This window comes from Vibrio sp. T20, assembly GCF_007858795.1.
Classification (GTDB): Bacteria; Pseudomonadota; Gammaproteobacteria; order Enterobacterales; family Vibrionaceae; genus Vibrio; species Vibrio satsumensis.
On record NZ_VFEB01000176.1, the window covers coordinates 230,686 to 275,567 of the forward strand.

Annotated in this window: 40 protein-coding genes, 1 tRNA gene and 1 riboswitch (1 of these 42 running past the window's edge); of the genes, 18 read left to right on the forward strand and 23 right to left on the reverse strand. The window is 44.1% G+C overall.

The window, feature by feature from the left end; all coding sequences use genetic code 11:
• The 11 genes from FTW16_RS19840 to moaA form a co-directional block, all read right to left on the reverse strand.
• Positions 1–659: the 5' portion of a glutathione S-transferase family protein gene (locus FTW16_RS19840; RefSeq protein ID WP_146492237.1), read on the reverse strand. Its footprint begins 289 nt before the window's first position; the window shows 659 of its 948 coding nt (coding positions 1–659); it begins with the start codon at positions 657–659; the stop codon falls past the left edge of the window.
• Between the two features lie 198 nt (positions 660–857).
• Positions 858–1,850, reverse strand: a complete 993-nt coding sequence (oppF, locus tag FTW16_RS19845) for a murein tripeptide/oligopeptide ABC transporter ATP binding protein OppF (RefSeq protein WP_017632507.1) — start codon at positions 1,848–1,850, stop codon at positions 858–860.
• A complete protein-coding gene (locus FTW16_RS19850; protein ID WP_048659733.1) occupies positions 1,847–2,818 on the reverse strand; it encodes an ABC transporter ATP-binding protein in 972 nt (323 codons plus the stop codon). The genes oppF and FTW16_RS19850 overlap by 4 nt, the downstream gene beginning before the upstream one ends.
• 42 nt (positions 2,819–2,860) lie before the next feature.
• Entirely contained in the window at positions 2,861–3,763 is a 903-nt protein-coding gene (oppC, locus tag FTW16_RS19855) for an oligopeptide ABC transporter permease OppC (RefSeq protein ID WP_048662067.1), read from the reverse strand.
• 12 nt (positions 3,764–3,775) lie between these two features.
• Entirely contained in the window at positions 3,776–4,696 is a 921-nt protein-coding gene (gene oppB / locus FTW16_RS19860) for an oligopeptide ABC transporter permease OppB (protein ID WP_017062174.1), read from the reverse strand.
• Between the two features lie 114 nt (positions 4,697–4,810).
• On the reverse strand, positions 4,811–6,442 hold the full coding sequence (locus FTW16_RS19865; protein ID WP_146492238.1) for an ABC transporter substrate-binding protein: 1,632 nt from the start codon (positions 6,440–6,442) through the stop codon (positions 4,811–4,813).
• Positions 6,443–7,094: 652 nt separating this feature from the next.
• The gene (gene moaE, locus FTW16_RS19870; protein ID WP_146492239.1) at positions 7,095–7,550 is read right to left on the reverse strand and encodes a molybdopterin synthase catalytic subunit MoaE; all 456 of its coding nucleotides are present in this window, start codon (positions 7,548–7,550) and stop codon (positions 7,095–7,097) included.
• 2 nt (positions 7,551–7,552) lie between these two features.
• Entirely contained in the window at positions 7,553–7,798 is a 246-nt protein-coding gene (moaD, locus tag FTW16_RS19875) for a molybdopterin synthase sulfur carrier subunit (protein ID WP_017632501.1), read from the reverse strand.
• Positions 7,795–8,274, reverse strand: a complete 480-nt coding sequence (gene moaC / locus FTW16_RS19880; protein ID WP_017093480.1) for a cyclic pyranopterin monophosphate synthase MoaC — start codon at positions 8,272–8,274, stop codon at positions 7,795–7,797. Before moaC ends, moaD begins: the two co-directional genes overlap by 4 nt.
• A 12-nt stretch (positions 8,275–8,286) precedes the next feature.
• Positions 8,287–8,799 carry a molybdenum cofactor biosynthesis protein B gene (gene moaB / locus FTW16_RS19885; protein ID WP_004734027.1) on the reverse strand — a complete coding sequence of 171 codons (513 nt, stop codon included), beginning with the start codon at positions 8,797–8,799 and terminating at the stop codon, positions 8,287–8,289.
• A 90-nt stretch (positions 8,800–8,889) separates the two neighbouring features.
• A complete protein-coding gene (gene moaA / locus FTW16_RS19890; RefSeq protein ID WP_146492240.1) occupies positions 8,890–9,879 on the reverse strand; it encodes a GTP 3',8-cyclase MoaA in 990 nt (329 codons plus the stop codon).
• Positions 9,868–10,020: riboswitch (molybdenum cofactor riboswitch) on the reverse strand. Its footprint overlaps the gene before it by 12 nt.
• Before the next feature lie 194 nt (positions 10,021–10,214).
• Here moaA and FTW16_RS19895 point away from each other — a divergent pair.
• The gene (locus FTW16_RS19895; RefSeq protein WP_146492241.1) at positions 10,215–11,102 is read left to right on the forward strand and encodes a YvcK family protein; all 888 of its coding nucleotides are present in this window, start codon (positions 10,215–10,217) and stop codon (positions 11,100–11,102) included.
• An 89-nt stretch (positions 11,103–11,191) separates the two neighbouring features.
• Here FTW16_RS19895 and luxU read toward each other — a convergent pair whose 3' ends face one another.
• The 3 genes from luxU to uvrB all read right to left on the reverse strand — a co-directional run bounded on the left by luxU (position 11,192) and on the right by uvrB (position 15,282).
• The gene (luxU, locus tag FTW16_RS19900; RefSeq protein WP_146492242.1) at positions 11,192–11,536 is read right to left on the reverse strand and encodes a quorum-sensing phosphorelay protein LuxU; all 345 of its coding nucleotides are present in this window, start codon (positions 11,534–11,536) and stop codon (positions 11,192–11,194) included.
• Positions 11,537–11,560: 24 nt separating this feature from the next.
• On the reverse strand, positions 11,561–12,949 hold the full coding sequence (gene luxO / locus FTW16_RS19905) for a quorum-sensing sigma-54 dependent transcriptional regulator LuxO (protein WP_146492243.1): 1,389 nt from the start codon (positions 12,947–12,949) through the stop codon (positions 11,561–11,563).
• A 302-nt stretch (positions 12,950–13,251) separates the two neighbouring features.
• A complete protein-coding gene (gene uvrB / locus FTW16_RS19910) occupies positions 13,252–15,282 on the reverse strand; it encodes an excinuclease ABC subunit UvrB (RefSeq protein WP_146492244.1) in 2,031 nt (676 codons plus the stop codon).
• Between the two features lie 509 nt (positions 15,283–15,791).
• On the opposite strand from uvrB, the gene FTW16_RS19915 reads away from it, so the two are divergent.
• Positions 15,792–15,867: transfer RNA gene (locus FTW16_RS19915), tRNA-Asn, on the forward strand.
• 351 nt (positions 15,868–16,218) lie between these two features.
• Here FTW16_RS19915 and FTW16_RS19920 read toward each other — a convergent pair.
• The 5 genes from FTW16_RS19920 to FTW16_RS19945 all read right to left on the reverse strand — a co-directional run bounded on the left by FTW16_RS19920 (position 16,219) and on the right by FTW16_RS19945 (position 21,624).
• Positions 16,219–16,659 (reverse strand): hypothetical protein, encoded by a 441-nt coding sequence (locus tag FTW16_RS19920; RefSeq protein WP_146492245.1) that lies wholly within the window; start codon positions 16,657–16,659, stop codon positions 16,219–16,221.
• 19 nt (positions 16,660–16,678) lie between these two features.
• Positions 16,679–18,010 (reverse strand): excinuclease ABC subunit B, encoded by a 1,332-nt coding sequence (locus tag FTW16_RS19925; protein ID WP_146492246.1) that lies wholly within the window; start codon positions 18,008–18,010, stop codon positions 16,679–16,681.
• Between the two features lie 700 nt (positions 18,011–18,710).
• Positions 18,711–20,198, reverse strand: a complete 1,488-nt coding sequence (gene sph, locus FTW16_RS19935) for a sphingomyelin phosphodiesterase (RefSeq protein ID WP_261383489.1) — start codon at positions 20,196–20,198, stop codon at positions 18,711–18,713.
• 102 nt (positions 20,199–20,300) lie between these two features.
• Positions 20,301–20,681: a hypothetical protein gene (locus tag FTW16_RS19940; RefSeq protein WP_261383490.1), complete on the reverse strand. Its 381-nt coding sequence runs from the start codon at positions 20,679–20,681 to the stop codon at positions 20,301–20,303.
• Between the two features lie 130 nt (positions 20,682–20,811).
• Positions 20,812–21,624, reverse strand: coding sequence for a transcriptional regulator (locus tag FTW16_RS19945; protein ID WP_146492248.1), 813 nt, complete (start codon positions 21,622–21,624; stop codon positions 20,812–20,814).
• Positions 21,625–22,454: 830 nt separating this feature from the next.
• Here FTW16_RS19945 and rsxA point away from each other — a divergent pair.
• The 9 genes from rsxA (at position 22,455) to FTW16_RS19990 (ending at position 30,692) form a co-directional block, all read left to right on the forward strand.
• Positions 22,455–23,033, forward strand: a complete 579-nt coding sequence (rsxA, locus tag FTW16_RS19950) for an electron transport complex subunit RsxA (protein ID WP_004734039.1) — start codon at positions 22,455–22,457, stop codon at positions 23,031–23,033.
• 2 nt (positions 23,034–23,035) lie between these two features.
• A complete protein-coding gene (gene rsxB, locus FTW16_RS19955; protein WP_004734040.1) occupies positions 23,036–23,629 on the forward strand; it encodes an electron transport complex subunit RsxB in 594 nt (197 codons plus the stop codon).
• A gap of 7 nt (positions 23,630–23,636) precedes the next feature.
• Positions 23,637–26,315, forward strand: a complete 2,679-nt coding sequence (gene rsxC, locus FTW16_RS19960; RefSeq protein WP_146492249.1) for an electron transport complex subunit RsxC — start codon at positions 23,637–23,639, stop codon at positions 26,313–26,315.
• The gene (gene rsxD, locus FTW16_RS19965; RefSeq protein ID WP_146492250.1) at positions 26,315–27,361 is read left to right on the forward strand and encodes an electron transport complex subunit RsxD; all 1,047 of its coding nucleotides are present in this window, start codon (positions 26,315–26,317) and stop codon (positions 27,359–27,361) included. The genes rsxC and rsxD overlap by 1 nt, the downstream gene beginning before the upstream one ends.
• Before the next feature lie 12 nt (positions 27,362–27,373).
• A complete protein-coding gene (gene rsxG, locus FTW16_RS19970; RefSeq protein ID WP_146492251.1) occupies positions 27,374–28,003 on the forward strand; it encodes an electron transport complex subunit RsxG in 630 nt (209 codons plus the stop codon).
• The gene (locus FTW16_RS19975; RefSeq protein ID WP_146492252.1) at positions 28,003–28,695 is read left to right on the forward strand and encodes an electron transport complex subunit E; all 693 of its coding nucleotides are present in this window, start codon (positions 28,003–28,005) and stop codon (positions 28,693–28,695) included. The genes rsxG and FTW16_RS19975 overlap by 1 nt, the downstream gene beginning before the upstream one ends.
• Before the next feature lie 183 nt (positions 28,696–28,878).
• Entirely contained in the window at positions 28,879–29,514 is a 636-nt protein-coding gene (gene nth, locus FTW16_RS19980; protein WP_010437137.1) for an endonuclease III, read from the forward strand.
• A 126-nt stretch (positions 29,515–29,640) separates the two neighbouring features.
• Entirely contained in the window at positions 29,641–30,057 is a 417-nt protein-coding gene (gene gloA, locus FTW16_RS19985) for a lactoylglutathione lyase (RefSeq protein WP_004734046.1), read from the forward strand.
• A 200-nt stretch (positions 30,058–30,257) separates the two neighbouring features.
• Positions 30,258–30,692 carry a DUF2753 domain-containing protein gene (locus FTW16_RS19990; RefSeq protein WP_004734047.1) on the forward strand — a complete coding sequence of 145 codons (435 nt, stop codon included), beginning with the start codon at positions 30,258–30,260 and terminating at the stop codon, positions 30,690–30,692.
• A 102-nt stretch (positions 30,693–30,794) separates the two neighbouring features.
• Here FTW16_RS19990 and motY read toward each other — a convergent pair whose 3' ends face one another.
• Positions 30,795–31,676 carry a flagellar protein MotY gene (motY, locus tag FTW16_RS19995; RefSeq protein WP_017632535.1) on the reverse strand — a complete coding sequence of 294 codons (882 nt, stop codon included), beginning with the start codon at positions 31,674–31,676 and terminating at the stop codon, positions 30,795–30,797.
• A 188-nt stretch (positions 31,677–31,864) separates the two neighbouring features.
• Between motY and rnt the strand changes: the two genes are divergently transcribed.
• From rnt to FTW16_RS20015, 4 genes are all read left to right on the forward strand, one after another.
• A complete protein-coding gene (gene rnt, locus FTW16_RS20000; protein ID WP_017061178.1) occupies positions 31,865–32,509 on the forward strand; it encodes a ribonuclease T in 645 nt (214 codons plus the stop codon).
• A gap of 65 nt (positions 32,510–32,574) precedes the next feature.
• Positions 32,575–33,900 carry a Na+/H+ antiporter family protein gene (locus FTW16_RS20005; protein WP_048659751.1) on the forward strand — a complete coding sequence of 442 codons (1,326 nt, stop codon included), beginning with the start codon at positions 32,575–32,577 and terminating at the stop codon, positions 33,898–33,900.
• Between the two features lie 275 nt (positions 33,901–34,175).
• Positions 34,176–35,519, forward strand: coding sequence for a response regulator (locus tag FTW16_RS20010; RefSeq protein WP_261383491.1), 1,344 nt, complete (start codon positions 34,176–34,178; stop codon positions 35,517–35,519).
• Positions 35,520–35,565: 46 nt separating this feature from the next.
• Entirely contained in the window at positions 35,566–39,924 is a 4,359-nt protein-coding gene (locus FTW16_RS20015) for a transporter substrate-binding domain-containing protein (protein ID WP_146492254.1), read from the forward strand.
• Between the two features lie 42 nt (positions 39,925–39,966).
• Here the strand turns inward: FTW16_RS20015 and FTW16_RS20020 are convergent, their stop codons facing one another.
• Positions 39,967–40,596: a DsbA family protein gene (locus tag FTW16_RS20020; RefSeq protein ID WP_146492255.1), complete on the reverse strand. Its 630-nt coding sequence runs from the start codon at positions 40,594–40,596 to the stop codon at positions 39,967–39,969.
• A gap of 98 nt (positions 40,597–40,694) precedes the next feature.
• Positions 40,695–41,033, reverse strand: coding sequence for a Grx4 family monothiol glutaredoxin (locus FTW16_RS20025; RefSeq protein WP_004741702.1), 339 nt, complete (start codon positions 41,031–41,033; stop codon positions 40,695–40,697).
• 269 nt (positions 41,034–41,302) lie between these two features.
• Here FTW16_RS20025 and sodB point away from each other — a divergent pair, with 269 nt between their 5' ends.
• The 3 genes from sodB to FTW16_RS20040 all read left to right on the forward strand — a co-directional run bounded on the left by sodB (position 41,303) and on the right by FTW16_RS20040 (position 43,600).
• Positions 41,303–41,887 (forward strand): superoxide dismutase [Fe], encoded by a 585-nt coding sequence (gene sodB / locus FTW16_RS20030; protein WP_146492256.1) that lies wholly within the window; start codon positions 41,303–41,305, stop codon positions 41,885–41,887.
• A gap of 248 nt (positions 41,888–42,135) precedes the next feature.
• Positions 42,136–42,639: a VC2046/SO_2500 family protein gene (locus FTW16_RS20035; protein ID WP_261383492.1), complete on the forward strand. Its 504-nt coding sequence runs from the start codon at positions 42,136–42,138 to the stop codon at positions 42,637–42,639.
• 277 nt (positions 42,640–42,916) lie between these two features.
• On the forward strand, positions 42,917–43,600 hold the full coding sequence (locus FTW16_RS20040; RefSeq protein ID WP_146492258.1) for an SDR family oxidoreductase: 684 nt from the start codon (positions 42,917–42,919) through the stop codon (positions 43,598–43,600).
• 189 nt (positions 43,601–43,789) lie between these two features.
• Here FTW16_RS20040 and FTW16_RS20045 read toward each other — a convergent pair.
• Positions 43,790–44,882, reverse strand: a 1,093-nt coding sequence (locus FTW16_RS20045) for an iron-containing alcohol dehydrogenase (protein ID WP_146492259.1), incomplete at its 5' end; no start/stop codon positions are given.

Here is a 44,882-nt window from a genome sequence, read left to right on the forward strand (position 1 = left end):
CCTGCCAGATAACGGTGCTCGCTAAGATGGGCATTCACTTTGTCTAACGCTTCAAATAACGCGTCATACGCTTCTTCATAAGCCTCTTGTGTTGTCGCAAAGCCGGTACGATAAACGCCGTTATTGATGTTCGGATAGATGTAGTCGTTCCATTCGTCAATCTTGCTCGCCAATTCCCATGGGTAGTAATCATCGGTGTTACCTGTTAACTCATTAAATTCTGAATTGAACATGCGGATGATTTCAGACGACTCATTGCTCACGATGGTGTTGGTTTTCTTATCCCATAAAACAGGAACCGTGACTCGACCTGAATAGTCCGGTTTGGCTTGGGTGTAGATTTGGTGCATGCGAGTGTGACCGAACAGAGGCTCAGGCAAACCCATTTGCCACCCTTCACTCATCATATCAGGGCAAACTACTGTCACATCGATGTGATCGGTTAGGTCTTTCAGTTCACGGAAGATCAGCGTGCGATGCGCCCACGGACAAGCTAACGATACGTATAGGTGGTAACGACCACTTTCTGGCTCAAATTGCGCTCCGGCTTTATTTTCAACCCAGTTGCGAAAGCCCGCATCCTCACGAACGAACTTACCACCGCTTTCTTTGGTGTCGTACCACACATCGTGCCAAACACCTTCAACTAACTTGCCCATATCCAAACCTCTGTGATGCTAACTTTTCTCTAGTATAAAAAAAGCCAACTTTTTCAAAACTAGAAGAAGTTGGCTTAGTTGTTCGAATATTTTGATGAAGCTTGTTGAGCGAACCAATAAGCCTAAGACAAAAAAAGCGCGACTCTAATAACTAGTCGCGCTTAAGCCTGTCACAGGCTGAACCGTTTTAAATAGGCTCTAGACTTGTACGTGCAAGCAAGATACTGCGTGAACGTCATCGCCTTGAATCGTTGGCTTAGTTTGCGCACACGCCTCTGTTGCTTGTGGGCAACGAGTACGGAACACACAACCTGATGGCGGGTTGATTGGTGACGGTAGATCACCTTCCAGCATCTGAATGGTTTTGCTGCGCTCTAAGCGTGGGTCTGGAATTGGAACTGCAGACATCAACGCTTTGGTGTATGGGTGCTTAGGATCAGAGAACAATGCATCTGATTCGCCAAGTTCTACCGCGTTGCCCAAGTACATCACCAACACGCGGTCAGAAATGTGTTTAACAACCGACAAATCGTGTGCGATGAATACCAAAGACAAACCTAACTCTTTTTGTAATTCCTTCAAAAGGTTAACTACTTGAGCTTGGATAGATACATCCAATGCCGAAACAGGTTCATCACAGATGATCATCTTAGGTTTTAAGATAAGAGCACGTGCGATACCGATACGCTGACACTGACCACCAGAGAACTCGTGTGGGTAACGGTTGATTACGTTTGGTAGTAGACCAACCTTTGCCATCATCTCTTTAACTCGGTCCTTCACTTCCTGTTTAGAAAGTTCTGGGTAAAAAGTCTCTAAAGGCTCGGCAATGATGTCACCAACAGACATACGCGGGTTAAGCGATGCCAGTGGGTCTTGGAAGATCATCTGAATCTCTTTACGAGTTTCACGACGCTGCACTTCCTGCATTTTAGTTAGGTCTTGGCCTAACCACATGACTTCGCCGTCTGTCGCTTCAACCAAACCAATGATTGCACGAGCAAATGTCGATTTACCACAACCAGACTCACCTACTACACCCAGCGTTTCTCCTTCGTAAAGGTGAATATCAACGCCATCAACAGCTTTCAGGTTTGACGGTTTTGCCCAAGGCCACGCTGATTTAGCTGCGATGCTAAAGTGAACTTTCAGGTCTTTAATATCTAATAATAACTGCTTATCTACACTCATTTTGTCCAAGTCTCCCAGTCAGAAAAACAAGCACGCTGACGGTCATTACCAAATGGCGTCAAAATAGGTGCTTCTTGCTTACAACGGTCCATTACACGGTGACAACGGTCTTGGTAAGGACAGCCTGTTGGCAGGCGAAGTAAGTTTGGTGGATTACCTGGAATAGTCGGTAGAATTTCACCTTCTGTATCCAAACGAGGAATCGCTTTCAGCAGGCCTTCAGCGTATGGGTGGCTTGGCTCGTAGAAGATTTCATCAACCGTGCCGTACTCCATTGTACGACCAGCGTACATCACAAGTACCTTGTCACATGAACCTGCAACCACACCCAAATCGTGGGTGATCATGATGATTGCCGTGTTGAACTCATCTTTCAATTCGTTCAGCAATTCCATAATTTGCGCTTGAATAGTTACATCCAAAGCGGTTGTTGGTTCATCAGCAATAAGCAATTTAGGACGACACAATAGTGCCATTGCGATCATCACACGCTGACGCATACCGCCAGAAAATTCGTGTGGGTACATGGTGATACGCTTGCGTGCTTCAGGGATTTTAACCGCTTCAAGCATGCGTACTGATTCTTCAAACGCCTCTGCTTTACCCATGCCTTTGTGCAGCATAAGTACTTCCATCAACTGATCACTTACTTTCATGTAAGGGTTCAGTGATGTCATCGGATCTTGGAAGATCATCGCGATCTGTTCAGCTCGAACTTTGTTGAGCTCTTTCTCTGGAAGGTTAAGAATCTCTTTACCTTCAAACTTCGCGCTACCCGAGATGATACCGTTCTTAGCTAGCAGACCCATGATAGAGAATACAGTTTGTGATTTACCTGAACCTGACTCACCCACGATACCCAGCGTTTCGCCTTGATTGAGTGAGAAGTTCAGATCGTTTACTGCGGTTACGATACCATCTTGCGTGGTAAATTCGACGCGCAGATCTTTGACATCTAATAAGCTCATTATTGCTTCCTTAATCTTTTATAGCTTTTAATTGCTATTTCTTTATCTGTCTTTTGGATCAAGCGCGTCGCGCAGACCATCACCTACGTAGTTAAAGCAGAACAGCGTAACTACCATGAATGCCGCAGGGAACGTCAATTGCCAGATAGCAACTTCCATTGTTTGCGAACCTTCTTGAAGCAATGCGCCCCAGCTTGTCATAGGCTCTTGAACACCAAGACCAAGGAAAGATAAGAATGATTCTGTAAGGATCATGCTTGGAATAAGCAGCGTAGAGTAAACCGCTACGATACCCAGTACGTTTGGTACGATGTGACGTGTAATGATCTTCCATTTGCTCACACCACATACGTGTGCTGCTTCAATGAACTCTTTACTACGTAAGCTCAGCGTTTGACCACGTACAATACGCGCCATATCGAGCCAAGCAATCGCACCAATAGCAACGAAGATAAGGATGATGTTACGACCAAAGAATGTTACTAGAACGATAACTAGGAACATGAATGGAACCGCGTACAAGATCTCTAGGATACGCATCATCACTCGGTCAGTACGACCACCGATGAAGCCAGAAGCTGCACCGTAAAGCGTACCAATAAGTACCGCTACGAATGCCCCCATCACACCAACCATTAGTGAGATACGGCCACCGATAAGCGTACGAACGTACAAGTCACGGCCTAAACTATCAGTACCAAACCAATGATCCGCGTTTGGACCCACGTGCATTGCGTACCAGTCAGTATCATCATAAGTGTACTGAGCTAGCATCGGTAAGAAGATAACTGCCAGTACCATAATAGTAAGGATGAACAGGCTGACCATCGCAGCTTTGTTACGCATGAAACGAATGCGTGCATCCTGCCACAAACTACGACCTTCAATCTCTAAACTCTCAGAGAACTTTTCGATCGCTTCTAAATTTTCTTTTTTCTTCAACATAACCAGTCCCTGTTAGTAGCGAATTTTCGGGTCAATCAGCGCTAGCAAAATATCAACAATTGCGTTGAACAAGATGAATAGGAAACCAATCAAGATGGTTACACCCATTACTAGCGAGTAGTCACGGTTAAACGCGGCGTTAACAAACAGCTTACCGATACCTGGTAGGCCGAAGATGGTTTCAACAACAACTGAACCTGTGATGATACCTACGAACGCAGGGCCCATGTAAGAAACAACAGGCAGCATTGCCGGCTTAAGTGCATGTTTTAGAATGATGTAACGGTAGCTTAAGCCTTTTGCACGTGCAGTTCGGATAAAGTTACTGTTCAATGTTTCAATCATGCTACCGCGAGTAATACGAGCGAAGGTTGCTACGTAAAGAAGAGACATCGCGATAACAGGTAGCACGATGTACATGAATGTACCGCCATGCCAGCCACCTGCTGGAAATATGTTCCAGTGCAGGGAGAAAAGGTAAATAAGCGCTGGTGCCAACACGAAGGATGGCATCACCACCCCGAGCATGGCGGTCGACATTATGGTGTAGTCGACCCAGGTATTGTGCTTCAAGGCCGCAATCGTCCCGACGGTGACCCCCATCAATAGTGTGAAAATAAAGGCAACGAAACCTACCTTCGCAGATACTGGAAGTGCAACCGCGATCAGCTCATTTACTGTGTAATCTTGGTATTTAAACGAGGGACCGAAGTCACCTTGTAAGATATTTGTCAAATACGTGGTGTATTGTTCAAATACTGGTTTATCTAAGCCGTATTTAGCTTCGATGTTAGCCATGACTTCTGGCGGTAATGGACGTTCGCTTGAAAACGGGTTACCCGGTGCGAAACGCATGAGAAAGAAAGATATAGTGATCAACACCAACATGGTTGGAATCGCTTCAAATATCCTTTTCATAATGAATTTAAGCATAAACTCACTCTTTCAGTCTGTGACAATTAAAATTAGAAAGACGCTACATGCGCGCCCTGCGCATGTAGTGTCTGTATCGTTATAGTTATATTAACTTTTTAGAATCGAAGCTTATTATTGAGCTTTGATGTATAGGTCTTTCGAGAAGATCTTGTCTTCCGCGTTGTTGATTGGGAAACCACCAACATGCGGGTTAAGTAGACGAGATTTAACGTATTGGTAGATAGGAGCGATTGGCATGTCGTTTGCCATTAGCGCCTCAGCTTCTAAGTAAAGTGCTTTACGCTCTTCTTCTGAAGTTGAGTTAAGTGCTTTATCGATGATTTGGTCGTAAGCCGCGCTGTCGTAGTGAACACCACCGGTAGTGTTGTTACTCTTCATTAGCGTTAGGAACGAAGACGCTTCGTTGTAGTCACCACACCAACCAGCACGTGCTACTTCGAAGTCACCAGAATCTTTAGAAGATAGGTACGTTTTCCACTCTTGGTTCTCAAGTGTTACAGAAAGACCCAGTGTTTTCTTCCACATAGAACCTAGCGCTACAGCAATCTTCTTGTGGTTCTCTGAAGTGTTGTAAAGTAGGTTGAATTTAAGTGGGTTGTCTTTACCGTAGCCCGCTTCTTCAAGAAGACGTTCCGCTTCAGCGTTACGCTCTTTCTGAGACATCTTGCCGTAAGCAGGTAGCTCAGGATCGAAGCCAGCTGTGATTTCAGGCGTTAGGAAATACGCAGGTTTTTGACCTTGCGCTAGGATCGCACCTGTTACGATATCACGGTCGATTGCGTAAGAGATTGCTTGACGAACTCGAACATCATCAAATGGTGCTTTCTTCGTGTTGAAGATGTAGTAGTAAGTACATAGGTTACCCGCTACAGATACATCTTCCGCGTATTCTTTTTGAAGGCGCTTGAAGTGCTCAGTTGGAAGTTCGTTTGTGAAGTCGATTTCACCAGATAGGAAGCGGTTCATTTCCGCTACTTGGTTTTCGATTGGCAAGAAGGTTACTTTGTTTAGAACCGTCTTATCGTTGTTCCAGTATTGGTCGTTACGTTTTAGAACTAAACGCTCATTAACAACCCATTTATCAACAGAGAATGCTCCGTTGCCAACAAAGTTTTCAGGCTTAGTCCACTGATCGCCGTATTTTTCAACAGTCGCTTGGTGTACTGGCTTCATTGTTGTGTGGCCCATCATCATTACGAAGTATGGTACCGCTGTTTCTAATTCAACAACAAGAGTGTTTGCATCTACAGCTTTAACGCCTAGCTCGCTCTTGTCTTTCTTGCCCGCTACGATGTCCTTCGCATTCGCCATCTTGGTATATTCCATGTACCAAGCGTATGGAGAAGCCGTTGCAGGATCCACTGCACGTTGCCAGCTGTATACGAAATCTTCAGCTGTTACAGGATCGCCGTTAGACCATTTTGCATCTTTACGTAGGTGGAAAGTGAATGTTTTGTTGTCTGTCGTTTCCCAGCTTTCAGCAACACCAGGGATAGTATTACCGTCGCCGTCTTGGTTCACTAGACCTTCTAGAAGATCACGAATTACGTGAGATTCTGGTACACCTTGAGATTTGTGTGGGTCGATAGTCGCAACTTCAGTACCGTTACCGCGAACAAGTTCTTGAACTTTTGCTAGTTCTGTACCTGCTGGAACTTCAGCAGCGATAGAAAGAGTAGACGTGGCAGCCACTGCCAAACCAGCACCTAGAAGAAGGGCCTGAGTGATTTTATTCTTGTACATTTAATAAACTCCAAGTTTTCCGTATTGCATCCATGACTTCTTTGCTAGGTTCACTGAACGGCAGTGATTTAGATTTATTTAGCTCAAAATTTAAGCATAAAAATCTAAAACCTTACAAAGATTGAGGCACACACTATCAACCATTGAAGTAATTTGCCATAAACAAGTCGCAAAAAATCGGATAATTCTCCGAATTACTTAAGGTAATAGTGTAAATCTCTAATAAAAACCTAATGAATAGTGAGTTACACATAAGGATTAATTAAAAAACAGCCTTTAGTGTTGATGTATCTGTATTGATACTTTTTTTTAGCATCTTATGCTAGAACACCGCCAGCAAATTAACATTAATGCCACATGAAATCTAATTGCACATCACATATCCCCTAAATAGACTCCACTATTTGTGAGGGTTATCACTTTATACAAAACAGCATAATGCACTGCACCAAAACGGAAAATTCGATGCACTAATTCAGACAAAACTGATGGTTGAATTTATATGCAACAGCAGTGATTAACAATTTATTGAGGCGCTGGATGTTTATAAATTAATTGGTGGCGGGTACAAAAAAACCGACCTAAGTGGTCGGCTTTTGACTGTCTCATATATAAATGAGTAAATGTTGAAGCAACATCACTTTAAGAGAAATTACTTCTCCCAGCGCTCTGCTGCTTTTGCATCTGAATCGCGAGAATCGACCCAACGAGTCGCCTCGGTGGTACGTTCTTTTTTCCAAAACGGCGCTTTGGTTTTCAGGAAGTCCATAACAAACTCACAAGCTTCAAAGGCAGCACCTCGGTGCGCACTTGATACACCAACGTAAACAATCTGGTCACCGATATCTAAGTCACCAACTCGGTGAATCACTCGCATCTTCTGGATAGGCCAGCGCGCTTCAGCTTGATCACAAATCTCGCTCAACGACTTTTCTGTCATACCCGGGTAGTGCTCAAGAGACAAACCAATCACGTTATCGCCGAGGTTCATGTCGCGAACTTTACCTACGAACGTCACAATCGCTCCGGCAGCTGTACCTTGAGCCAAGTAGCCGTATTCGTCGCCTACAGAGAAATCCTCTGCTGTCACTAATACTCTTGGATCCATGCTTAGCCTCCAGTGACAGGTGGGAAGAAAGCCACTTCGTCGCCGTCTTTCACTTCAGTCGTCAAAGGTACGATTGATTGGTTAAGCGCAGCTAGAAGCTTGCCCTCTTCCAAAGCGATATCCCATTTGCCTTCTTGTGCTACAAGGTGGCTGCGAATCGCTTCAATCGTCTTGAACTGTGCATCAACTTCAACGCTGTCCACACCAACAAGTTCACGAGTTTGAGCAAAGAAAAGAACTGTAATCATGATTCCACCTTAAAGTGACCAGATTTACCACCCGTCTTCTCTAACAGGCGTACATTCTCGATAACAATGTCTTTCTGAACAGCTTTACACATATCGTAAATCGTTAACGCAGCAACAGAAGCAGCCGTTAGCGCTTCCATTTCTACGCCAGTCTTACCAGCAAGCTTACAAACAGATTCGATGCGAACCTTGTTTTCAGACTCGATAGCTTCAAGCTGCACTTCTACTTTGGTTAATAGTAGAGGGTGACACAGTGGAATCAGATCCCACGTCTTTTTAGCCGCTTGAATACCAGCAATACGTGCCGTTGCGAAAACATCACCTTTATGGTGGCTACCAGAAACAATCAGCTCTAGTGTTTCAGCAGACATTTTTACGAAAGCTTCCGCTCTCGCTTCACGTACTGTCTCAGCTTTAGCCGATACATCGACCATGTTTGCTTCACCAGACGCGTTAATGTGTGTAAATTGGCTCATGCTCAAACCGCCTTATACAGAAAGATGTGGCATGAAGTTGCAAGGACGGTGGCTAGCATCCATCTGTTGCTTGATGATCTTAGTCCAACCCGTGCGGCAAGCACCTGTAGAGCCTGGCATCGCAAAGATTACTGTGTGGTTAGCAAAGCCCGCAATCGCACGAGATTGAATGGTCGATGTACCGATCTCTTCGTAAGATACTTGACGGAATAGCTCACCAAAGCCTTCTACTTCTTTGTCGAATAGTGGCTTAAGCGCTTCAGGCGTGCTGTCACGAGAAGTGAAGCCCGTACCGCCAGTGATCATGATCGCTTGTACACTTTCATCAGCGATCCACTTAGATACGATCGCACGGATCTTGTACATGTCGTCGATAACGATTTGCTTATCAACAACGTTGTGACCCGCTTCTTTAGCATGTTCAGCTAGGTAACCACCTGACGTGTCATTTTCTTCTGTACGCGTATCTGAAACCGTTAGTACTGCGATGTTTGCTGCTTGGAATTTGCTTTCTGCGTGACCCATTTGTTCACCTATATAAATTTTTCAATTATTAGACTGATTCGCCCAGCCTAATGAAGCTGAGCGATAAAATGCTTTAGAGTGTATAGCGGGTTAACCGCCGATTGACGCCAAGTTTGGAGTCATGCCGCTGTTGCCATCATGTAAGAAGTGGCTAACAGACTTGGTTTGAAGCTGAGCCTGAATTCGATCAATGAGATCTTGCTCTTGTTGATCTTCTTGAATCAGATCTCTCAGTTCAACACCGTGGTCGCCAAACAGACATAGGTGAAGTTTACCTGTCGCAGACACGCGCAGGCGGTTACAACTCTCACAAAAGTCTTTCTCGTAAGGCATGATCAAACCAATTTCACCCTTGTAGTCTGGGTGGACAAACACTTGTGCAGGGCCATCATTAGCGGCTTTGACTTTTAGTAGCCAACCGTTAGCAATAAGCTGATTGCGAATCGCAACGCCCGATACATGGTGTTTATCAAACAACTCGTCCATCTCGCCGGTTTTCATCAGCTCGATAAAACGTAATTGAATAGGTTTGTCTTTGATCCAATTAAGGAAGGCTGGTAATTCCTGACTGTTGAGGTCTTTCATCAATACAACGTTGACTTTGACTTGTTCATAGCCAACCTCAAACGCTTTATCAATACCTCGCATAACCTCGGTAAACTTATTCTCACCAGTGATCTGATGGAACATACGTGAATCTAAGCTATCCACGCTGACGTTTATATGGGTTAAACCAGCATCACGCCACTGCCCTACTTGTTTCTCCATGCGATAGCCGTTCGTTGTCGTGGCTACTTTTTCGATGCCTGGAGTAGAAGCAACGGTATGTATGATTTCAGGAAAGTCTTTACGCAGACTCGGCTCTCCGCCTGTAATGCGGATCTTTGAGGTACCACAATCTGCAAACGCTTTTACAACGCGTTTGATCTCTGGAACACTTAAAAAAGACGAGTTTTTTTGCCCTGACGGTTTATAACCATCCGGCAAGCAGTAAGTACATTTAAAGTTACAGACGTCTGTAACCGACAAGCGCAAGTAATAAAACTTGCGATGGAATCTATCTTCGAATTGTTGCGCCACGGAACACCTTTCCAAACACGGGAGGCATAATCATTTCCAATTAAGCCCTTGTGACAACATGTCACTGGCTCTTGATGCGTATCGGTACAGCAAATACCACTGTGCGACTTAGCATGCGAGAGCTCGGAGTTATGGCAACCGCACGTTATATTCACACGTGCAGTAGCTGAGTAATAAAATACTTAATATTTGTACGTGAATCTAGCTCTGATGGTAAAAAACGGGTCACATCGGCAAAAAAAACGTATCAAACGCTCAAAATAACTCTTGTTGAGTATATAGCGAGAAGCATTTAACCTAAATTATAGTTGGTAATAATCTAACAAGAACAAAAAATGAATATTTACTCTTCAAAGAAAGTCGTAGCAATCGGTGGAGGCCATGGCTTAGGTCGTATGCTTGCTGCATTAAAAGACTTTGGTAACAACGCAACCGGCATTGTTGCAACAACGGATAATGGCGGTTCAACCGGACGAATTCGAGACTGCCAAGGTGGTATCGCTTGGGGAGATACACGCAACTGTATCAACCAATTGATCACTGAACCTTCAATCAGTTCGATGATGTTTGAATACCGCTTTCGCGGCCAAGGCGAACTCGATGGTCATAACCTAGGTAACCTGATGCTCACTGCGTTAGACAACCTCTCGGTTCGTCCATTGGAAGCAATTAACCTAATTCGAAATATGCTTAAGGTCGACGTTAATATCGTGCCGATGACCGAGCACCCTTCAGACCTGACCGCTCTTTCAATGGACGGCCGTTGGGTCACTGGAGAGACCAACGTTGATGACATGACAGAAAAGCTGCGCATGATGGACTTATCGCCGGAGGTGCCCGCAACTAGAGAAGCAGTAACAGCCGTTGAACAAGCAGACTGTATCGTTCTTGGGCCTGGAAGCTTTCTAACCAGTGTTATGCCTCCGCTCTTATTACCAGAGATCGGCAAAGCAATTGCTGAAAACAGGAACGCCAAGGTTATTTTCGTGGAAAACCTTTCGCCAGAACATGGTCCAGCAGGCAAGATGACACTTCAGGAACAATTGGAATGGTGCGAACGGACCTGTAAGGCAAGAAAGATAGACATTGTGTTAGGCAATGTGCCACACCCTGAACTTGAAGGGTTATGGAATTGCGTGACCACTGATCTTGCCTCACCGAATCGAGATTGGCGACACGACCGCGTAAAACTCCAACAAGCGATTAGGGAGCAGTTGGTTTAACTTGATTAGCTGAATCTGATTTCCACCCCCCAACAAACACAAAAAGGAGCCTCATGCTCCTTTTTTAATATATGTAATACCCTACCGCTTTAGATATCTGCCATCAACTGCTGGTATTCTTGGTAGGTGGATAACAGCAGTTTCTGCATATCTTGAAAGTCAACCTCAGTGACAGGCAGCGCTTGCTTCACTTTCGTATCCAAGCAAATCGCAAAACTACACAAAGAGTCCGCGCCAAAACTCGCGGCGCTGCTCTTAAGTGCATGACTGATATCAGCCAAGTACTTAGAAGTATCCGACTCCTTATTTATCTCTAGGTGTTCGTAGTAGCCTTTCAACTCACCTAAAAAGATCTCCAGTAAAACAGGAACATTCTCTTGCCCTATTTCGCCGGCAAGCTCATCAACTTTTTGCTGATTTAATACTTTCGTCATTATGATTTTCTTATTGTTTGGTGATTACTGCTTCGCATTCCACGTTTGTAACTTGCGGTATATGGTCGAAGGACTCACATCTAAGAAACCTGCTGCTCGTGGAATGTTACCGTCACACGCTTTAATGGCCTGTTCGATAGCCGTCTTCTCAGTGATCCACAATGGGAAAATATCTTTTACCGTGATGTCTTCGTTCTGCTTCTCTTTCAAGCGCAGACTGTTCTCAATCGGCTGGTTCAATGGTGGCGGAAGCATGCTAAGAGTAATCTCTTTGCCATTATTCAATACCACCACGTTCCGTAATACGTTTTGTAGTTGGCGCACATTCCCAGGCCACTCATATTGATTAAAGCGATCAAGAACTTCCTGAGCAAAACGAACAAACGCCTTCCCCTCCTCAACCGACATATAGCCTAGTAACGAGTAAGCAATCTCGATAACATCTTCACCACGCTCGCGCAATGGCGGCAAGTGCAGTGGAATCACGTATAAACGATAGTATAAATCTTCTCTAAAGCGACCTTCTTGTACTTCTTTCCAAGGATCACGGTTGGTCGCACAAACAAAACGAACGTCCACACTCTTCATCTTCGAAGAGCCTACTTTTTGGAAAGTACCAGTTTGGATAAAACGCAGCAGCTTAGTTTGCAGTTCAAGGTCCATTTCACACAGTTCATCGAGAAACAGTGTTCCACCATCAGCAAGCTCAGCAGCCCCTTGGCGATCAGTTGCCGCGCCCGTAAAGGCACCTTTCACATGGCCAAACAGCTCACTTTCAATCAGATCTTTAGGGATAGCGGCACAGTTAATCGCGATAAACGGCTTATCTCCACGCTTACTCGCAGCGTGAATAGCTTCTGCACATACCTCTTTACCCGTACCACTTTCACCCGTAATGAAAATACTCGCCTTACTTGATGCAGCAGAATCGATAGTTCGATAAACCTGCTGCATGGTCTGGCTGCTGCCGATGAAGCCTTGGTAATTTTGGTTTCCCGGGTGTTCCGAGCTGTTTTTAAGCTTGGTAGCTTTGCGGATCGCATTGTTCACCGTAATACGGAGTCGGTCTGCTTCACACGGTTTGATAAGGAAATCTTGAGAACCATGACGCATAGCTTCTACGGCAGTATCGATAGAGCCATGAGCCGTCATGAAGATAACCGGAACTTCAGGATACTTTTGTTTTACAGCAAAGAGCACGTCCATACCCGTCATATCAGGCAGACGTAGATCTAATAAAATAAGGTCTGGGATTCGATGATTCAAACTCTCGATTGCATCGCGGCCAGTGCCGACAATGTTGATATCAATTTCGAGCGGTGTAAGATACGAGCGATATAAAGCTGCTACCGAAGCGGTATCCTCTACCATCAACAAATACTTCGATTTGTTATCTAGCGTTTTTGATTGCATATCCTAGCCATTTATATTTTGCATTTCTTATTATAGTCGCATTCCGCTTTGCATTATGCAAATTAGCCACAATATTTGTAGTGTGTTTTTTTACTTACTTCAAACAATCAATGTTTTATCTATATGGCACGAACGATGCAGTAGTGTAAATGACCTTCGGGTCACCTAGCCAACTGACGTTGTTAGTGAACCGAGTGTTCACAAACGTAAGCCAGTAGAACATTTACTACTGGCTGTTTTTTTGTCTGAAACACTCTCAGTTTTTGTCTTGAGGGGATCAACTTCTTGAGCAAAACGCGAGATTAGCTATTAGTAATAAATTGCTTTCTTAGCTGCTCAATTTCATCACGTTTCTGTGCCGCTAATTCAAATTCCAGGTTCTGAGCATGCTGATACATCGCTGCTTCTAGCTTACTGATCTCTTTATCAAGCTGTTGCGGCGTAAGCACGGCATAACTTTCTGAAGACTCAGCCACTTTAGATAGTGGGACTTGCTTAGATTGACGCTGCTGTTTCGACTTGGTGATATCACCCAGCTCCATAATGTCTTTGATATTACGTTTCAGCGCTTGCGGCGTGATGCCTTGCTCTTGGTTGTAGGCCTGCTGTTTCTCACGACGACGATCTGTTTCATCAATCGCTTTTCTCATCGACTTAGTAATCGAGTCACCATATAAGATCGCCTTACCTTCAAGGTTACGCGCGGCACGACCAATGGTTTGGATCAGAGAGCGCTCAGAACGCAAGAAGCCCTCTTTGTCTGCATCAAGAATCGCCACCAGCGACACTTCCGGCATATCCAAGCCTTCGCGAAGTAAGTTAATGCCCACTAACACGTCGAACTCGCCCAAACGTAGGTCTCGAATGATCTCGACACGCTCAACGGTATCAATATCCGAGTGCAAGTAACGCACTTTAACGCCGTGCTCACTTAGATATTCGGTTAAGTCTTCCGCCATTCTCTTAGTCAATGTTGTGACCAACACGCGTTCTTCTTTCACTGAACGGATTCTGATCTCAGACAGCAAGTCATCAACCTGAGTCGCGACGGGTCTTACTTCAATGATCGGGTCTAACAGGCCAGTAGGACGAACGACTTGATCAGCAATCTCGCCATCTGATTTTTCAATCTCGTAATTACCCGGCGTTGCCGACACAAAAATCGTTTGTGGAGCTATAGACTCGAACTCTTCAAACTTCATTGGGCGGTTATCTAACGCTGAAGGCAGTCTAAAGCCAAATTCGACCAAGGTTTCTTTACGAGAGCGGTCACCTTTATACATAGCGCCTATTTGCGGCACAGTCACGTGTGACTCATCGATAATCAGCAGACCATCATCAGGTAAGTAATCAAATAATGTCGGAGGCGCTTCACCTTCCGCACGGCCACTCAAATATCGTGAATAGTTTTCGATACCAGAGCAGAAACCAAGCTCCGTCATCATCTCGATATCAAACTGAGTTCTCTGAGAAATACGTTGCTCTTCCAAAAGCTTGTTGTTGTCTTTTAAGTATTGAGCACGATCGCGCAGTTCATCCTTGATATTCTCAATCGCCTCAAGGATTTTCTCTCTTGGCGTTACATAGTGAGTTTTCGGATAAACGGTAAAGCGCGGCAAGTCTCTTTGCTTCACCGCACCAGTCAAGGGATCAAAAATACTGATGCAATCTACTTCGTCATCGAACATTTCAATTCGAACTGCATCTTGGTCAGATTCAGCAGGAAAAATATCAATCACTTCACCACGAACACGAAACTGACCACGTTCAAACGCGACGTCATTTCTCGAATATTGTAGCTCAGCCAAGCGGCGTAAGATGTCTCGCTGATCCATCACCTCGCCACGGCTTAAATGAAGCATCATCTTCAAATAAGATTTAGGATCACCAAGACCGTAGATAGCAGATACCGAAGCCACAATGATGGCATCTTTTCGTTCTAGTAAGGCCTTGGTTGCCGAAAGCCTCATCTGTTCAATATGAGCGTTCACAGACGCATCTTTCTCGATGAATGTGTCTGTGGTCGGAACGTAAGCTTCTGGTTGGTAGTAATCGTAGTAAGAAACGAAGTACTCGACGGCATTATTTGGAAAAAAAGATTTCATCTCGCCATAAAGCTGAGCAGCCAACGTCTTGTTCGGCGCTAACAGAATGGCAGGTCTTTGCGATTGGGAAATGACATTAGCGAGAGTAAAGGTTTTACCTGAGCCCGTTACCCCTAATAGAGTTTGATGTGCCAAACCAGAATCTAATCCATCTAGTAATCTGGTTATCGCTGTCGGCTGGTCACCGGACGGGCTGTAGTCCGATACCAAATCAAAGAGTTTGCTCATAGGTTGCCATTTCCATACTGTGTTTTTAATCAGGTCATTGTCACTCTATGAGCCATCTCGTTGCAACTATTATCTAGAGAAATGCGCCTTAAGATTGAATATCAGTGATAGCTTTTATTTTTAGAACTTGGTATTATCCGTGCCCCTGCAAAGTTTCCTCAGCTAAATTACTCGAATTTTAATCCACTACTTTTCCCCAAAAAATCTAAAAATACCTCTTGTTTTACTGTTCGCTTTATAATCTACAAAAGTTATACAACCGTGATATTTTGGTACTATTCTTTTAAATACATCACGTTAGCTATAATTTTTGCATTTTCAGATTTACCTCAATTATTGTTGTTAAAGTTTCGCACACACACTTATCCACAATTTTGGTGGATAACTAAAGCAAAGCTAAATCCGATAAGGCGTTCAAGAAAGTAAAGTTTTTTATCTTACTTTTTTCTGATATTTTTTATTGACAGAAATCCGGACAATTATTAAAATTCGCGTCGCTAACAAGCAATTCCCCTTTAGTTCAGTTGGTAGAACGGCGGACTGTTAATCCGTATGTCGCAAGTTCAAGTCTTGCAAGGGGAGCCAAATTCAGAAAAAAGCCCAATCGAAAGATTGGGCTTTTTTCGTATGTAACTGCGACTAACTTGTTCCAAGTTAATGTCACACCCGAATCGTCGGACCGTCCCACCCGCCCGGGTCAAGTCTCGACAAGGGGGCCAAATTTTAAGAAGCTGCATCACTTGATGCGGCTTTTTGCGTTTTGAAGCGACTGGTTTGTACCAAACCTATGTCTCAGCCGAAGCATTGGCCTGCACTAAGCTCTGTGTTCTAGGGCGATCAAAAAAGCCACGAACGAATCCGTGGCTCACTTAACTTTTGAGACTACAAACTACCCGAGAAGTAATGGGTTATCCCGTAAAATCCATTTATATTGCATTACAGGTGACGAGCGATAGTGTCCATCAGCACTGCAGCTACCTTATCATTGCCAGCTTTGTCGCCTTTGCTGTAGGTATTGATTTGACGCTTCGATGAGTCGTGGATATTGGTTATAGCCACTACTTCTCTCTCGATACCAAACCCAACTAACTCGATCATCAACTCTTTATTTTTAAATGAGTCGCCAACGATCACGATAGAGTTAAAATCTTTCAGTAGCTCTTTAGTCAGATCTTCAACTTGAACATCATTACTATTAATAAAAAAGATATCCGCAGACTTCCCAGAGCTTCGCTCTCCAGCAGACTTCAGTTGGATTTGCTGCATCTCATTGAACACACCATTATCTTGCGTTCCAATGGTAGATAGGCTCGCAGCATTAGAAGCCAAAGACAATAGCAGTGTACTAGCAAAAATAGTACTTTTAACAAAATTCATTCTCTTTACCCTCTAATAACTAAAGAATTGTTTCTTTCATGATGCGGAACGTTTGACCTTTATCGTCAATAGTGCAATCGGTATCGATCGTAATGCCGTAGTTAGAATCTCTTTGGTATAAAGTTGACTCATTCTCATTAATTGACCAACTACTGCCATACATATTGAGATAGGCGCGCGAAACCGTCACCGCATTACCGAATACCAGTTTTTGATCACGACAAGTATTCCAATCAGCAGTGTAGTTTTCTTGCCACGTCTCATAGCTCTTTAGATCGTAAACTCGGTACAGGTCTTCACCCCAAATTTCAGCAGCATTCTTTACATGCCAAAATTCTGCAGATGGAGCATCTCTGTAATACCCAGCTTCTCCCACAGCTTTTGTATTAATAGTCTGGACAACCGAGTGGCCGATATCATTGCCTTCATCAACCGAGGTGTAATTCAACATACTGTGTGTCTGACTCGATTCTTTGGTTTGGCTAAAACCAAAACCCACTCCGAGACCAGCAGACGGACCATCTGATTTGCTCGCTTCAAAAGAGCCAGTAATATCAAAGCTATAAGACGTACTTTCAGCTAACGAAATCTCTTTGTTCACATTACTCGAACTTGGAAAGCTTTGCTGGTTCACAAACAGATTTCCATATCGGCTTTGAGGGAGACAATAATCGTTGTTTTTATCGTTTTCACATTCTTCAGACAAGTATTTCCAAGTCAGCCTTGATTGCTCTTCCGCATTATTGGGCGCCTCATTAACGGCTTTCTTGTGAGCCCAATTGTAGACATTTTCACCTGACATGAAATTAAATTGAGAATTTCCATGGAAGATCTGACCTAAGTATCCTTCTTGGTAATAAAAGTGCGGAGCAACTTTCTCATCTTCCCACTCGAAAAAATAGCCTCCGTCGGCAAGGGTTTGACGCGTTACATTCATACTGCCGTCAACCGCCATAATATAGTTAGTCTTATTTGACTGAGAAAACATCAACAAATCGATGGTACGTGCGACATCAACCTGTTCATGAATTTTGTACTTCTCCTTACCATAGCTATAAGCACCATTCTGAGAAGTGATAATAAATTGCTCTTCAATTTGGCCATCTTCTATTCTTGCATGCTGACAGAGGTTCGCAATTTTTCCAGGTAAACCCTGCTGATCTAGATGATTATTAATGTATTCTACTTTGGCATTAAAGATATCACAGGCTGTTGCCGGATCATCGTACGCAACATACTCATCAGCCCCTGTGAAGTAGGCATCATCAATCCCAGGGATAGGAGATGCATTAGCATAGCCAGATAACATAGAGACTGTTATCAAGCTTAAACTGAAGCGTTTTAATTTCATCACTCGTTCCTTTTAACTACATTTGCACCAATATCGATGCCTTTTAAAATTAGCGAGTCAAAAGAATATATTCACAATTAAATTGTGATAAAAAAATCTATTTTATTGTTGAATATTCCTGAGTAATAATTAATTTGTTATTGAATACTTTATATCTCACAGGAAGAGTTAAAATCAGTAATTCCATATTCTTTGTCATTAAACCTTCGATAGCAATGGGAAATAAGCCGACCTTGTTCTGTCCGAAATGAAAGACCGGAGTGTCCTATGTTAATTCTCTTTCGCCATACTAGTAGGTCTTCTAGCGAATCGATCTTCTCTATTTGAATTTGTATTTTTTCAAAGTATCCATCAAAGTTCATAATTAAATATCTTACTAAAGCCAAAACCTTTCCAACTAGTCTCTATAATTCAAGTCTTTATGAAAACCAATTTTCAACACACTATGATTCTCGAAAATTCAATCAATCATTAACTGACCAATCGATAATTAAGTACATTGTTTTTATATTGTAAAAAGCCACATTAATGTGGCTTTTATTTTAACGATAGTGGCAGCAGAAGAGCAGAGCCGACTAACCGCACTACCCTCCACCATCGCTGAACACACTCTAATGTTTGACTATTTACAATAAACCAAACAAGTCAAATAGTACTGAAAATCAAGTAATTTCAAGAAAAATCAATATTTAGAATATGTTCATTTATGAGTTATATTCGATTCCCAGTCAGAGAATTCAAAGTTATCCATCTCAATAATGAACAGCCCATTTTCGCTAACTGGCAGCTCCTTAGTCGCTTTGATGTACGTATTTATAGGCTCAAGATATTTGTCCGCTGATGTCCACAAATGATGCGCATGATCATAAATATATACGACATCACCATTCTGGATGCAGCTTTCGGATTCTGTTAGGCGGCTTATCTTCATGAAGTCAGAAGAGTCGTGATCTTCGGTGTAATACGTATTACTACTATAGGTCCAGTAGTAATCTTTATAATCATCTTTTCTTGAGATCTGTACATAGTCATGGTCGTGAATACAAGTACCATTATATGGATGCCAGTTGTCTAACTTAAACTTAGCGTTGGATTGCTCTCCATCGCGACCGTATGTAAGCCAGCCATTAGGCACATTTGGATCCGCGTAAACATATTCACCAGTCGATCGATGCTTTAGCCTGATTGAGTTGTATGGCTTATTGATTGGACGCACACTATGAATTAGCGTGCTTTCATCTGCATACTCAAACGCAGCGACAGGGAAATGGTCTGAATACTCATAAAAGTAATACGGCTCCTGTGTGCCAGGTAGAACAACTCTATCCGATACTATATCTAACACTTGGTTGTGCCAGTTCTTGGGTTGCTTGTGACTACGCTCGACCAGAACATAGTCAAGTAATTGCCCTTTTAGATCAGAATAGTTTGCGTGTGCTAAACCATTTACTGCAGGGTCCCATGAGTATGGCGCACCAGCGTAATTGGTTGGCTCTGATACATTTAAGGTCTCGAGCATTGAAGAAAACTCTTGTGAGTCTTTTGCTACATTTAAATCACCAGCAATAAAAAACATTTCGTCAGCTGAGCGGTTTGACCCGAAAATATAGTTCTCTATTTGTGCAAACTGGTCTTGTCTAACCACAGAAGGAGGAGTGTTGCAGGTGTCATCATCAGCTTGAACGTGGGTGCCGATAATATTGTACCTCTCTCCACTTTTATTAATGACAGTGTGTATAAAACCTTTTTGAGATGCCCAGTCTGCACCGCACCCATCTCTGAAGATCACTTGTGACTTGTACTCAATTGGATATTTACTAAATACAATCACGCCGCCATCATCAAGAGATGTCGATCGCCAACCTTCAGTGTGATCCCAGCCATTTTTTGTACGGCCCAAAACAGGAGTTAGATATCCAAACTTCTGAGCTAGTGTATCGATAAGTATTTGGCTTGCTTGGTTGTCGAACACTTCGTTAAATATAACCACGTCGGTATCATCAAAAACCGAAGAGTTCGCCAACAACTGTGCTCGTTTATTTGGATTAGTCCCACCAACGAAAATTCCGAGACGATGATCCAGCATATAAACGTTATAATTCATTATCTTGGGGGGTGAGCTGATCTCCTCAGCTCGCAAAGTAAGAGTGATCAGTATGAGCAAGACTGATATTAGATATTTAGTCATGGTTAGTGCATCTCCTATTAAACTGAGGTGCATCCTCCCATAATGATACAATTGATAATAATGAAATAGACCTAAAAAAAATATCAAACCATAGTTAAAATATTAATAGTCATCATAAAAGTCTTCAATTGGTAAAGGCTCAATCTTTACAGCAACCATTTTCTTTACCGGACTATTTGAAATGATAAGCATATATTGGTTCGGCAACTCTTCAACAACTTGAACTGATTTAAAAAACGATAGCTTTTTTCGCGCTTCAATATATTTATCATAAACGAGCATGTCGTCATCATGTTCAAAATCAATGTCTCCATGCTCAACGCGTTCTTCACGCAAGCTTACATTAAATAGCCCATTACTCTTGCGAATGAATTTTCCTTTTGTGTAAATATCTAAGGTGTTATTGAGTCCTGCTTCTTTTATAACCGTAACCGCCTCAAAATTTTCATCACTGATCACGACGTCCATGTGCTCCGTGGCCATATAGTCACCATCTATTGTCATATATAGGGTCGTAGAGTTGACCAAAACATTTTTTTTCGAACGTAGACTATATGCAATGGAAACCAGCATTAAACAAAGACAAAACAGAAGAAAATAAACGCTTTTATTTTTAGTGAACATAGCGACTAAGCTCCGCTTTAACCATACCAACCAGATCATCCGTTGATTGAGGAGATTCAAACAAAACCACTAAATTGACAGGCGGTGCCAATGGCTTGAGTATTACAATAGATAAGCTTTCTTGAGAATGAGCAAGGATCAATCGGCTTAACCTACCTTGTTTAGCTTCTTGAGAAACCAAAAGCTTAACGCCTTTTGCAACCAAGTTGGCCTCTTCTTCATTATCACAATAGACAGTTAAAGCTTCGCTAGAAAACATTTTAGTCAGTGGCAGCCAGCTCGTTAACTTAGGGGCTTTTGCAGTGAACACTAATGGAAACAGTGCCGCAATCGCTATGAATACGCAGCCTAGAACAATATAGATTTGATTACGTCCAAATGTGAATCGTGTTTTTTTTTCGGAACTCTCTTCAAAGCTCTCAGTCTTACCGCTTGGTTCCCCAGCGAATAAGTTCTCTTGGTTATCTGATTTATCATCATCGTCTTCTAGCCACGATACTGCCTCACTTTCTAGTTTATAACCAACCTTGGCGACCGTTTTTAGATACTTTTGTTGCTTACCATTATCCTCAAGCAAAGTGCGTATCGCGCTGATCGATTGTGTCAGTGAGCCTTCAGAGACATGTTTTCCTGGCCAAGCTCTTTTCAACAAATCTTCTTTAGTATTAATTTTTCCAGCGTTTTCACACAACATTAGAATCACAAGATGATCGTGATAGCCGATGCGCTTTTCTTCATTTTTGAGTAAATCAGTCACTAACGGGTGGTCTAAGTGAATTAACCAATTATTTACTTTGTACATAAATTAGCCTTAAAAAATGAATAACCATAATATTTATACAAATATAATTTTCATGGATAAATATTGGGGTTATTTAAAATAATTTTTATCTGTCACTTGATTCATTCAACCATTTACCACTAACCGAACGTTAACGGGATTAATTAAATGGTTATTTAAAAAGGCAAAATAAGTAACTTTTTTGTAAACGCAACTATATATAAAAAAAGCGTCGCCATGAAACAAAAAAAACTAAAATACATATATTTCAAACTTGATAACTATTTCATAAAAAAAAGAGTGTGGATTTCACTCAATTATTAAAGAATATTACAATTTAACTCAAAAATTGACTTACAATTACAGGAAATGTAAGTCTTTTTTTGTTCTTACAAAAAAAACCTCTAGCTACACGTTCGCTCAAAACTTCATTTACAACAAACTAATCTCCGCGGATTAAGTTTTTGCTTATGTCAGACTCATTTTGGGTAAATGATTTTGCTCTTTCCCCCCTCAATCCTCAATGATGAAACGGTTTTCTAAAACTGATACGTACAATTGCTCAACAAGAGGGCGCCTCCTAGGCCTGTTACAAGAAAAGTTTGACAGTACCCTCGTTAAAATCGTCAATTCTATGCTTAAGAAAACCACGTATAAGAGCCCAAACACGTCCATAATATGTGTATCATTCTTACGCTTTAGAACAACTGATTTGTTGCAATGAGATCTGCTATCCTCTTATTAAGCGTATAAATTTCCATCAGACATACAAAACCACACCGTTCACTGGTTGTTATTAGGTGAGCAAAGCAGGATAATATCGGGATCGGAATCTCAAGAATTAATCCATTATGACCGAATACCTTTTGTTGTTGGTTGGCACAGTGCTGGTCAATAACTTTGTGCTAGTGAAGTTTTTAGGGCTATGTCCTTTCATGGGAGTCTCCAAGAAACTGGAGACTGCGATTGGCATGGGCCTCGCGACGACTTTCGTTTTGACGTTAGCGTCAGTATCTGCATACCTAGTAGAAACCTACATCCTTACCCCTCTGGGTATTGAATACCTGCGTACCATGAGCTTTATCTTGGTTATCGCGGTGGTTGTTCAATTTACGGAAATGGTCGTCCACAAAACCAGCCCAACGCTATATCGCCTATTGGGTATCTTTCTGCCTCTTATCACCACTAACTGTGCGGTATTAGGTGTGGCACTTCTGAACATTAATGAAAACCACAACTTCATTCAGTCGATCATCTATGGTTTCGGCGCAGCGGTTGGTTTCTCTCTTGTATTGATCCTATTTGCTGCGATGCGTGAGCGTATTGCGGTTGCTGATGTTCCAATGCCCTTCAAAGGCGCATCGATTGCGATGATCACAGCAGGCCTAATGTCTCTGGCATTTATGGGCTTTACTGGGTTGGTGAAATAAGCATGAGTACCATTTTAATTGCGATCATTGCGCTAGCCGTTTTAGCCGCTGTTTTTGGCGCTATTTTGGGCTTTGCTTCTATCCGCTTTAAAGTAGAAGCCGATCCTATCGTTGATCAAATCGACACCATTTTACCGCAAACTCAATGTGGCCAGTGTGGCTACCCTGGTTGTCGCCCATACGCAGAGGCGATCGCTAACGGAGACAAGATCAACAAATGTCCTCCGGGCGGCCAAGCAACCATTGAGAAGTTAGCAGATTTAATGGGCGTAGAAGTTGAAGACTCCGCTCATGACTTAGATAACAAAGTAAAAACCGTTGCCTTCATTCACGAAGATATGTGTATCGGCTGTACCAAGTGTATTCAAGCCTGCCCTGTTGACGCCATTGTTGGTGGCACCAAGGCGCTGCACACCGTCATCAAAGATGAATGTACTGGCTGTGATCTATGTGTTGCACCATGCCCTACTGACTGTATCGAAATGATTCCAGTGGCAACAACGACTGAAAATTGGAAATGGCAGATGAACATCATTCCTGTTACTGATATCACTAACCAAGCGACTGATGCGACCGCGTCAGAGCCTAAGGCGTAGGGTTAGTATGATCTCTTTAATTGAACAAATTCGCGCGGGCTCTATTTGGAACTTCCCGGGCGGTGTGCACCCTGCTGAAAACAAGAAACAGTCGAATACTACTGATATCGTGCATGCAAGGCTTCCTGAAGAAATCGTTCTTCCGGTAAAACAGCACATCGGTAAGCCTGGTAACTTGTTGGTTGCTGTTGGTGACACTGTACTAAAAGGCCAACAACTGACGGCCTTAGAGACTGGTTTTACTTTGCCGGTACATGCACCAACATCGGGTGTGATTACCGCTATCGAACCAAGAACTACCGCTCACCCTTCGGGCTTAAGCGAAGTCAGTGTGGTTATTAAACCTGACGGTTTAGACACTTGGATTGAAAAACACCCAGTTGAAGACTTTTCAACAAAGACCTCAGACGAACTGCTTGATGTGATTCGCCAAGCTGGTATTTCAGGCATGGGCGGTGCAGGCTTCCCTACCGCGAAAAAGCTGCAGTCAGGACTTGGTCGTACTGACATTTTGATCGTCAACGCTGCTGAGTGTGAACCTTACATCACCTCTGATGACAAGTTGCTTCAAGAACATGCCGAAGAAGTACTAAAAGGCATCGAAGTGGTTGAACACATTCTTCAACCAAAGCTGACGGTTATCGGCATTGAAGACAACAAGCCAGACGCGATAAAAGCACTTGAGATTGCAGCGAAAGACAAAGACATCGTCATTCGTGTTATCCCAACCAAATACCCTTCAGGTGGTGAGAAACAGCTCATCAAGATCCTCACCAATAAAGAGGTTCCAGCTGGCGGTATCCCTGCCGATATTGGCGTTTTGGTTCAAAACGTCGGCTCTCTTTATTCGATCAAGAGAGCAGTAATCGACGGCGAACCTGTCGTAAACCGCGTTGTGACTTTAACCGGCAAGACCTTTAATCAACCTCGTAACGTTTGGGCGCTTCTAGGCACGCCAGTACATGAGTTGCTTGAAGAGTTTGGCTACAAAGCCGATAAAAAGCTGCCGCGTTTGATTTTGGGCGGCCCTATGATGGGCTTCACCTTGCCACATGCCAATGTGCCAATCACTAAAACGTCGAACTGTATTTTAGCGCCAACGCGTCGTGAGATTTCTCCAAGCACTTACGAAATGGAATGTATTCGATGCAGTGCTTGTGCCGAAGCTTGCCCTGCCTCTCTGCTGCCTCAACAGCTGCAATGGCACGCGAAAGCCAACGAACTGGACAAGTGCGAAGAGCTAAATATTAAAGACTGTATTGAATGTGGTGCTTGTGCGTTTGTGTGCCCAAGTGAAATTCCTCTTGTTCAGTACTATCGCCAAGCGAAAGCCGAAATCAAAACAAGAAAAGACGAAGCAACGGCCGCAGAGCGCGCCAAGGTTCGTTTCGAAGAGAAAAACGCTCGTATGGAGCGTGACAAAGCAGAACGCGAAAACCGCTTCAAGAAAGCCGCGGATAACCGTCGCAAAGACATGAAAGCGGCAGACGGTGACGATGCAATTGCTGCTGCGATTGCACGTGTTAAAGCACAAAAAGCCGCAGCTGAGCAGACTCCAAGTGAAGAGCCAACAGTGAAACCTGCGGTAGCCGCTGCAATTGCTAAGGCAAAAGCGAAACAAGCTGCGGCTCAGAAAGCAGACAGTGCTGAACCAGACAACTCTGAAATGTCGAAGCTACGTGAAGAGCGTAAGCGTCAAGCTCGAGAACGCAAGGCGCAACAAGCAGCTGCTGACACTCCAGCTGAAAGCTCTGGCGACGCTAAGAAAGACGCAGTTGCTGCCGCTATCGCTCGTGCTAAAGCCAAGAAAGCTCAACAAGCGGAATCAGCTTCTGATGCTCCAGCTGAAAGCTCTGGCGATGCTAAGAAAGATGCCGTTGCTGCCGCTATTGCCCGTGCTAAAGCGAAGAAAGCACAACAAGCAGAATCAGCTTCTGGTGCTCCAGCTGAAAGTACTGGTGATGCCAAGAAAGACGCCGTTGCTGCCGCAATAGCTCGCGCTAAAGCGAAAAAAGCACAGCAAGCGGGAGCAGCTTCTGAAGCTCCAGTTGCAAGTACTGGCGATGCTAAGAAAGATGCCGTTGCTGCAGCTATTGCCCGTGCTAAAGCCAAGAAAGCACAACAAGCAGAATCAGCTTCTGACGCTCCTGCTGAAAGTACTGGTGATGCCAAGAAAGACGCCGTTGCTGCCGCAATAGCTCGCGCTAAAGCGAAGAAAGCACAGCAAGTGAAACAGGCTGAGACAGTAGAAACCCCTGAGCCAGTAATTGAAGTTGAAGCTGAAACTCAACAAGAGTCAGTCGATCCTAAGAAAGCCGCGGTTGCTGCTGCGATTGCCCGTGCTAAGGCGAAGAAAGCTCAGCAAGCGAAACAGACTGAGACAGCAGAAACGCCTGAGCCAGTAATTGAAGTGGTAGCTGAAACTCAACCAGAAGCTGTCGATCCTAAGAAAGCTGCTGTTGCTGCCGCTATCGCACGCGCTAAAGCGAAGAAAGCACAGCAAGCTAAGCCGGTCGAAGCTGAAGAAATCGCTCTCAAACCTGTAGCTGAACCTTTAGTTGAATCTGAGGCTCAATCAGAACCCGTCGATCCTAAGAAAGCAGCCGTTGCTGCCGCAATTGCTCGTGCTAAAGCAAGAAAAGCGCAGCAAGAGCAAGATAAAAAGAACAATGAGGAGAAAGAGTAGTGGCCTTCTTTATCGCCAGCTCACCGCACGCACACAATCGTAGAAGCACCCCAGATCTCATGAAATGGGTGGCTATTTGTGCATTGCCAGGTCTACTAGCTCAAACCTACTTCTTTGGATGGGGTACGCTCATCCAGTTAGTATTTGCTATCGCACTTGCTGTTACCTTTGAAGCAGCCGTAATGCTGTTGAGAAAACGTCCGCCAGTGATGGCGCTGCGTGATTACAGTGCGGTTGTGACCGCTTGGCTACTCAGTGTCGCTATTCCTCCGCACTCACCGTGGTGGATTCTAGTGATAGGTATGTTCTTCGCGATTATTATTGCGAAGCACCTATATGGCGGGCTTGGGCAAAACCCATTTAACCCAGCGATGGTGGCTTACGTTGTTTTGCTGATTTCTTTCCCAGTTCAGATGACCAGTTGGAATGCGCCAGCCAGCTTAACCGCTGAAGCAACAAGCTTTGTTGACTCTTTCTTGATGATCTTTACGGGTTTCAATAACGAAGGTTTGTCTCTTCAACAAGCACGCCTTGGTATTGATGGCACCACAATGGCAACGCCGCTTGATGCATTCAAAACCGCATTAACGGCAGGCAACACAGCGTCTGAAGCTCTGTCTCAACCGCAATTCAGCTGGCTAGCTGGCGTAGGTTGGGAATGGGTGAACCTTGCTTACCTCGTTGGTGGCTTGGTACTTATCAAGCAACGCGTGATTCAATGGCATATTCCTGTGGCGTTCATCGGCAGCCTTGCTCTATTTAGCCTGGTGTTCTTAATCCTAACGCCAGGTGAAACCGCTTCTCCAACTATTCACCTATTGTCTGGCGCAACCATGCTTGGTGCATTCTTTATTGCAACCGATCCGGTTTCAGCTTCAACGACAATAAAAGGTCGCTTGGTATTTGGTGCCTTGATTGGCGCGTTAGTGTTTATTATCCGCAGTTGGGGTGGTTTCCCTGATGGCGTGGCGTTTGCTGTATTGTTAGCCAACATGTGTGTTCCACTGATTGACTACTACACCAAACCTCGTACATACGGTCACTAAGGAGCGGATACCATGCTAAATGCTATTAAGAAAAACGGCCTTGTACTCGCGATTTTTGCGTGTGCTTCAACAGGTTTGGTGGCGGTAACACACTACCTAACCAAAGATCAGATCAAACAGCAAGAACAGGCTCAACTGCTGTCTGTTCTTAACCAAGTGATCCCGCACGATCTTCACGACAACGAACTGTTTTCATCTTGTACCTTGGTTCAAGCCGAAGAACTGGGTACTGAACAAGCGATGCCAGCTTACATCGCTAAACTTAATGGTGAGCCAAGCGCGATTGCGATCGAAGCGATTGCACCCGATGGCTACAACGGGGCGATTAAGGTCATTGTTGGAATGAAAATCAACGGTACGATTTTAGGTACTCGCGTGCTTTCACACCAAGAAACTCCGGGCTTGGGTGATAAGATTGACCTACGTGTGAGTGATTGGATTCTTTCGTTTGCAGGTAAGCAAGTGACGGATTCTAATCTAGACCGTTGGAAGGTTCGTAAAGACGGTGGTGACTTCGACCAGTTTACTGGCGCTACTATCACTCCGAGAGCGGTTGTGAAGTCAGTTAAACAAGCGGTTCAGTACGTTAACCAAAACAACCAAGCATTGCTTGCTCAACCTCTAAATTGTGGTGGTGAATAATGAGTGACCATAAAACACTAATCAAAAATGGCATGTGGGCTAACAACCCTGCCCTAGTTCAACTTCTTGGCTTATGTCCGCTGTTGGCTGTGTCTTCAACGGTGACCAACGCTCTTGGACTGGGTATTGCGACTCTGCTTGTACTGGTCGGTTCGAACATTGCTGTTTCTCTGGTTCGTAACCACGTACCAAAAGAAGTGCGTATTCCAGTATTCGTAATGATCATTGCGTCACTGGTAACCTGTGTTCAACTTCTGATGAATGCTTACGCGTATGGCCTTTACCTATCTTTGGGTATCTTCATCCCGCTGATCGTAACCAACTGTATCATTATTGGCCGAGCTGAAGCCTTCGCTTCTAAAAACGAAGTGCTACCTGCTGCTCAAGATGGTTTCTGGATGGGCCTTGGCATGACATCGGTACTGGTTGTACTGGGTGCAATGCGTGAGGTTATTGGTAACGGCACCTTGTTTGATGGTGCAGACCTGCTTCTTGGTGATTGGGCTTCTGTATTACGAATCCAGATATTCCAATTTGATAACAGCTTCTTGTTAGCCCTGCTTCCACCAGGTGCCTTTATTGGTGTTGGTTTCTTGATTGCGTTGAAAAACATCATCGACAACCAAGCAAAATCTAGACAGCCTAAACAAGAAAAGCCTGTCATTGAACGCGCTCGCGTTACCAATGCTTAATAAGTTACAGTAGCTTAAACCCTGCTGAGTAGCTCAACCGCTCAGCAGGTAATTAGATTGACCAAGTACACATAATAATGACGCTCATAAGAGCGCGTAACCGATGATAAAGCCTGAGCATTGAGAGTTTATTGAATACCAACTCCGGAACTCAAGCCCTAACTATTTGAAAGTAATGTCGCTATGAACAATGTAAAACGAGTAGAAATACTTGAGCGTTTAAGAGAAAACAATCCAAAACCAGAGACTGAGCTTAACTGGAACAGCCCTTTCGAGTTGCTGATCGCGGTACTTTTATCAGCACAAGCAACCGATGTCAGTGTCAACAAAGCAACGGATAAGCTTTACCCAGTAGCTAATACTCCCCAAGCCATTTTCGACCTAGGTGTTGACGGCTTAAAAGAGTACATCAAGACAATCGGCCTGTTTAATTCAAAAGCAGAAAACACCATTAAAACGTGTCGAATGCTGCTTGACCTACACAACGGTGAAGTACCGGAAGATCGTGCGGCATTAGAAGCCCTTCCTGGCGTTGGTCGTAAGACTGCCAACGTAGTATTGAACACCGCTTTCGGTTGGCCAACCATTGCCGTTGATACTCACATATACCGTGTATCAAATCGTACTAAGCTAGCAATGGGTAAAACGGTCGACGATGTTGAGGCTAAGCTTCTCAAAGTCATTCCAAAAGAATTCAAACTGGATGTCCACCATTGGCTCATTCTTCATGGACGTTACACCTGTGTCGCGCGTAAACCACGCTGTGGCAGTTGTATCATTGAAGACCTATGTGAGTTCAAAGAGAAGACGGACGTCTAGGCTCATAAGCTGTTAGCCCTAAGCGAAAGAAGCTAACAGGCCCAATGGCTAAAAAGCACCGCGTTTTTCTCGCGGTAGAAAGCAGAATTACAAAAACGTATACATAGTTAAAGCTAGGAGCAAATCATGTCAAACGGTCGTATTTTACACACCATGCTACGCGTGGGTGATCTAGACAAGTCTATCGAGTTCTACACCAATGTAATGGGCATGCAGCTATTACGTAAGAACGAAAACAAAGAGTACGAATACACACTGGCTTTCGTTGGCTTTGGCGACGAATCTCAAGGCGCTGTGATTGAACTAACGTACAACTGGGGCACCACGGAATACGATCTTGGCTCTGCTTTTGGCCACGTTGCTATCGGTGTTGATGACATCTACACAACGTGTGACGCGATTAAAGCAGCAGGCGGTAACGTGACTCGTGAAGCCGGCCCAGTAAAAGGCGGCTCTACGCACATCGCATTCGTTAAAGATCCTGACGGCTACATGATTGAGCTGATTCAAAACAAACAAGCAAGCGCTGGTCTAGAGGGTTAATCCCTAAATACCTTTGCAAGATTAGGCTAGAACGCCTGATGAAATGAACAAAGAAGCGAGCATAGTGCTCGCTTCTTTTTTATCACTCTCCCCATTATCGATATTCTTTACCAATTATTATTAACAATCTCACTGATGAAACTTTAAATGATAATAATTATCATTTAAATTAACCACCTATTGATTAGTGAGGTAATACAATGATTAGCGAATGGGAAAAACACACGTTACTCGCCGATACGGCATTGCAGCTCGATGATCCTGTACGAAGTATTCTTCACTATCAGCAAGCGTTGAACTTAAGCGAAGAAATTACAGAACGTACCGATATTCAGGCCGATGAACGCCTACTGATTTCAGTGATTTCTTGTCACAATCTTGCGCAATTCTGGCGCTGGGCCGGTGATACTGAGTACGAACTTAAGTATCTTCAACTGGCTTCAGAAAAAGTGCTGACTCTTATCCCTCAATGCCCTAACACGCAATGTTCTAGCTTTATTGATTCAATTGGTTGCTGTAAGAAAGCGCTGATCGATTTCATGAAACGCCATCCCAACCCTAAAATTGCTTCTATGGTCGAAAAGATCGATACCGCGACCAACTGTGAAATGATTGCTCGTTTCCGTCTTAACTAGGAAAGCTCCTTTCGCAGACGCAACGTTTAGTTCATTGATTCAAATACAAAAAGCCCGTCATGACGACGGGCATTTTAATTTGAGCTTTAGATTTTATTGGCGCTAAACCTGCGTTCTACCCAATGAGATAACAACGCGTCGGTTCTTGTCTTTACCAATTGGCGAGTTGTTGTCGGCAATTGGACGACGCTTACCATAGCCTTGTACTTGAATACGGTCTTCTGGCAAACCGAGAGACTTAAAGTACTCTCTTAACGACTCAGCTCTGCGCTCTGAAAGGTTTTGGCTAATGCCTTTGCTGTCGACAGAATCGGTGTACGTTGCCACCAGCACAAGATCAATATCTTGGTTGTAGCGAACATAATCAGCAATCTGGCTCAACCTTTTACGTGACGACTTATTCAGCTGATCGCTATTACGGTCGTAATGCAAAATAGTGAAAGAGATGTCTTCAAAGCTGTAAGGCAATAAGTTGGCAACACAGTCGCTGAACACATTGTATTTTTCTTGGAACAACACCGACGACAACGACACTTCGATACGTTGATCTCGGCTTTGCCACTCTTGGTAACTGAATGTCGGGTAACGCCCTTTCTCCAGCTCACTCAAAATACCCCAAGCCGTTTGTCCGCCTACGTAGCCATCAAATTGTTGGAAGAACTTAATGGTTGTCATGCGATCAGCACTTTCGCCCGGACGCCAAGGTGGTGGCATTGAAATCAAGCTAACATTGCGAGTCGCACCCATTGGGCGGCGCATTTTAAGCTCAAAGTCCAAAATGATTTTTTTACTCGCACGAGATGAAAACTCAGCGTCACCAAAATTTGGGATTGGATGAACTAAGCGACATTCTAGTGGCGTGTTAGCCACCATCTCCCACGTTGACTGTTGAGGAGATGCTCCGTAACGCTTTTCTTGTGCCATTACCGATGACGACATAAGAAGCGAAAATAGCATTGAACCTGTTATGAGTTGTTTCTTCATAAAGTGGAGTATCTCTTAAGCAATTCGTTTAACAATGCAGCCAATTGCCGCATTTTTCTCTCGCGTTTAAATATGCAATTATCAAGCCGAAATGGGTTAGGTAATTTGTGATTTATTGCCCTTCCCTAGTTTTTATCACTGCTATTATCTGCAATAATGCAGCCTTAATCACACTTATTTGGGCTAACATGACTGTAGAAAACGAAGCTCTGACCCTAAAAAAACGCTTTCGTGGCTATTTTCCAGTGGTCATCGACGTGGAAACCGCAGGGTTTAACGCTGAAACCGATGCATTATTAGAAATCTGTGCCATTACATTAAAAATGGATGAGAACGGAGATCTGCACCCTGCATCAACGCTTCATTTTCACATTGAGCCTTTTGAAGGCGCAAATATAGAGCAGGCAGCATTAGACTTTAACGGAATTAAAGACCCATTTAGCCCATTACGTGGTGCTGTGTCGGAACAAGAAGCCCTTAAAGAAATCTACAAGCTAGTGAGAAAAGAACAAAAAGCTTCAGATTGCAGTCGCGCAATCATGGTTGCTCACAACGCTACATTCGATTTGAACTTCGTTAATGCGGCAAGTGAGCGCTGTAAGCTTAAACGCGTCCCTTTCCATCCATTTGCTACTTTTGACACTGCAGCTCTTAGTGGTCTTGCCTACGGTCAAACCGTTTTGGCTAAAGCTTGCCGCACTGCAGGGATGGAATTTGACAACAAAGAAGCACACTCTGCTTTGTATGATACGCAAAAAACCACAGAGTTATTTTGCGGCATTGTAAACAAATGGAAAGCCCTTGGTGGTTGGCCTCTTGTTGACGAAGAATAAAAAATAGAGTTGGTAAACGTTCACTCGTATTGCCTTCATAAAAAACACAACATCCCGAGAATAATATGAATCCTGTTGTAATTTCAGTTTGCATCATGCTTGTTTTAGCTTTGATGCGCGTAAACGTAGTCGTTGCTCTCACGTTCAGCGCAATTATCGGTGGCGTAGCCTCTGGTATGGGCTTGAACGATGCAGTCGCGGCTTTCGAAAGTGGATTAGGTGGCGGTGCAACTATCGCACTTAGCTACGCTATGCTTGGTACATTCGCTGTTGCTATCTCACGTTCTGGTATCACAGATCTCCTTGCTCAAAGTGTTATCAAACGCATTCACGGCAAAGAGAACAGTGCAGCATCGACTGGTCTTAAATACGGCATCCTTGCGTCGTTGATCTTAGTAACCATGTCTTCGCAAAACGTGATTCCTGTACATATCGCCTTCATCCCAATCTTAATCCCACCTCTACTAGGCGTATTCGCAAAAATGAACCTAGACCGTCGTCTAGTTGCGTGTGTGCTTACTTTTGGTCTGATTACGCCTTACATGGTGTTACCGATTGGTTTTGGCGGCATCTTCCTAAACAACATCCTGCTTAAAAACCTTCACGACAATGGTCTTGAAAACGTTGTAGCAAGCCAAGTACCTATGGCAATGTTGTTACCAGCAGCAGGCATGATCTTCGGCCTTCTTACCGCAGTATTCTTTACTTACCGTAAGCCACGTCAATACAAAGAAACTTCTCACACTGTTGTTTCAACAGAAGTGAAAGAGATCAATAAGAAGCACATCCTAGTTGCAGCGGCTGGTATCGTAGCTGCGCTAACAGTTCAACTGTCGACGGGTTCTATGATCATCGGTGCTCTAGCGGGCTTCATGGTATTTACCTTCGGTGGCGTCATTGCTTGGAAAGAGACACAAGATGTTTTCACCAAGGGCGTTCATATGATGGCAATGATCGGTTTCATCATGATTGCAGCGGCAGGTTTCGCGGCAGTTATGAAGCAAACGGGTGGCGTTGAATCTCTGGTTGAAGCGCTTTCAACCAGCATCGGTGACAATAAACCTCTAGCTGCGCTACTTATGCTAGTGGTTGGTCTACTCGTAACGATGGGCATTGGTTCTTCGTTCTCTACGATTCCAATCCTTGCGACTATCTACGTTCCACTAGCGGCAGCATTTGGTTTCTCACCAATGGCAACGATCGCTCTAGTAGGTACAGCAGCAGCACTTGGTGATGCGGGCTCTCCGGCTTCTGACTCAACATTAGGTCCAACGTCTGGTCTAAATGCTGATGGTCAACACGAGCACGTTTGGGAAACTGTAGTACCAACATTCTTGCACTACAACATCCCACTGATCGTATTCGGTTGGATTGCAGCCATGGTTCTGTAATTAGGTTCTGTAGTAAAACAGTCCTACCCTGACTTTTATAAAGACCGCCTCGTGCGGTCTTTTTTGTATTTAGCCTCTTTTCACTCTTTCTTTATAACTTTAGAAATAAGCTAACCTTCTGAACCAACGTCACTTTCTATACATTATTCCGTTCGCATTAATATGCAACTTATGGCTATTAATTAAATTCACTTCTACACTTAAGTGTTTAATAAATAAGCCGCTAATTCATAGAAGACAAAGTGGCAAGGCTCAATACGTCAGAAGGCTACTATATGGATATACTCGCCCGATCGCGCTACCTCATCATTGATGACAGCAGCGTCATTCAAAGTGCGACACGCGCACTGCTTATCAAACTCGGTGTTCCGAACAACAATGTAATCAGCGCCTCCAATGCCCAAAATGCAATTGAGGCTTGCCGCGCACATCGATTCGATATCTTACTGATTGACCATGATTTAGGCTCAGGTAGTAATGGCTTACAACTGCTTGAGCTTTTGCAGCAGAAAGAGTTAATCAAACCACAAACCCTTGTGTTTATAGTGACGGGTAATGATAGCCAAGACATCTTCTTTGGCTATGCTCACTTCGAACCTGATGGCTACCTGATCAAGCCAATAAGAGCCGATGACATCATAAAACGAGTGACATCAGCCCTGTGTCGACAGCAATACTTTTCGACATTAGAGCAAGCCTATCTTAAGAACGGGCTCAACGCGGTAAAGCCACTCTTTGGTAAAGCCCCCGACCCATCGACATTGAAAGACGCCATAATCTACATGGCAAACATTCTGATTAAGAATCACCACCTCGATGAGGCACAAGCCATGTTAAATGGTTTGCTGCAGCTCCATGATTACTTGCCTGCCAAGGTTAAGCTGGTTGAAATCCATATCGCTAAACAGAATTATCACGACGCGCTCAGTCAGATAGATAGCTTGATAGAAAACAATCCACGCAACATCAAATTGCAGCAACTTAAGGTCAAGATCTGCCTCAATACCAGTGACTTCGAATCGGCTAACCAGCTAATCGACCAAGTGCTCACCGTAAACGGCAGTAATATTGAGCTGACCAACACCATGGTTTGGCTACAACTGTTAGATAAAAACGTTGAACAAGCGACCCTACACCTCAAGTCGCTTGCTCAACTCATTCCCCACTCGATTTGGGATTCTGCTGGTAAGCGAGCACTGATCTTATGGGCAGACAGTTTAACCCTCACTCAAAAAGAGCTAGCACTTTGGAAGCCTGAAGGGGCTTGGCAAAGGCTCTCTCATTCTGAAAAGTCGTACGCACTCAGTAAGCCGTTGTTGAAGCTTTGTCGAACCTTACAGCTCATTCAACTCGAACAGCATGAGGTGGCAAAAGAGCGTATTGAGAGTATTTCAATGAACGAGTTCTCAGACAATGATGTCGAAGCTTTCTTCTTATTAGCACTGTGTTATCAAGCCTTGGGTCTACAAGACAAAGTCGATCAAATAAAGCGCCAAATTGAGATCCACCTAAAAGCAGACCATACCAGCCTCGCCCTTTTGCAGCGTATGGCATTACAGCAAGCAGACAATTTTGCATTACCCACACTAACCAAAGCGCCTTTGGCCGCCGTTAGTTGAGCACACCGTCAAACCCAAATGAGTACGTAAACGACAGGATGTCTTTATGCAGAACAATGCTACAAAAACGAAAACGTGGTGTGTCGCCTTTCTATTGAGTTGCCTTACGGTATTCATGTGGCCACTGCACAGCCTTGCTGAAAGTACACCTCTAGCAAACTCGTCGAATAACCAAGTTGTATTACGTGTCGGCCTACCTTCTTACAACATGGTTCCTTATAGCTACCAACATCAAACGCCCTCTAGGAATATTGTTTCTGAAGGACTACTCATCAGCATGTTGGATGAGGTATCGGCAAACGCAGGCTTCAAATATAAAATCGAGCTATTCCCTACATTTAGCAGCGTACTCAGTGCATTTGAACAGGGTGAATTAGATTTGTTGGTAGGCGTCTCTTCGACCAAAGAGCGCCAAGAATATATGACGTTCAGTGAACCCATGTTCTCGATTCGACGAGCGGTCATTACTCAAAATCTGAAAATAAACGACTTGAGTGAACTGGCAACCGCAAACTTAGCGCTAGAGAAAGGGTTTGCGCTCAATGATCTCCTACCTAGTTTACTTCCAGAGAGTCGAATTACCACGCTAGACAGCACACAAGCGGCCTTCACCGCGATTGAAGAGAATCGTGTTGATGCTTACATTGGTGATGCACTTGCGCTTTCTGCGTTACTGCGAGAACAACCTAAAGACTCACTTACACTATCGGTTCTTCCTGACCTTCCAGCTGACCACTTGCACTTTGCAGTCAAAAAAGGAAAACACAAACTACTCAGCCGAATCAACTTTGCTTTAGAGGACATCAAGCAAGGTTCTCTGCAATCGATTTACAACCAATGGCTTGCTCCCTCTCAACACTCGATGTTGCTGGATTATGGAACATTGAACTTAACCCAAGACGAAAAGAACTGGCTTGATAACAACCCTTCCATCCCTGTAGGCACACACTCCAATTGGTATCCTTACGACTTTACCAATGAGCAACAACAACACTCAGGCTTATCTGCTGATGTGTTAAATCTGATAAGTAATGTGCTCGGCGTATCATTTGAAAGTACCACTTACCTAACACCAGAAGCGGCAGAGGTCGCGTTCAATAATGGCGAGACCATGGTGCTAACCAACATCACTCCAACCACAGATAAAGCGCGATACATAGACTTCACTCAAGCCTACAGTTTTGAACCTTGGGTGTTATTGAGTCGCTCTGATCGATTAGGTAACTTTGCGCCAAGTGGCACCGAAAATATTGGTGTGATTCAAGATTCCGGAGGCAAAACGGTTCTACCTTCTCTCTGCCTGACTTGCCAAGCCGTCCCTTACATCAATCACGTCAGCGCATTCCAAGCATTACAGAAAGACGAAATCAGTTTCGCGCTTGCTTCACTTCATCATGCTGCACCTTTATTGCATCAAGACTATGTAGGGCAATTCAAAATCACTGGCACCATTAATGAGCAAAACATTGCTCCTTTGGCTCTAGCAGTCAACTTCCGCCATCCCATGCTGTTGAGCATTCTCAACAAAGCCATTGGCGCATTGCCTGCCAATGAACTTGAGCGCTTGGAAAACAAATGGTTAACCTACGAATACCAAGAAGGTTTGTCGCCACGCGAAGTAGCTAAATGGTCAGTGATCATCGGGCTTGGGATCTTTGTGGTCATTTTCGTGATCGTATTCTGGAACCGTAAAATGGCAGCAGAAATCGAGCAGCGAAAAGTCGCAGAACAGCGCGCCAAAGCGGCAGAAGCCCATTTACAAACACTGGCCGACAATATTGATGGAGTTGTACTTAAACATACTCAAACACACCCTCAGCAGCCTTTGAATATTCAGTTTAGCTTCGTCAGTGCAGGTGTAACCGATATGTTCGGCTTATCCGTGGATAGCGTAAAGGAGCACCCTCAACATCTTTTCGAGCTTATCTCGAAGGATGGCCTGCCACAGTTTGAAGCCAGTATGCTTGATGCTATTGAAACCGGGCATTGGGAAAGCGAACAGCAAGTCCAGTTAGAGTCTGGTGAACTGAAATGGGTGAAATTTAATAGCCAGATATCGAACAACAAGGCTATCGAATGGAACACGGTGATTACAGACATCACCCTACTGAAAAAACAGCAACAGGCTTTAGACAACGCCCGCCAGAAAGCTGAAAGTGCCACCGCCGCTAAGTCGCAGTTCCTGGCGACTATCAGCCATGAGGTTCGCACCCCAATTAGCGGAATCTTAGGGTTGCTGGAATTAATGCAGGAGCATCAGTTGAGTGAAGAGTTGCTCAACCTACACGGAGGATTGAATCAGTCAGCTCGTAACTTACTGCACATCGTTAATGACGTGCTCGATTACTCTAAGATTGAAGCGGGAAAACTAGAGCTTAACCCGACCGAAATTGAGCTTGGCAAAGTATTAGCGCGCATCGTACAGCCGCAGTCCATTCACGCACAGCAAAAAGGCTTGGCCTTCCATTATTGGCAAGATCCAAATCTCGTTCAATGGCTGTTCGCAGATGACATACGACTCCACCAAATTCTGAACAACTTCCTTAACAATGCGATTAAGTTCACTGAACACGGGACAATTTCGTTACATGTTGATGTGATTGAACAGAACGAACATCAGCAGAAAGTTAGCCTCACGGTTTCCGACACGGGCATCGGCATCCCGAAAGACAGACAACAAAGCTTATTCCAACCTTTTGAACAAGTCGACAAAACCACTAGCCGCCGTTTTGGTGGAACAGGGCTTGGACTATCTATAGCTTTGAAATTGATAGAACAGATGGATGGCAACATAGAACTGTCAAGTGAAGAAGGAAAAGGCAGCCACTTTACGATTACCGTTACCCTCCCGACTTGTACTCCTCAAGATGCAGTAAGCAACGCTTTGGCTCTACCACAAACGCTGATTTGCCCTTCGGAGGTTGAGAATCCTATTGGACTAGATGTGGGTAATCACTCATACGAGGTATATATTGTCGGCTACGTTCTGCAACAAGAAGAGCTATGTCGATATCTGAAACACTTCGACCTTGAGCCAAAGGTTCTGCACATAAATCAAAAACACCTACTTAAAGAGATGGTCGTCAAACATCAGCCCAAACACATCTTTGTTGCGATGTCTGTGTGGCAACAACTGGCGATTACCGATGCTTGGATCCAGCAACACACGAGCTCAACACGCTTCACTGTGATCAACCAAAACCCAATGCTCTCACCAGAGCCTTTAGGCAACTCTTGGTGCTTGTCGGTGAATCCGCTGCTGCCCGATAACTTAGTTCACGTTCTAACGAAGCCCGTCAGTCACGACAGTCTAATCTCCCCATTAGACAGCGAAACTAAAGCGCCGCTCGCCACAGAGACTCGCGAACAAGCTGAACTCAACGGCAGGCTGATTCTGGTCGCGGAAGATCATCCCATCAACCAGCAAGTCATCGCCAAACAGCTTGAAAATATTGGTGTCCACGCCGACATCGTTGATAACGGAGTGTTGGCCCTGAGCGCCTTGAAAGATAAATGCTATGGCCTATTGCTAACCGATTGCCACATGCCCGAAATGGACGGATACACACTTGCATCAAGTATTCGTCAAATAGAACAACGTAAAGAGGAGCTTAACCAAGAAACTCAAAGACTGCCAATCGTCGCGCTGACTGCAAATGCAGTGCAAGGTGAAGATGCTAATTGCTACGCGCACGGCATGGATGACTTCTTGGTTAAACCCGTTTCGATTAAGCAGATGAGATTAACCATTGAGAAGTGGCTGCCCGCAATCGACGATTCCAACCCAGTACGTGAAACTGATGTTTACGATGCAAAGGAATCAAAGGCACAGAATCAGGAAGTCAATGCTTCATCAAACTATTCACCTAAAGACGAGGAAACCAATAAAGACGAAGAAGCCAATGAATTTTCGATGCTGTTCCAAGGTATTGAACAGAGCTTTGAGGATAATCAGAGCCTAGAGCCAGGCGACGATCTCATTCCTGCAAGCACCCAAGACGCCTTCAGCGATACCAACAATCAAGTGATCGACTACGCCGCCCTCTATGATCTCTTCGAAGATCACGATGTCGTAATGACCTTGCTTGCTGAGTTTTCCGCAAGCTTCGTGGAAGATAATAAACGGATAAACGACCTGTGGGCTAACAAGGAATACCGAGAACTAAAAACCACGGCACACCGACTTAAAGGCGCAGCAAAAATGGTGGCATGTGACACGATTGCTTCTCCGCTCGCAATCATTGAGGCGCAAGCAAACGATCTAGTAACCGAAGCCACGGGCTTAGAGCAAGCCGAATCAACAATTGAAGCATCAATCGCGGAAGTCACTACCACATTCGAACGGTTTACAGAGGAGATAAACCAACTACGTCAGACAAAAGAAAAGGCTTACTCTTATGAGTAAACCTTAGAAGTCGTTGCGTTAATACAGACAGCTCTCGCTGGATTATGCAGCGGGAGCGTTATTCACTAGAATTCCGCGAATAGACTTAAGCGTCGCTTCAGTTGAATGGTAATCCAGTTCAACTTCACTAAAAATGCCATTTACTTCAAGCATTAACGTCGGGTAAGAAAACACACCCATCGCTTCTTTAAAGCCTAACTGGTCATCTAATTCACTTTCCAATAACTTGCTAGAAAGGTCATTTTCAAACTGTTGTACGTTCATGCCTAGCTCTTCAGCCAACTGCAGGTGTGTTTCTTTACTGTGTGGCAACATCGCACGAAGGTAGTACGCATGTTGAATCGCTTCTAGCATCGCTTCGTAGTGATCTTGAAAACCTGCGGCGATTACAGCACGGCACGCAGGGTAAGTGCTGCGAACAGGCTTACACTCAGTCCAAAACTCGTGGTTAAACTCAGTCCCTAGCTTAGCTTCGATCTGCTTCCAGATCGCTTGCAGCTTGCCTTTCATCTCTTCTGACATTGGCTCATCAGAATCCGGCGCCAAGCCACCCACTACGTAGTTAAACTCAATGCTCGCAGGCAATTGTTGTTTCAACAACTCAAGCGTTGGCTTGTATCCCCAACACCAGCTGCACATTGGATCATGCACATAATGAAGTTTTACGTTCATTGTTCGTTCCTTATCGAGTCGACTCTTCTATCAATTCCAACAAAAAAGGAGCCTGATTAAGGCCCCTCATTTTAACTATTCAGCGCAAAGGCTAGAGCTTATTCAGCGTCATCACCAGCAACTTTAGCTGCTGCTTCTTTGATGATTGGCTGAAGTTCGCCTTTTTGGAACATCTCAAGAATGATGTCACAACCACCGATTAGCTCACCTTCAACCCAAAGTTGTGGGAAAGTTGGCCATTGTGCGTAAGCTGGAAGCTCTGCACGGATATCAGGGTTTTGTAGAATATCTACGTAAGCAAATTTCTCGCCACATGCCATTAGAGCTTGAGACGCTTGAGAAGAGAAACCACAGCTAGGTAGCTTAGGAGAACCTTTCATGTACAGTAGAATAGTGTTTTCTTCAATTTGCTGTTTGATTTTATCGATAGTTTCCATTGCTTCCTCGTTAATGGATTACGGCTTTTATTGCCTTTATTCTACCCCAAACCAAAAGAATAAAAACCATATAAAAAAAGCGGTTAACAAGCTAAGCTAACAATTCACACAAAAGTGATGAAATAAGCTTTTAATAAAGTAAAAACTTGCTAAACTATATCGCAAGTCAGCAAATTGACCATGGTTGGCAGTATAGCGAGCCATGAATAATAATATCACTGGAAGCAATCGAAAGAGTTAACTCTTTCATATCAATGGAGAATTGAGCAATGGCATTTGAACTACCGGCTCTTCCTTACGCGAAAGACGCACTAGAACCACACATCTCAGCAGAAACGCTAGATTTCCACCACGGTAAGCACCACAACACTTACGTTGTTAAGCTAAACGGTCTTATCCCAGGTACTGAGTTTGAAGGCAAAACACTAGAAGAGATCGTTAAGACTTCTACTGGTGGTGTTTTCAATAACGCTGCTCAAATCTGGAACCACACGTTCTACTGGCACTGTCTTGCTCCTAAAGCAGGCGGCGAACCAACTGGCGCTGTTGCAGAAGCTATCAACGCTGCATTCGGTTCTTTCGAAGAATTCAAAGCAAAATTCACTGATTCAGCAATCAACAACTTCGGTTCTTCTTGGACTTGGTTAATTAAGAAAGCTGACGGTTCTCTAGACATCGTTAACACTTCTAACGCAGCTACTCCTCTAACAGAAGAAGGTGTTACTCCACTTCTAACTGTTGACCTATGGGAACACGCTTACTACATCGATTTCCGCAATGTTCGCCCTGACTACATGGCTGCATTCTGGAACCTAGTAAACTGGTCTTTCGTAGAAGAGAACCTAGCTAAGTAATATATTACTTAAGCTGCGCTATTTATAGCGAGTTACCTATTGAAAGCTCATGCCTCGGTGTGAGCTTTTTTGTATCTGTCGTATTCCTATCAATACGAACATTACGAAACAAATTAGCCAATCAAGCCGGCTTTTTAACCTATTCTTACCTTTCTTAATCACCCTGCATAAATTCTCTATTCGCCTGTAATTAAAGGCTAAAGTTTGCCGACTCCATGCCGTTAAAGGTGTATCAAACGAGAGGCGTCATGCAAATACATACTTTAGACAAAGCAGGAATCATCAACGAACTGAAGTTCGGCATCGGAATCAGCCAAGCGGTTGAGCAAGGTCGCCGTGCAGATTTCGCGTTGCTGCTATCTATGTTTTCTAATGATGTTCGCGATTGCACGCCCATCGATACCATTGAAGTTACAGAAACAAATGAAGATCGCCTACGCAAGCAATTTGGCGTAGCAGAACCACAACAACTGCGTTCAAACCAATCGTCGTATGAAATTTCAGCTCAGCAATCTAATCATTTTCATCAAGCAAGCCTTGCCAGTGCCAAGCTCAGCCACTATTTGAAACCTGAAGCGCTTGCCTTTATGCCTGAAGATACGGCTGACTTACCCGAAGAAGTTTACCAAAACCTTTCTGGTCATGATCGACGTAAACTTGCAAACAAGCATTTCCCTGATTTGCCACACGCCACGCTCTACAATGAGCTAACAACAGCGCAACGTCAGTATCAAATTCAAGCTCAAGTATAGCGGTCACCTACCTTTCCCTTTTTCGCTGTCTATCCACCGCTATTCTTCGATTAACTCACGTCCTTAAAGCATTCACATGAGTGATATGAACCACCAGCCTTAGGCAACCTACAAACACCAGATGTTGGTTACCGCTTGAAGTTACTGCAAAATGTGACTTGCCACTAAGTTCATAAAAACTTATTAATGGGTACAGCTTAGTTTGAACCAATTCACACCCATCGTATGAAATTTAACCCATCCTTATCCGACATGGACAACTTGTTTAGGTACTGGGATGGAAATAAAAAGCTCAATCATATTGGTGACATCTGCCGGCTCGCGACTGGGAGGAACGATTGCGAACCACTTTGTTAACCTTGGAGCCACAGTCATCCTTTGCGATAAAGACACGGAAGCACTTCAAGCAACTTATTCGCAATGTACTCGGTTCTCCGACTCTGTTTACCATTACACGCTCAAAGGAAATGACAGCCAAGCGATTCTCAGCGTGTTTGATTTTATTCAATCGACCTTCAATACCACACCGGATGTACTGGTCAATAACTGGATCAGCTCCCCTATGCCTAGCCTAATTGGTGATCAGCCTGTCAGTACCTTTATTAATGACCTCTCATCTAAGGCATCGACCCTTTTCGCATTTGGACAAATCAGTGCAGAGAGGCTACGAGAAGAAGATAAAGAAGGCGTGATTGTAAATGTGATATCTCACGATGACTTCCATGATGTGTCAGGCTTAGAGAGCGCAAACTCCATGATTACCGGCTTTACCCATAGCTGGGCGAAAGAACTGACTCCATTTGGTATTCGAGTCGGTGGTGTTGTGCCCGCGGTTCATAACTCTGACGGTAAACTCAACCGATGCCATTGGGCGCAACTGCAGGATGAACTAACCAGAACAACAGAATATATTGTCTCTAATGATTACTTTAGTGGGCGAGTTGTGGCTGCTGAGGTTTAGTCCCCCCCCCTACTTCAAGTAAATGCGCGCAATTCATTTATCATTAAGTCGATCACTTTAGCCTTTCAAAGTCCTCAGACTAGCCAGCAAACATAAAAAAAGCCCCAGTCTCTCGACTGGGGCCTTCATCTTTTCCCGATAGATAAGTATCGTGCTAGCGAAAACTTATCTCAAACTAATGCTTACTTATTATGCGTTAGCTTTTTCTTTTTTAGCTTTTGGCGCTTTCGCTTCAGCTGGCTTTTGGTCTGCTTTCTTAAGGATAACTGTAGTACCTTCGAAAGTTTCGCCTTCAACGTATGGTTGGCCGAAGTAAGAAGTTGTTAGAACTTCTTTTAGCTCAGTGATTAGAGGGTAACGTGGGTTAGCACCTGTACACTGGTCATCGAACGCTTCAACAGCTAGCTCGTCTAGTTTAGCGATGAAGTCAGACTCGTTAACACCCGCAGCTTGGATAGATAGTGGGATGTCTAGGTCTTTCTTAAGCTCTTCTAACCAAGTCAGTAGACGTTCAATCTTCTGAGCAGTACGGTCGCCAGCTTGGCTTAGGCCTAGGTGGTCAGCAACTTCAGCGTAACGACGACGTGCTTGTGGACGGTCGTACTGAGAGAATGCAGTCTGCTTAGTTGGGTTATCGTTCGCGTTGTAACGTACAACGTTTGAGATAAGTAGTGCGTTAGCAAGACCGTGTGGTAGGTGGAACTCAGCACCAATTTTGTGAGCCATTGAGTGACACACACCTAGGAATGCGTTCGCAAATGCTACACCAGCGATAGTTGCTGCGTTGTGTACTTTCTCACGAGCGATTGGGTCAGCCGCACCATTTTTGTAGCTTGATGGTAGGTATTCTTTAAGCATCTTAAGTGCTTGAAGAGCTTGACCGTCTGAGTATTCGTTCGCTAGAACAGATACGTAAGCTTCAAGAGCGTGAGTTACTGCATCGTAACCACCGAACGCTGTTAGAGACTTAGGCATGTTCATTACAAGGTTCGCATCAACGATAGCCATGTTTGGCGTGATTTCGTAGTCAGCTAGTGGGTATTTAGCACCAGTCTTGTCGTCTGTAACAACAGCGAATGGAGTAACCTCTGAACCCGTACCTGAAGTAGTAGTAATACATACTAGCTCAGCTTTTTGACCCATTTTAGGGAACTTGTAGATACGTTTACGGATATCCATAAAGCGCATTGCTAGTTCTTCAAAGTGAGTTTCTGGGTGCTCGTACATAACCCACATGATCTTAGCAGCATCCATTGGAGAACCGCCACCTAGAGCAAGGATT

What these genes read in the sequence shown, in the direction of transcription:
- oppF (WP_017632507.1), bottom strand. Translation starts at nt 1,850, where the DNA reads ATGAGTGTAGATAAGCAGTTATTATTAGATATTAAAGACCTGAAAGTT.
- FTW16_RS19850 (WP_048659733.1), bottom strand. Translation starts at nt 2,818, where the DNA reads ATGAGCTTATTAGATGTCAAAGATCTGCGCGTCGAATTTACCACGCAA.
- oppC (WP_048662067.1), bottom strand. Translation starts at nt 3,763, where the DNA reads ATGTTGAAGAAAAAAGAAAATTTAGAAGCGATCGAAAAGTTCTCTGAG.
- oppB (WP_017062174.1), bottom strand. Translation starts at nt 4,696, where the DNA reads ATGCTTAAATTCATTATGAAAAGGATATTTGAAGCGATTCCAACCATG.
- FTW16_RS19865 (WP_146492238.1), bottom strand. Translation starts at nt 6,442, where the DNA reads ATGTACAAGAATAAAATCACTCAGGCCCTTCTTCTAGGTGCTGGTTTG.
- moaE (WP_146492239.1), bottom strand. Translation starts at nt 7,550, where the DNA reads ATGGATCCAAGAGTATTAGTGACAGCAGAGGATTTCTCTGTAGGCGAC.
- moaD (WP_017632501.1), bottom strand. Translation starts at nt 7,798, where the DNA reads ATGATTACAGTTCTTTTCTTTGCTCAAACTCGTGAACTTGTTGGTGTG.
- moaC (WP_017093480.1), bottom strand. Translation starts at nt 8,274, where the DNA reads ATGAGCCAATTTACACACATTAACGCGTCTGGTGAAGCAAACATGGTC.
- moaB (WP_004734027.1), bottom strand. Translation starts at nt 8,799, where the DNA reads ATGGGTCACGCAGAAAGCAAATTCCAAGCAGCAAACATCGCAGTACTA.
- FTW16_RS19895 (WP_146492241.1), top strand. Translation starts at nt 10,215, where the DNA reads ATGAATATTTACTCTTCAAAGAAAGTCGTAGCAATCGGTGGAGGCCAT.
- luxU (WP_146492242.1), bottom strand. Translation starts at nt 11,536, where the DNA reads ATGACGAAAGTATTAAATCAGCAAAAAGTTGATGAGCTTGCCGGCGAA.
- luxO (WP_146492243.1), bottom strand. Translation starts at nt 12,949, where the DNA reads ATGCAATCAAAAACGCTAGATAACAAATCGAAGTATTTGTTGATGGTA.
- uvrB (WP_146492244.1), bottom strand. Translation starts at nt 15,282, where the DNA reads ATGAGCAAACTCTTTGATTTGGTATCGGACTACAGCCCGTCCGGTGAC.
- FTW16_RS19920 (WP_146492245.1), bottom strand. Translation starts at nt 16,659, where the DNA reads ATGAATTTTGTTAAAAGTACTATTTTTGCTAGTACACTGCTATTGTCT.
- FTW16_RS19925 (WP_146492246.1), bottom strand. Translation starts at nt 18,010, where the DNA reads ATGAAATTAAAACGCTTCAGTTTAAGCTTGATAACAGTCTCTATGTTA.
- sph (WP_261383489.1), bottom strand. Translation starts at nt 20,198, where the DNA reads ATGACTAAATATCTAATATCAGTCTTGCTCATACTGATCACTCTTACT.
- FTW16_RS19940 (WP_261383490.1), bottom strand. Translation starts at nt 20,681, where the DNA reads ATGGCCACGGAGCACATGGACGTCGTGATCAGTGATGAAAATTTTGAG.
- FTW16_RS19945 (WP_146492248.1), bottom strand. Translation starts at nt 21,624, where the DNA reads ATGTACAAAGTAAATAATTGGTTAATTCACTTAGACCACCCGTTAGTG.
- rsxA (WP_004734039.1), top strand. Translation starts at nt 22,455, where the DNA reads ATGACCGAATACCTTTTGTTGTTGGTTGGCACAGTGCTGGTCAATAAC.
- rsxB (WP_004734040.1), top strand. Translation starts at nt 23,036, where the DNA reads ATGAGTACCATTTTAATTGCGATCATTGCGCTAGCCGTTTTAGCCGCT.
- rsxC (WP_146492249.1), top strand. Translation starts at nt 23,637, where the DNA reads ATGATCTCTTTAATTGAACAAATTCGCGCGGGCTCTATTTGGAACTTC.
- rsxG (WP_146492251.1), top strand. Translation starts at nt 27,374, where the DNA reads ATGCTAAATGCTATTAAGAAAAACGGCCTTGTACTCGCGATTTTTGCG.
- FTW16_RS19975 (WP_146492252.1), top strand. Translation starts at nt 28,003, where the DNA reads ATGAGTGACCATAAAACACTAATCAAAAATGGCATGTGGGCTAACAAC.
- nth (WP_010437137.1), top strand. Translation starts at nt 28,879, where the DNA reads ATGAACAATGTAAAACGAGTAGAAATACTTGAGCGTTTAAGAGAAAAC.
- gloA (WP_004734046.1), top strand. Translation starts at nt 29,641, where the DNA reads ATGTCAAACGGTCGTATTTTACACACCATGCTACGCGTGGGTGATCTA.
- FTW16_RS19990 (WP_004734047.1), top strand. Translation starts at nt 30,258, where the DNA reads ATGATTAGCGAATGGGAAAAACACACGTTACTCGCCGATACGGCATTG.
- motY (WP_017632535.1), bottom strand. Translation starts at nt 31,676, where the DNA reads ATGAAGAAACAACTCATAACAGGTTCAATGCTATTTTCGCTTCTTATG.
- rnt (WP_017061178.1), top strand. Translation starts at nt 31,865, where the DNA reads ATGACTGTAGAAAACGAAGCTCTGACCCTAAAAAAACGCTTTCGTGGC.
- FTW16_RS20005 (WP_048659751.1), top strand. Translation starts at nt 32,575, where the DNA reads ATGAATCCTGTTGTAATTTCAGTTTGCATCATGCTTGTTTTAGCTTTG.
- FTW16_RS20010 (WP_261383491.1), top strand. Translation starts at nt 34,176, where the DNA reads ATGGATATACTCGCCCGATCGCGCTACCTCATCATTGATGACAGCAGC.
- FTW16_RS20015 (WP_146492254.1), top strand. Translation starts at nt 35,566, where the DNA reads ATGCAGAACAATGCTACAAAAACGAAAACGTGGTGTGTCGCCTTTCTA.
- FTW16_RS20020 (WP_146492255.1), bottom strand. Translation starts at nt 40,596, where the DNA reads ATGAACGTAAAACTTCATTATGTGCATGATCCAATGTGCAGCTGGTGT.
- FTW16_RS20025 (WP_004741702.1), bottom strand. Translation starts at nt 41,033, where the DNA reads ATGGAAACTATCGATAAAATCAAACAGCAAATTGAAGAAAACACTATT.
- sodB (WP_146492256.1), top strand. Translation starts at nt 41,303, where the DNA reads ATGGCATTTGAACTACCGGCTCTTCCTTACGCGAAAGACGCACTAGAA.
- FTW16_RS20035 (WP_261383492.1), top strand. Translation starts at nt 42,136, where the DNA reads ATGCAAATACATACTTTAGACAAAGCAGGAATCATCAACGAACTGAAG.
- FTW16_RS20040 (WP_146492258.1), top strand. Translation starts at nt 42,917, where the DNA reads ATGGAAATAAAAAGCTCAATCATATTGGTGACATCTGCCGGCTCGCGA.